The 57,671-nt window shown below is 62.1% G+C and carries 43 protein-coding genes and 1 riboswitch (1 of these 44 running past the window's edge); of the genes, 23 read left to right on the top strand and 20 right to left on the bottom strand.

The features are described from left to right. Positions 1–795: 795 nt before the first annotated feature. Positions 796–2,241 carry a pyruvate kinase gene (gene pyk / locus ACFIQF_RS07910; protein WP_393941735.1) on the bottom strand — a complete coding sequence of 482 codons (1,446 nt, stop codon included), beginning with the start codon at positions 2,239–2,241 and terminating at the stop codon, positions 796–798. Between the two features lie 347 nt (positions 2,242–2,588). On the opposite strand from pyk, the gene ACFIQF_RS07915 reads away from it, so the two are divergent. Further along, positions 2,589–8,624 carry an alpha-2-macroglobulin gene (locus ACFIQF_RS07915; protein ID WP_393941736.1) on the top strand — a complete coding sequence of 2,012 codons (6,036 nt, stop codon included), beginning with the start codon at positions 2,589–2,591 and terminating at the stop codon, positions 8,622–8,624. A 72-nt stretch (positions 8,625–8,696) separates the two neighbouring features. After that, on the top strand, positions 8,697–11,039 hold the full coding sequence (gene pbpC / locus ACFIQF_RS07920; protein WP_393941737.1) for a penicillin-binding protein 1C: 2,343 nt from the start codon (positions 8,697–8,699) through the stop codon (positions 11,037–11,039). A gap of 733 nt (positions 11,040–11,772) precedes the next feature. Here the strand turns inward: pbpC and ACFIQF_RS07925 are convergent. Both ACFIQF_RS07925 and ACFIQF_RS07930 read right to left on the bottom strand, forming a co-directional pair. Beyond that, the gene (locus tag ACFIQF_RS07925; protein WP_393941738.1) at positions 11,773–12,090 is read right to left on the bottom strand and encodes a DUF4148 domain-containing protein; all 318 of its coding nucleotides are present in this window, start codon (positions 12,088–12,090) and stop codon (positions 11,773–11,775) included. A 267-nt stretch (positions 12,091–12,357) separates the two neighbouring features. Next, the gene (locus ACFIQF_RS07930; RefSeq protein WP_393941740.1) at positions 12,358–14,202 is read right to left on the bottom strand and encodes an ABC transporter ATP-binding protein; all 1,845 of its coding nucleotides are present in this window, start codon (positions 14,200–14,202) and stop codon (positions 12,358–12,360) included. A 367-nt stretch (positions 14,203–14,569) separates the two neighbouring features. On the opposite strand from ACFIQF_RS07930, the gene ACFIQF_RS07935 reads away from it, so the two are divergent. Then, a complete protein-coding gene (locus tag ACFIQF_RS07935; RefSeq protein WP_393941742.1) occupies positions 14,570–15,754 on the top strand; it encodes a type II asparaginase in 1,185 nt (394 codons plus the stop codon). A gap of 73 nt (positions 15,755–15,827) precedes the next feature. Here ACFIQF_RS07935 and ACFIQF_RS07940 read toward each other — a convergent pair whose 3' ends face one another. From ACFIQF_RS07940 to yedE, 3 genes are read right to left on the bottom strand one after another with little or no spacing between them, the layout of a single operon-like run. Then, positions 15,828–16,184: a DsrE/DsrF/TusD sulfur relay family protein gene (locus tag ACFIQF_RS07940; RefSeq protein ID WP_393941744.1), complete on the bottom strand. Its 357-nt coding sequence runs from the start codon at positions 16,182–16,184 to the stop codon at positions 15,828–15,830. 4 nt (positions 16,185–16,188) lie between these two features. Further along, a complete protein-coding gene (yedF, locus tag ACFIQF_RS07945) occupies positions 16,189–16,422 on the bottom strand; it encodes a sulfurtransferase-like selenium metabolism protein YedF (protein WP_393941745.1) in 234 nt (77 codons plus the stop codon). A gap of 12 nt (positions 16,423–16,434) precedes the next feature. Continuing rightward, a complete protein-coding gene (gene yedE, locus ACFIQF_RS07950) occupies positions 16,435–17,661 on the bottom strand; it encodes a selenium metabolism membrane protein YedE/FdhT (protein WP_393941747.1) in 1,227 nt (408 codons plus the stop codon). A gap of 256 nt (positions 17,662–17,917) precedes the next feature. Between yedE and ACFIQF_RS07955 the strand changes: the two genes are divergently transcribed. From ACFIQF_RS07955 to ACFIQF_RS07965, 3 genes are all read left to right on the top strand, one after another. Beyond that, complete coding sequence (locus ACFIQF_RS07955; protein ID WP_393941749.1) at positions 17,918–18,796, top strand: D-hexose-6-phosphate mutarotase; 879 nt, start codon at positions 17,918–17,920, stop codon at positions 18,794–18,796. 130 nt (positions 18,797–18,926) lie between these two features. After that, on the top strand, positions 18,927–20,432 hold the full coding sequence (locus ACFIQF_RS07960) for an amino acid permease (RefSeq protein ID WP_393941751.1): 1,506 nt from the start codon (positions 18,927–18,929) through the stop codon (positions 20,430–20,432). Between the two features lie 166 nt (positions 20,433–20,598). Continuing rightward, the gene (locus ACFIQF_RS07965) at positions 20,599–22,266 is read left to right on the top strand and encodes an alpha/beta hydrolase (RefSeq protein WP_393941753.1); all 1,668 of its coding nucleotides are present in this window, start codon (positions 20,599–20,601) and stop codon (positions 22,264–22,266) included. 42 nt (positions 22,267–22,308) lie between these two features. On the opposite strand, the gene ACFIQF_RS07970 is transcribed toward ACFIQF_RS07965, so the two are convergent. From ACFIQF_RS07970 to ACFIQF_RS07980, 3 genes are read right to left on the bottom strand one after another with little or no spacing between them, the layout of a single operon-like run. Continuing rightward, positions 22,309–23,649, bottom strand: a complete 1,341-nt coding sequence (locus ACFIQF_RS07970) for a UDP-glucose dehydrogenase family protein (protein WP_393941755.1) — start codon at positions 23,647–23,649, stop codon at positions 22,309–22,311. Then, positions 23,646–24,656 (bottom strand): NAD-dependent epimerase, encoded by a 1,011-nt coding sequence (locus ACFIQF_RS07975; RefSeq protein WP_393941757.1) that lies wholly within the window; start codon positions 24,654–24,656, stop codon positions 23,646–23,648. The genes ACFIQF_RS07970 and ACFIQF_RS07975 overlap by 4 nt, the downstream gene beginning before the upstream one ends. Next, entirely contained in the window at positions 24,653–26,191 is a 1,539-nt protein-coding gene (locus ACFIQF_RS07980; protein WP_393941759.1) for a glycosyltransferase family 39 protein, read from the bottom strand. The genes ACFIQF_RS07975 and ACFIQF_RS07980 overlap by 4 nt, the downstream gene beginning before the upstream one ends. A 136-nt stretch (positions 26,192–26,327) precedes the next feature. On the opposite strand from ACFIQF_RS07980, the gene ACFIQF_RS07985 reads away from it, so the two are divergent. Beyond that, positions 26,328–27,344, top strand: a complete 1,017-nt coding sequence (locus ACFIQF_RS07985) for a glycosyltransferase family 2 protein (RefSeq protein ID WP_393941761.1) — start codon at positions 26,328–26,330, stop codon at positions 27,342–27,344. Then, a complete protein-coding gene (locus ACFIQF_RS07990; RefSeq protein WP_393941763.1) occupies positions 27,341–28,303 on the top strand; it encodes a lysylphosphatidylglycerol synthase transmembrane domain-containing protein in 963 nt (320 codons plus the stop codon). The genes ACFIQF_RS07985 and ACFIQF_RS07990 overlap by 4 nt, the downstream gene beginning before the upstream one ends. Before the next feature lie 119 nt (positions 28,304–28,422). Here the strand turns inward: ACFIQF_RS07990 and ACFIQF_RS07995 are convergent, their stop codons facing one another. Beyond that, on the bottom strand, positions 28,423–29,865 hold the full coding sequence (locus ACFIQF_RS07995; protein ID WP_393941764.1) for an NAD-dependent succinate-semialdehyde dehydrogenase: 1,443 nt from the start codon (positions 29,863–29,865) through the stop codon (positions 28,423–28,425). Between the two features lie 317 nt (positions 29,866–30,182). Here ACFIQF_RS07995 and ACFIQF_RS08000 point away from each other — a divergent pair, with 317 nt between their 5' ends. Continuing rightward, complete coding sequence (locus ACFIQF_RS08000; RefSeq protein ID WP_393941765.1) at positions 30,183–30,614, top strand: TonB family protein; 432 nt, start codon at positions 30,183–30,185, stop codon at positions 30,612–30,614. A gap of 143 nt (positions 30,615–30,757) precedes the next feature. On the opposite strand, the gene ACFIQF_RS08005 is transcribed toward ACFIQF_RS08000, so the two are convergent. The 7 genes from ACFIQF_RS08005 to ACFIQF_RS08035 form a co-directional block, all read right to left on the bottom strand. Then, the gene (locus tag ACFIQF_RS08005) at positions 30,758–31,549 is read right to left on the bottom strand and encodes an HAD-IIB family hydrolase (RefSeq protein WP_393941767.1); all 792 of its coding nucleotides are present in this window, start codon (positions 31,547–31,549) and stop codon (positions 30,758–30,760) included. Between the two features lie 20 nt (positions 31,550–31,569). Further along, positions 31,570–32,583 (bottom strand): acyltransferase family protein, encoded by a 1,014-nt coding sequence (locus tag ACFIQF_RS08010; RefSeq protein ID WP_393941769.1) that lies wholly within the window; start codon positions 32,581–32,583, stop codon positions 31,570–31,572. 93 nt (positions 32,584–32,676) lie between these two features. Beyond that, entirely contained in the window at positions 32,677–33,084 is a 408-nt protein-coding gene (locus ACFIQF_RS08015; RefSeq protein ID WP_393941771.1) for a GtrA family protein, read from the bottom strand. Beyond that, a complete protein-coding gene (locus tag ACFIQF_RS08020; protein ID WP_393941773.1) occupies positions 33,075–34,052 on the bottom strand; it encodes a glycosyltransferase family 2 protein in 978 nt (325 codons plus the stop codon). Before ACFIQF_RS08020 ends, ACFIQF_RS08015 begins: the two co-directional genes overlap by 10 nt. 20 nt (positions 34,053–34,072) lie before the next feature. Next, positions 34,073–34,936, bottom strand: coding sequence for an acyltransferase family protein (locus tag ACFIQF_RS08025; protein WP_393941774.1), 864 nt, complete (start codon positions 34,934–34,936; stop codon positions 34,073–34,075). Between the two features lie 162 nt (positions 34,937–35,098). Further along, positions 35,099–36,493 carry a hypothetical protein gene (locus tag ACFIQF_RS08030; RefSeq protein WP_393941775.1) on the bottom strand — a complete coding sequence of 465 codons (1,395 nt, stop codon included), beginning with the start codon at positions 36,491–36,493 and terminating at the stop codon, positions 35,099–35,101. Positions 36,494–36,501: 8 nt separating this feature from the next. Continuing rightward, positions 36,502–38,127, bottom strand: coding sequence for a peptide chain release factor 3 (locus tag ACFIQF_RS08035; protein WP_393941776.1), 1,626 nt, complete (start codon positions 38,125–38,127; stop codon positions 36,502–36,504). A 332-nt stretch (positions 38,128–38,459) separates the two neighbouring features. On the opposite strand from ACFIQF_RS08035, the gene kdpF reads away from it, so the two are divergent. The 10 genes from kdpF (at position 38,460) to ACFIQF_RS08085 (ending at position 51,603) form a co-directional block, all read left to right on the top strand. Beyond that, positions 38,460–38,555 carry a K(+)-transporting ATPase subunit F gene (kdpF, locus tag ACFIQF_RS08040; protein WP_393941778.1) on the top strand — a complete coding sequence of 32 codons (96 nt, stop codon included), beginning with the start codon at positions 38,460–38,462 and terminating at the stop codon, positions 38,553–38,555. 115 nt (positions 38,556–38,670) lie between these two features. Then, positions 38,671–40,377 (top strand): potassium-transporting ATPase subunit KdpA, encoded by a 1,707-nt coding sequence (kdpA, locus tag ACFIQF_RS08045; protein ID WP_393941779.1) that lies wholly within the window; start codon positions 38,671–38,673, stop codon positions 40,375–40,377. Between the two features lie 59 nt (positions 40,378–40,436). After that, positions 40,437–41,132: a K(+)-transporting ATPase subunit C gene (kdpC, locus tag ACFIQF_RS08050; protein WP_393941781.1), complete on the top strand. Its 696-nt coding sequence runs from the start codon at positions 40,437–40,439 to the stop codon at positions 41,130–41,132. A gap of 4 nt (positions 41,133–41,136) precedes the next feature. Beyond that, complete coding sequence (kdpB, locus tag ACFIQF_RS08055; protein WP_393941783.1) at positions 41,137–43,227, top strand: potassium-transporting ATPase subunit KdpB; 2,091 nt, start codon at positions 41,137–41,139, stop codon at positions 43,225–43,227. Between the two features lie 28 nt (positions 43,228–43,255). Beyond that, on the top strand, positions 43,256–45,955 hold the full coding sequence (locus ACFIQF_RS08060) for a DUF4118 domain-containing protein (RefSeq protein ID WP_393941785.1): 2,700 nt from the start codon (positions 43,256–43,258) through the stop codon (positions 45,953–45,955). 10 nt (positions 45,956–45,965) lie between these two features. After that, positions 45,966–46,673, top strand: a complete 708-nt coding sequence (locus ACFIQF_RS08065) for a response regulator (RefSeq protein ID WP_393942152.1) — start codon at positions 45,966–45,968, stop codon at positions 46,671–46,673. Positions 46,674–46,691: 18 nt separating this feature from the next. After that, positions 46,692–46,789, top strand: a riboswitch (S-adenosyl-L-homocysteine riboswitch). Between the two features lie 75 nt (positions 46,790–46,864). Then, entirely contained in the window at positions 46,865–48,295 is a 1,431-nt protein-coding gene (ahcY, locus tag ACFIQF_RS08070) for an adenosylhomocysteinase (protein ID WP_393941786.1), read from the top strand. 224 nt (positions 48,296–48,519) lie between these two features. Then, on the top strand, positions 48,520–49,722 hold the full coding sequence (locus ACFIQF_RS08075) for a TlyA family RNA methyltransferase (protein WP_393941787.1): 1,203 nt from the start codon (positions 48,520–48,522) through the stop codon (positions 49,720–49,722). A 47-nt stretch (positions 49,723–49,769) separates the two neighbouring features. Then, positions 49,770–50,597, top strand: coding sequence for a methylenetetrahydrofolate reductase [NAD(P)H] (metF, locus tag ACFIQF_RS08080; protein WP_393941788.1), 828 nt, complete (start codon positions 49,770–49,772; stop codon positions 50,595–50,597). Between the two features lie 181 nt (positions 50,598–50,778). After that, entirely contained in the window at positions 50,779–51,603 is an 825-nt protein-coding gene (locus tag ACFIQF_RS08085; RefSeq protein ID WP_393941789.1) for a septal ring lytic transglycosylase RlpA family protein, read from the top strand. Between the two features lie 292 nt (positions 51,604–51,895). Here the strand turns inward: ACFIQF_RS08085 and ACFIQF_RS08090 are convergent, their stop codons facing one another. Then, positions 51,896–52,786, bottom strand: a complete 891-nt coding sequence (locus ACFIQF_RS08090; protein ID WP_393941791.1) for a 23S rRNA (adenine(2030)-N(6))-methyltransferase RlmJ — start codon at positions 52,784–52,786, stop codon at positions 51,896–51,898. A 312-nt stretch (positions 52,787–53,098) separates the two neighbouring features. Between ACFIQF_RS08090 and rplM the strand changes: the two genes are divergently transcribed. The 4 genes from rplM (at position 53,099) to mdtD (ending at position 55,981) form a co-directional block, all read left to right on the top strand. Beyond that, positions 53,099–53,527 (top strand): 50S ribosomal protein L13, encoded by a 429-nt coding sequence (rplM, locus tag ACFIQF_RS08095; RefSeq protein ID WP_393941793.1) that lies wholly within the window; start codon positions 53,099–53,101, stop codon positions 53,525–53,527. Between the two features lie 11 nt (positions 53,528–53,538). Continuing rightward, positions 53,539–53,931: a 30S ribosomal protein S9 gene (gene rpsI, locus ACFIQF_RS08100; RefSeq protein ID WP_393941795.1), complete on the top strand. Its 393-nt coding sequence runs from the start codon at positions 53,539–53,541 to the stop codon at positions 53,929–53,931. 164 nt (positions 53,932–54,095) lie between these two features. Continuing rightward, positions 54,096–54,461, top strand: a complete 366-nt coding sequence (gene erpA / locus ACFIQF_RS08105; RefSeq protein ID WP_393941797.1) for an iron-sulfur cluster insertion protein ErpA — start codon at positions 54,096–54,098, stop codon at positions 54,459–54,461. 92 nt (positions 54,462–54,553) lie between these two features. After that, positions 54,554–55,981 carry a multidrug transporter subunit MdtD gene (mdtD, locus tag ACFIQF_RS08110; protein ID WP_393941799.1) on the top strand — a complete coding sequence of 476 codons (1,428 nt, stop codon included), beginning with the start codon at positions 54,554–54,556 and terminating at the stop codon, positions 55,979–55,981. A 32-nt stretch (positions 55,982–56,013) separates the two neighbouring features. On the opposite strand, the gene ACFIQF_RS08115 is transcribed toward mdtD, so the two are convergent. Together ACFIQF_RS08115 and ACFIQF_RS08120 are read right to left on the bottom strand one after the other, a co-directional pair. Next, positions 56,014–57,126 carry an anhydro-N-acetylmuramic acid kinase gene (locus ACFIQF_RS08115; protein WP_393941801.1) on the bottom strand — a complete coding sequence of 371 codons (1,113 nt, stop codon included), beginning with the start codon at positions 57,124–57,126 and terminating at the stop codon, positions 56,014–56,016. A gap of 71 nt (positions 57,127–57,197) precedes the next feature. Next, on the bottom strand, positions 57,198–57,671 hold the final stretch of the coding sequence (locus ACFIQF_RS08120; RefSeq protein WP_393941802.1) for a peptidoglycan DD-metalloendopeptidase family protein. The gene runs 885 nt beyond the window's last position; only the last 474 of its 1,359 coding nucleotides appear in the window; the start codon falls outside the window, past its right edge; the stop codon is at positions 57,198–57,200.

Below are 57,671 nucleotides of genomic sequence, written 5' to 3' on the forward strand. Positions count from 1 at the left end.
AAGCAAACGGCGGCGCGCATACGAACTCCCTCCGCGCCAAGGCGCTCCGGTCAAACAGCGTCTGCGAGTCAGAGCACAAAGTTTGGCTGTACTGCGGCAGCCAAACCGCCGCCGTTTACTCCGATCGCAGGCGCTGGTTGAAGGGGTGGAGGAACAGCCAACGGCCTGCGAGAGCTGTGCTAGCCAACCACGGCACGTGTCGGTTTTTGGCTGTTGGCTGTTTACTCCTTCTCCCGCTGGCGGGAGAAGGCTAGGGGCGCCCGGCTAGGGATGAGGGTGGTACGGCCTTACCTTTGGCACACGATCTGCAATTGGGTGGTGTGCACCGCAGCCCTCGCTCTTTCTCGCAGGAGAGAAAGTTGAACAGCAAGTCATCGTAAATGACATTCGTTCTTCCACGAAGCTATCCCGCCCCCACCCCTTTTGCATGCGCCGAGGAGCACAGGGCGTGGGCTGGCAGTTGCACCGCAGAGTGCAACTGCTTCGTGCTCTGACTCACCGTGTCTGTTTGAACGGAGAGCCTTTGGCTCGCAGTGAGTTTCACGGTGCAGCACACGACCGAGCACTCGCAGGTTGCCCTCTTGAATTTCGCCAAAGCGAAATTCAAAGGGACGCAGGCAGCAGGGCCGCCTTGCTTTGGTTACTTTCATTGGCGGAGCAATGAAAGTGACTGCGCCGCCGGGCGCACATCCCGGCATCTGCGCAAAGCGCAGAAGTCTTTAACAAAGGACGGGGACGCTCACCACTACGCGTCCGCCACCCCTTGCCAACCACTTGGCAAACAAATTGCCAAGCTCACACCACCCGACTGATCTTCATCATATTCGTCCCCCCCGGCGAGCCCATCGGCTCGCCACAGGTGATCGCGTAAATGTCGCCGCTTTGCACAATGTCGCGGGCTTTCAGGTGGGCTTCGGCTTGGGCGAGCGCGGTGTCGCGGTCGGCGCTGGTGTCCATCAGCAGTGGGCGCACGTTGCGGTACAGCGCCATCTTGCGTTGCGTGGCGACCTTGGGGGTGAGCGCGTAGATAGGGATTTGCGTGCGGTGGCGACTCATCCACAGGGCGGTGGAGCCGCTGTCCGTCATGGCCACCAAGGCTTTGGCGCCCAGGTGCGTGGCGGTAAAGAGTGCGCCCAGGGCAATGCTCTGGTCGATGCGCTGGAAGGTTTTGCCGACGAAATCGGTGTCCACATCCCAATCGGCCGAAGCTTCGGCTTGGGCACAGATGTCCACCATTTCCAGCACGGTTTCCAGCGGGAACTTGCCGGCCGCCGTCTCGGCGCTCAGCATCACGGCGTCGGTGCCGTCGAGCACTGCGTTGGCCACGTCGCTCACCTCGGCGCGGGTGGGCACCGGGTTGGTGATCATGCTTTCCATCATCTGCGTGGCGGTGATGACGACCTTGTCCATCTCGCGCGCCATGCGGATCATTTTCTTTTGTAGGGCGGGCACGGCGGCGTGGCCCACTTCCACTGCCAAATCGCCGCGTGCCACCATGATGCCGTCCGACACACGCAAGATGTCTTCCAGGTGCGGAATCGCCTCGGCGCGCTCAATTTTGGCGATCAGACCGGGGCGGTGGCGGTATTCGGCGGCAGCCACCATGCACAGCTGGCGCGCCATTTCCATGTCGGTCGCGGTTTTCGGAAAGCTCACGGCCACGTAATCGGCCTGGAAGGACATGGCCGTTTTGATGTCCTCCATATCTTTGGCCGTCAGCGCGGGCGCGGTCAGGCCGCCGCCCTTTTTGTTGATGCCCTTGTTGTTGGACAGCTCGCCGCCGAGCTTGACCGTGGTGTAGACCGCGTCGCCGCGCACTTCGTCAACCGTCAGCACGATCAGGCCGTCGTTGAGCAGCAGCACATCGCTGGGCCTGACGTCGCGTGGCAGCTCCTTGTAATCGAGGCCTACACCGTTGATATCGCCCAGCTCGGTGCGCGATGCGTCCAGCACAAACTTGGCGCCCGGCTCCAGCATCACCTTGCCTTCGGCAAACTTGCCGACGCGAATTTTGGGCCCCTGCAGATCGGCCATGATCGCCACTTCGCGGCCGGCGCGCTGCGCCGCCTCACGCACCATGCGGGCGCGGTCCACGTGGTCTTGCGCCTTGCCGTGGCTGAAGTTCAGGCGCACCACGTTGACGCCCGAGCGGATCATCTCTTCGAGCAGCACCGGGTCGCTGGAAGCGGGGCCCAGGGTCGCAACAATCTTGGTGGCTCGGCGGATCTTCGGAGAAATCATGAACGCTAGTCCCTGTGTCTTTGTCGTTGTCTCGGAACGTGGGCCGGCACGGTAACTGCGCGCCCGGTCACGCGGTAATCGAGTTTCCATTCTGACATGAGATACCCCGCGCAGCGGTTACAGCGCGGTTTCATTCGATGTGCGTTTGCACAATTGGCGTTTCAGCCCTTTTGCTGCCCCAGGGTTCTGGTCAACGGTGTTTTTTGCTATTTATTTAAGAGCAGTTACCCAGTTTCTACCACTCCAACACGGCGTTGTGCGCTTTTCACACCGGCTTCACACAGGACTTCTGCAGTTCACCGACAACGGGCACACTCGATTGCACAAGGCTATCAAGAGGGAACACCATGCTGCAGTGGGCAAATCAACAACTGGCCAGGGTCAGCCGGGCCGTGGGCGCCGGCCTCTGTGCCGTCGCTCGCCTGCTGGGGCGCATATTGCAGCCGCTGCTGGGCAGCTGGCAGGCGCCGCCCTGGCTGCGGGCGCTGGGCCGGGTGCTGGCACGCCCGCTGGGCTGGCTGCAAAACCACCTGCTCTGGGCTTTTCCGCTGGTCTTGCTGCTGGGCGTAGCCGTGTGGCAACGCCCGGCGCTGACTGCCTGGTGGTACGGCGCGCAGCCTGATCCGGTGGAGCCCGTGGTCATGAAAGCCAGCGTCAGCGCGCCCGAGCGCACCCGTGTGGAAGATGGTGCCGGCCCCAACCCCGTGCGCATCGATTTCGGCGGAGAAGCCGCGCCGCTGGCCCTGGTGGGCCAGGAAGCCGTAGGCGTGCGCATGGAGCCTGCCCTGCCCGGCAAATGGCGCTGGGCCCAGGCCAAGCGCCTGGAGTTCACGCCGGCCAGCGATTGGCCGGCAGGCATGCGCTACACCGTGCGCCTGGACGACAACGCCCTCGCGCCGCAGGTGCAGCTGGAGCAGCGCAAATACGAGTTCAGCAGCCCGGCCTTCAGCGGCAAGATCAGCCACGCCGAGTTCTACCAGGACCCGACCCTGCCCAACGTGCGGCGCGCCCTGTTCACGCTGCAGTTCAGCCACCCGGTGAACACGGCCGAGCTGGAAAAGCGCATCAGCCTCAGTTACGACAAGGCTTGCAGCAGCGGCCTGTTCAAGCTTGGCGGCGAATGCAGCAAGCTGCAGCACCAGGTGAGCTACGACAAGTTCAAACAGACGGTCACCGTGCAATCGGAGGCGCTACCCATCCCCGAGAAAAACCGGCCCGTCGTGCTGCAGCTCGCTGCGGGCGCCGTGGCCCAGCGCGGCGGCAATACGCTCAGTGACGAGCAAAACCGCTCGGTGGATATTCCCGGCCTGTACAGCCTGCAGATATCCACCATCGAGCCCACCGTCGTCACCGGCGAAAACGGCGAGCCCGAGCATGTGCTGCAGGTGAGCAGCTCCATGCCGGTGCACGAGCGCGAGCTGGCCCGCGTGGTGCAAGCCTGGCTGCTGCCCGCCACGCAAAAACCGGGCGACAACGCCGAAGAGAAATTCGATTGGTCGGCCGAGCCCGACTCGGTCACCGAAGCGGTGCTGCAGCGCTCCAAAAAAATCGCACTGCAAGCTATTCCCAACGAGCGCGAGGTGACCGAGAGTGTGGCTTTCCACCTGCCGCTGGTCGAGGGCGGGCGCTACCTGCTGGTGCGCGTGGCCAAGGGCCTGAAATCGCCCGGCGGCTACCAGTTGGGCGAGGGCTTGCAAGCGGTCCGGCTTGTGAACCCATTTGCGCCTGAGCTCACCATCATGAGCCAGGGCTCGCTGCTCGCCTTGTCGGGCGAGAAAAAGCTGCCGGTGCTGGTGCGCGATTTGCCCGGGGTGCGCGTGGAAATGGGCCGCCTGCTGCCGCTGCAACTGCAGCACCTGGTGACGCAAAGCAGTGGCGAGTTCAGCAAACCCGAGTTCTACCAGGGCATTCAGCCCGACAACCTGGTCGACCGCTTTGAGAAAGAAATTCCGCTGAACCTGCGGCCGGGCAGGGCGCATTACGAGGCGGTGGATTTTGCGGCCTATCTGCACAAGGATGCGAGCGACCGACGCGGCGTTTTCCTGCTCAAGGTACAAGGCTACGACCCCAAGAAAAAGCAAAAGCAGCAGGCCGATGCCGCCCTGGCTTTGCAAAACGGCGTGCCCCAGGTGGACAACGCCGAAGACGGCCACAACGAGGAAGAAGGCAGTGGCGAAGGTGGCGACGGCGTCAAGCCCGAACAGCTGCTGGACCAGCGCTTGGTGCTGGTGACCGACCTGGGCCTGGTGGTGAAAAAATCCATCAACGGCACGCGCGACGTGTTTGTGCAAAGCATTGCCAATGGTTTGCCAGTGGGCGGTGCGCAGGTCGAAGTGTGGGGCCGTAACGGCGTGGCCATTGCCTCGCAAACCACCGACGCCACGGGCCGCGCCAGCCTGCCCAATCTGGCCGGCTTCCAGCGCGAAAAAGCGCCCGCCGTGCTGGTGGTGCGCAAGGGCGGCGACCTGAGCTTTCTGCCCTTCAACCGCAACGACCGCAGCCTCGATGTGTCGCGCTTTGACGTAGGCGGCCTGCGCGCCGCCGGCGTGCCCAACCAGATGACGGGCTATGTCTTCAGCGACCGCGGCATCTACCGCCCGGGCGACACCATGCACATCGCGATGATTGTGAAGGCCGGCAAATGGTCGACCTCGCTGCGCGACCTGCCGATGGAGGCCGAGATCCTCGATGCCCGCGGCCTGAGCGTGCGGCGCGAAAAACTGCGCCTGGGCCCTGGCGGCACAGCCGAAATTGCGCACACCACGCAAGACAGCTCGCCCACCGGCAACTACACCGTCAACCTGTATTTGCCGCGCCAGTCCTCGCCCGGCGCGCCCGAGGTGGAAGGCCTGCTGATCGGCAGCACCACGGTGAAGGTGCAAGAGTTCTTGCCCGACCGCAGCAAGGTCAGCGTACGCCTGAGCAACCAGACGAATGAAGGCTGGGTCAGCCCCAAAGATTTGAAGGCCCAGATCGACGTGCAAAACCTGTTTGGCACGCCCGCGCCCAACCGCAAGGTGGAAGGTACGCTGACGCTGCGCCCGAGCTTCCCGGTTTTCCGCAGCTTTGCCGACTACGCTTTCTTCGACCCGCAGCGCGCCAAGGAAACCCAGGTGGACGAGCTCGGCGAAGTGCAGACCAGCGAACAAGGCCTGGCCGAGTTCGATCTGCGCCTGACCCGCTTTGCCGCCGCCACCTACCAGGTGCAGGTGCTGGCCAAGGCTTTCGAGCCCGAAGGCGGGCGCAGCGTGACGGCCGAGGCGCAGACCCTGGTGAGCGATCTGGCCTTTCTGATCGGCACCAAGGTCGACGGCGACACCGGCTACATCAGCAAAGGCGCGGCGCGCAACGCCAGCATCATCGCCATCAACCCGCAGGCGCAAAAGACGGCGGTGGCCGACCTGCGCTTGCAGCGCGTGGAGCGCAAGGTGTTGTCGGTGCTCGTCAAGCAGGACAACGGCGTGTTCCGCTACGAATCGCGGCGCAAAGAGATCAGCATCGACGAGAAACCGCTGGCCATTGCCGCCAACGGCTACGCGCTGGCGCTCGACACCAACACGCCAGGCAACTTTGCCTACGTGGTGCGCAACGCGCAAGACCAGGAGCTGGGCCGCATCGAATACAGCGTGGCGGGCAACGCCAACGTCAGCCGCACGCTCGACCGCAATGCCGAGCTGCAATTGACGCTGGACCGCAAGGACTACGAGCCCGGCCAGGAGATCGCCATCAGCATCCGCGCGCCCTACACCGGCGCCGGCCTGATCACGATCGAGCGCGACCAGGTCTACGCCCACGCCTGGTTCAAAACCGAGCAGACCGCGTCGGTGCAAAAAATCACCGTGCCCAAGGATTTTGAAGGCACGGGCTACATCAATGTGCACTTTGTGCGCGACCCGGCTTCGGACGAAATCTATATGAGCCCGCTGTCTTACGGCGTGGTGCCGTTTGCCACCGCGCTCGCGCAACGCACAGCCAAGATTGAGCTGACAAGCAATGAGCTGGTCAAGCCTGGCCAGACCGTGACCATGACGCTCAAGAGCGACCAACCCACCCGCGCCGTGGTGTTTGCGGTGGACGAGGGCATCTTGCAAGTGGCGCGCTACAAAACGCCCAACCCGTTGGCGCACTTCTTCCAAAAACGTGCGCTTGAAGTGGGCACCTTGCAGACCCTGGATCTGGTGCTGCCCGAGTTCAAAAAACTCATGCAGGGCGCAGCACCCGGCGGCGACGGTGATGGCGAGCTGGGCAAACACCTGAACCCGTTCAAGCGCAAACGCAGCAAGCCGGTGGCTTACTGGTCGGGCCTGGTCGATGTCGATGGCAGCCGCGACTTCCAATACACCGTGCCCGACAGCTTCAACGGGAGCCTGCGGGTGATGGCCGTGGCCGTCAACGAGCAAAGCACGGCCGCCAAAAGCACCACCACCACCGTGCGCGGCGACATGGTGATTCTGCCCAACGCACCACTGGCCATGGCGCCGGGCGATACGGTGGAAGTAGGCGTGGGCCTGGCCAACAACATCGTTGGCTCGGGCAAGAGCGCGCCGATTGCGCTCACATTGCAAGCCGGTGGCGGCCTGGAAGTGGTGGGCGACGCAACGCAAACGCTGCAAGTCAACGAACGCGGCGAGGCCGGCACCAAGTTCCAGCTGCGCGCCAAAGCAGGCGCCAACGCGGTGCTGGGCTCGGCGCCCCTGGCCTTCAGCGCCAGCCACAAAGGCTTCAGCGCCAAACTGACCGAAGAGGTCAGCGTGCGCCCGGCGTCGCCCCACGTCACGCTGGTGCAGGCCGGCAGCCTGCGCCGCAACGGCGAGCTCAAGAGCCAGGCCGATCTGTACCCCAACTACCGCCGCAGCGATCTGGCGCTGTCCGCCGGCCCTTGGTCCATGGCCGCCGGCCTGGTGCAATACCTGGAGGCCTACCCGCACGGCTGCACCGAGCAGATCACCAGCCAGGCCTTGCCCGCCGTGCTGCTGTCTACCCGGCCCGAGCTGGCCAAGCAGCTGCAACGCGGCCGCAGCGCCGAGCAAAGCCCGCTGCCCGATCCGCAGCAGACCTTCGCGCGCTACCTGAGCCAACTGCGCTCGCGCCAAACAGCCGATGGCGGCTTTGCCCTGTGGCCGGGAGCCAGCGACGACCCGTTTGCCACGCTCTACGTTCTGCAATTACTGGTAGAGGCCAAAGAGCACAAACTGCCCGTGCCGCCCGACATGCTGAGCAGGGCCAACCAGTACCTGCAAACCTGGCTCGGTCAAGGCAGCAGCACGCAAGACGCCTGGCGCCAGCGCACGCAAGCTGTGTACCTGCTCACGCGCCAAGGCATTGTGGCGCCGGCCGCGCTGGCCAACCTGCGCGAAGCCTTGCGCCGCAGCAAACCCGAGCAGGCTTGGGCCAGCGATCTGGGCGCAGCCTATCTGGCCGCCAGCTACCAGCTGGTCAAGCAAGAACAGGTGGCCAACGAGTTGCTGAGCCCGGTGTGGAGCGATCTGACCAAACGCGCCGACAAGCAGCAAAGGCGCAATGTCTGGGGCAGCTACTACGACCCGCTGGTGCACGACAGCCTGACTTTGCAACTGGTGGCGCGCCACTTCCCGGCTCGGCTCAAAACCTTGCCGCCGTCGGTCTGGGAAAGCATGGGCAGCATGGTGCGCGATGGCTGGTACAACAGCTTGTCGTCCGCCTCGATGCTGTTGGCCGTGGATGCCTACTTCAGCGCTGTGGGGCAAAACGCAGAGGGCAAATTCAGCGCCCAAACGCTGGACGCCCAAGGCCGCGCCGCCGCCCTGGCGCTGGGCTCGCTCAACCCGATGGCGCAAGCGCCCGTGCCCGTGGGCACGCGCAGCATCAAGCTGGCCAACGACAGCGATTTCCCGCTCTACTACAGCTGGTCCGAGCAAGGCTTTGAGCGCCAACTGCCCGAGGCTGCCGTGAACCAAGGCATGGAGGTGATCCACGAGTTTCTCGACGCCAAAGGCAACCCGGTGCAACAAGTCAAAGTGGGCGACGACGTGACGGTGCGCGTACGTGTGCGCAGCACCGATCCGAACGGCCTGCGCAATGTGGCCCTGGTTGACATGCTGCCTGGCGGCTTGGAGCCCGTGCTGCAAGCCGCTGGCGATGACGGCGAAGAAAATGCCGACGCGCCCATCTGGAAAAAGCGCCTCAGCACCAAGGGCAACTGGCAGCTGCACTACGCAGACATCCGCGAAGACCGCGTAGTGTTCTACGGCAACGTCAGCAACACCATGGCCGAGGTGAGCTACCAGGCGCGTGCCACCAACGTCGGCGATTTTGTGGTGCCACCTGCCTACGGCGAAGCCATGTACGACCGCCGCGTCTTCGCCCGCTCCGCCGCCGCGCGGCTCAAAGTGGTGGCGCAGTGATGCGAATCGCCGCATCGGTTTCTCCTCACCCTCAGAGCAGTGGTGAGGACCAGCGGCACTAGCACCAACGCCATGCCAACCACTACCGCGCCCACCCCAACCCAGCGCCGCATCCGCTGGCGCTATCTCGCTGGGCTCGGCGTTTTGCTCGCCATCGTGCTGGCCGTGCTGCGCCTCACACCGCACGCTTCGCTGGCCGAATCCATCACCAGCTCCCGCGCCGTCTACGCCCGCAACGGCGAGCTGCTGCGCTTGACCTTGGCGCCCGACGAGCAATTCCGCTTGTGGGTGCCGCTAGAGCGCATTGCGCCTAGCTTGGTCGATGCAGTTTTGCTTTACGAAGACCGGCGCTTTTACGTGCACCCGGGCGTCAACCCGGCGGCCTTGCTGCGCAGCGCCTGGAGCACGGCCAGTGGCGGCCGGCGCCAGGGTGGCTCCACGCTCAGCATGCAATTGGCGCGGCGCCTCTACGCCATAGACAGCCGCAGCTACAGCGGCAAGCTGGCGCAAATGGCCGCTGCGCTGTGGCTGGAAGCACGCCACAGCAAACGCGAGATTCTGGAGGCCTACCTCAACACCGCGCCCTACGGCGGCAACATCGAAGGCGTGCAAGCGGCCAGCCTGATCTACTTCCGCAAAAACGCTGCGCAGCTGAGCCTGCCCGAGGCATTGACGCTGGCCGTGATTCCGCAAAACCCGGTCAAACGCATTGCCGAGCGCGGCCGCAATGCCGAGCTGCAGCAAGCACGCCAACGCCTGTGGGCGCTGTGGGCCGAGCGCGATACGCAAGCCCGCGAGCACGCGCCCGATGCGGTGCTGGCCCTGTCAGCACAATCGCGGGGCAGCCTGCCCTTTATTGCGCCGCATGCCACCGACATGTTGCTGGCACAAGAGCCTGGCACGCCCGAGATCCGCAGCACGCTCGACTTGCGCATGCAAGCCACCTTGGAGCGCGTCATGGCGCAATACCTGCGCGGCCATGCCGGCGTGGGCATCAACAACGCCAGCGCGCTGCTGCTGGACGCATCGACCATGGAAGTGCGCGCGCTCATCGGCTCGGCCGACTGGCACAACAACAGCATTGCCGGCCAGGTCAACGGCACGCAGGCCAAGCGCTCGCCCGGCTCCACGCTCAAACCCTTCATCTACGCGCTGGCGCTGGACCAGGGCTTGCTGCACCCCAAGACCATGCTCAAAGACGCACCCACCGCCTTTGGCCCCTACACGCCCGAGAACTTTGACCACCGCTTTGCCGGCCCGCTGACCGCGCAGGATGCACTGATCCGCAGCCGCAACATCCCCGCGGTGGCAGTGGCCGCCAAGCTGGGCAAACCCAATCTTTACGACTTGATGCGCCTGGCCGGCGTGCGCAAACTGCAAAGCGAAGCACATTACGGCCTGGCCCTGGTGCTGGGCGGCGGCGAAGTCAGCTCGGAAGAACTGGCATCGCTTTACGCCACCCTGGCCAATGGCGGCCTGGTGCAGCCGCTGCGCTACACCCAGCGCGCCCGCCAGGAGCCGAGCGCCGAGCCGCTACGCCTGCTGAGCGAAGAAGCATCCTTCATCACCCTCGACATGCTGCGCCACACGCCGCGCCCGGACAGCGCTCTGCCCGCACGCCCGGCCGTGGCCTGGAAAACCGGCACCTCCTGGGGCTTTCGCGATGCCTGGACCGCAGGCGTGTTTGGCCGCCATGTGCTGGTGGTCTGGGTGGGCAATTTCGACGGCAGCAGCAACCCGGCCCTGGTGGGCGTAGACGCTGCGGCGCCGCTGTTTTTGCGCATGGTGGATGCGCTGCGCGCCGAGCGCCTGGACCCCGGCGAAGTCGCCACGCGCCAGCCCGCCAACCTGCGCCAGGTGGAAGTGTGTGCAGCCACCGGCGGCCTGCCCGATGCGCTCTGCCCGGTGCGCAGCAACACCTGGTTCATCGCCGGCAAATCGCCCATCCAGGTAAGCCAATTGCACCGCACGGTGTGGGTAGACGAAAGCAGCGGCAAAGTGGTCTGCGGCCCGCAACCGGGCGCACGCCAGCAAGTGGTTGAGCAATGGGGCAGCGACATGCAGCGCCTCTTCCGCCAAGCCGGTTTGCCGCGTGCCGACATGAGCGATGCCGCCTGCGAGCCAAGCAGCACCGCCGCCGAAAACGCACCACTGATCAGCTCCCCCTTGCGCGGCGTGCGCCACCAGATCCGCACCAGCAAACCCGAGCCCTTGGTACTGCGCGCCGAAGCCGCCGCTGGCAGCCAAAGCATCTACTGGTTCGCCGACGACTCCCTGGTAGGCCGCACCGCCCCCGGCGAAGGCATCACCTGGATGCCGCCTTTGGCAGAAACCGGCCAGCGCCATGTGCTGCGCGCCATTGACGACCAAGGCCGCGCCGAGTCACGGGAGGTGATTGTGGATGTGTTGCCATGAGGGGCTGATGTGTTGTGCGGCAATGCTTGCAGCCGTTCGCTTTGTAGCTTGCGCGCAGCGGTGAACATTTTTCTCTGCGAGGACTTCTGCGCTTCGCGCAGATGCCGGGATTTCGCCCCGGCGGGCGACTGACTTTCTTGCTGCACGGCAAGAAAGTCAGCAAAGAAACGTGCCCTACATCCAGCGTCCCCGAAAGCTTCGCGTAGCGAATCTTTCGGGGCAACCTGCGCTCGCAGCAAACGGCGGCGTGCGCCATAACTCGCTGCGACCCAAGGGTCTCCGCTCAGACAGATGTCGCAAGTCAGTTCACGAAGTTTGGCTGTCCTGCGGCAGCCAAACCGCCGCCGTTTGCTGCGACCACAGGCGCTGGCTGAAGGGGTGGTGAAACAGCCAACAGCCTGCGAGTGTTGCGTCGAGCGTTTTTTTACCCTCCAGCATGCGTAGGCGCTGACAATCTGCCGCAAAAAAGGCCACTGCCGGATAGGAGCCGGCAGTGGCCTGAAAAGCACGGCCTGAGAGCTTGTGCGGCTGCGGATCCGGGGAGGGGATCCTCAGGCCGTGCCACGCACTGCATGCCGTGGTGGCCGGGAAGGCCGGTCACCGAATAAATGCGTTGCTTCACGCGGTGGCCTGGCAGAGTGTCGAGGTCGGGGCGCACAGCGCGCCCACGTGAAGCAGGGGAAGCCGCGGGTCTTGCTGGGCCCGCTGGGCTTGCCGGGGAAAAGCGCCGTGCTTATTCGCCGAAGCTTTCGCCTTCGGGCAGCTTGCCGGCCACCATGGCGTCATGGGCGCCCTTGATGACTTCGGCGCGGCTGAGCTGGCCTTGGCCTTGCTCATAGACGTTGGCTTGCAAGCGGTCGCCGTTCAGGATCATCGTGCCGTTCTTTTCAGCGGCGTTCAGCTGGGCTTGGACATCGGCGCGGCTCACGGCGCTGGTGAGCGACTGGTGGGGCGCAATGGCCTGGTCGCCTTCAAATGGGTTGGCTTGTGCAACACCGGCACCCAGCATCAGGGCAGCAACACCGGCGATAGAGAAAATACGTGCGTTCATGGTTTAACTCCTGAAATATACCGGCGGGCCACGGTGGCGGGCCGGCTCGCTCAACAGCGTTTGGCGTCGTTTTTGTTGATCGATGCATTGAGTTTAGGCACGCAACGCCGGGCGATAAATGGGCTGCTTCGGGATGGATTGTTCTGCACCTGGATGTAATTTGTTCAGCAAACGGGGATCGCTGTGCAGACAATGTGCAGAAAAAAGCCGGCAGCGCTGCAAGAGCGCGCTGCCGGCTTTTATGAAGAATGTGCTGCGGCAGGATGCTTACAGCGGCCCTTCTATCGGTTCGGCCAAAAAGCCGCCGCTCTGGTGCGCCCACAGCTTGGCGTAGATGCCGCAGCGCGCCAGCAGTTGCTGGTGCGAGCCTTCTTCGACGATGTGGCCCTTGTCCATGACGATCAGGCGGTCCATCGCGGCGATGGTGGAGAGGCGGTGCGCAATCGCGATCACGGTTTTGCCGTGCATCAGGTTGTCCAGGCTTTGCTGGATGGCCGCTTCCACTTCGCTGTCGAGCGCGCTGGTGGCTTCATCAAGCAGCAGGATCGGTGCATCTTTGAGCATCACCCGCGCAATGGCCACGCGCTGGCGCTGGCCGCCCGAGAGCTTGACGCCGCGCTCGCCCACCTGGGCGTCGTAGCCGGTGCGACCGTAGCGGTCGGTCAGGCTGCCGATAAAGTCGGCCGCCTCGGCGCGCTCGGCGGCGCGCAGCATGTCGGCCTCGGTCGCGTCGGGGCGGCCGTACAGAATGTTGTCGCGCATCGAGCGGTGCAGCAGCGAGGTGTCTTGCGTCACCATGCCGATGTTGCTGCGCAGGCTGTCTTGCGTGACGTGGGCGATGTCCTGGCCGTCGATGCGGATGTGGCCCGCTTGCGGCTCGTGAAAGCGCAGCAGCAGGTTGACCAGGGTGGATTTGCCCGCGCCGGAGCGGCCGATCAGGCCGATGCGTTCGCCCGGTTTGATCGTCAGGTTCAGGTGGTCGATCACCGGGCGGCCCGCGTCCTTGTAGGCAAAGCTCACGTTGTCGAAGGTGATCTCGCCTTTTGGCACGGTCAATGGCAGCGCATCTGGTGCGTCCACGATGGTGCGCGGTTTGGTCAGCGTGTTGATGCCGTCCTGGATGGTGCCGACGTTCTCGAACAAGCCCGTCATCTGCCACATCACCCAGTGCGAATAGCCCATCAGGCGCAGCGCCATCGCAATCACCGCGGCCACCACGCCGGCGCTGGCCTGGCCTTGCATCCACAGGTACAGCGCCGTGCCGGCCGAGCCGAGCAGCAGCAAGGTGATCATCAGGTGGTTGCAGATTTCGAACAGGCTGACCAGGCGCATTTGCGCATAGCCGGTCTGCTTGAAAGCATCCATGGCGCTGCGGGCGTATTCGGCTTCGCGGCGCGTGTGGGCAAACAGCTTGACGGTGGCGATGTTGGTGTAGGCGTCGGTCACGCGGCCGGTCATCAGCGAGCGCGCATCGGCCTGCGCCTTGCCGATCTTGCCCAGGCGCGGCACAAAGAAAATGCAGGCGCAGATGTAGGCGATGAGCCAGAGCGCGAACGGAATCATCAGCCGCCACTCAAAGCTGGCGGCGAGGATGAGGATGCCGATCATGTAGACGCTCACGCCCACCAGCACGTCGACGATCATGAAGATCACCTCGCGCACCGACAGCGCGGTTTGCATGATCTTGGTGGTGATGCGGCCGGCAAACTCGTCCGCATAGAACGACATGCTCTGGCCCAGCATCAGCCGGTGGAAGACCCAGCGCAGACGCATCGGGAAATTGATGGCCAGCACCTGGTGCATGATCTGCGTGTGCAGCGCCAGCAACAACACACTGCCCAGCAAGATGACCACAATGCCGATCACCGTGCGGCCCTGATCGGCCCAGAAGTGGGTGGGCGACAAGGTGGCCAGCCAATCGACCACATGGCCCATGATCGCGAACAGCGCCGCCTCGTACACCGCCAGCAGCGCCGAGGTGAGCGTGAGCAGGCCGATCCAGCCGCGCATGCCTTGCGTGCAGGCCCACATGAAAGCAAAAAATCCCTTGGGTGGAACCTGGGGCTCGGCCGCGGGATAGGGCGGCACACGCCGCTCAAACCAAGAAAACATGCACCAATCTCCTGAAGAAGGGGTCCGGGCGCGCTGACCGTGAAGGGACAGAGGTGGAGGGGCACAGCGTGTGCGCCACACCAGGGGCGGAAACCGGACGACCAGAGCAGCCGCAGAGTGCGGGCGCGGCTGTTGGTGAATAGAAAAAAACAGGGCGAGAGACGCCCGATCCGGCCAGTCTAGCGGCGCTGGAAAGCGCGTTTGTGCCGCCTGGCGATAGCCCTTGGAGCCAGAAGCCTTTTACCGGCCGCAGGCAATTGCTGCGCCGCACCAAACTATCGCCATGAAAAAAACCATAGGTGTGTTCACGGATGCGGCCAGCGGGGCGCATTTTTAAGATGCTCGTTTTCACTCCAAGGTGGTTTTGATGTCCTCCAACATGCACACAACAACGCATCACGCCTCTGCCAGCCGCTGGAAGCTGCCCGCCCTGAGCACGCTGGCGCTGGCCGTGACCCTGAGCCTGGGCGCCTGCGCCAGCAGCCCGCAAGCCAGCGCACCCGCCGCTGCGCCAGCACCGGTAGCGGCCGCGCCTGCGCCTGCAGCAGCACCCGCGCAGCAAGGCGCACGCAATGTGGTCGTTTTGGCCACTGGCGGCACGATCGCCGGCGCGGGCGCTTCGGCCATGAACTCGGCCACCTACAGCGCCGCCAAGGTGCCGGTCGACAAGCTGCTCGCCGGCCTGCCCGAGTTGGGCAAGGTGGCCAATGTGCGCGGCGAGCAAGTGTTCCAGATCGCCTCGGAGAGCTTTACCAATGACAACCTGCTGATCCTCGCCAAGCGCGTGTCGGCCCTGGTCAAGCAAGCGGATGTAGATGGCGTGGTCATCACCCACGGCACGGACACCTTGGCCGAAACGGCTTACTTTTTGAGCCTGACCGTGCACACCAACAAGCCGATCGTGGTGGTGGGCTCGATGCGCCCCGGCACCGCCTTGTCGGCCGACGGCGCACTGAACCTGGTGAACGCGGTGACCGTGGCATCGGCCAAGGACGCCGAAGGCAAGGGCGTGTTCGTCACCATGAACGACGAAATCCAGACTGCCCGCGATGTGAACAAGGACGTAAACATCAAGACCGGCGCCTTCCAAAGCCAGTGGGGCCCGCTCGGCATGGTGGTGGAGGGCAAGAACTACTGGTTCCGCGCCCCGGCCAAGCGCCACACCATGCAGTCCGAGTTCAATATCGACAACATCTCCAGCCTGCCGCCGGTCGAGATCGTCTATGGCTACGGCAATGTGCCGCGCACCGCGATTGACGCCTTTGTGGGCACGGGCGCCAAGGCCATCGTCCACGCCGGTACCGGCAATGGCTCGGTGGCCGACCGCATTGTGCCGGCACTGCAAGAGGCGCGTGGCAAGGGTGTGCAGGTGATTCGCTCGTCGCGCGTGCCCTACGGCTTTGTGTTGCGCAATGCCGAGCAGCCCGATGACAAGTACGACTGGGTTGTCGCCCACGATCTGCGCCCCGAAAAAGCCCGCTTGCTGGCCGCGCTGGCGCTGACCAAGACGAATGATCCCAAGGAAATCCAGCGCATTTTCTGGGAGTACTAAAACGACACAGCCCGGCATGACCGGGCTGGTTTGACTGGCAAGGGCAGCGCAGGCTGCCCTTTTTGCTGAGGGCTCAGAAGGTGATCACCTTGTCGGCGGCCAGCGTCCAGTCGGCCAGCTCGGGCAGGGTGCCGATGCTCACGCCCTTGATCAGCGTGAGCTCGGCCAGGCCACGGGCCAGGGCGCAGGTGCGGCAGAGCTTGATGGTCACGCCTTCTGCCACCAGGGCTTCGACCATGGATTGCAGGCCGCTGCCAGCGCCGTCGTGCTGGTTGGGCAGGCCGACCACGGTGGCGTCGGACATCAGGAACAGCTTCACTTCGGGTTTGTTGTCGTGCCCGGCCAGAGCGGTGGCTACGCGCAAGGCAGACAGGCAGCGCTCGCTGCCGTAAGGCGCGGCGTGGACGATGATGACGATTTTCTGGCTCATGGCTTTATTTCCTGATCAGGTATCGAATGGTCGGGCCGTCTTGCTGAATCTCCAGCACCTCGTAGCCGTGGTTTTTGGCATCCAGCGGAATGTTGTTGATCGACTGCGGGCAGTCGGAGATGACTTCCAGAATCTCGCCGGGCTTCAGGTTGGGCATGGCTTCCAGGGTGGCCACGGCGGGATAGGGGCAGGGCTCGCCCATCATGTCGAGGCGGTAGTTGGGGGTATAGGCAGACATGGTTGGCACTCCTTATTGGATGGCGGGGCGGGCGCTGACAGCAGCGCTTTGCTGGCGTTGTTTGCGTTTGAAGAAATGGCGCTCCCACCACAGCACCAGCAGCAGCGAGATGGCCAGCATCACATAGGTGGCCAGCAAACCGGCTTGCGGGCCCAGGGCCTTGAGCAGGTTGATCTTGTCGTAGTTGATGGCGATGGCGGGCGCCAGGTCGTCCCACACCAGGGCCAGCAAGGTAGAGCCGATGATGTTGCCCAGGCCCACCCACCAGTAGTGCACCTGGCCTTCGACGGCGCGGTACATCCAGCCGGTCTCACAACCGCCGGCCAGCACGATGCCAAAGCCGAACAGCAGGCCGCCGATGACGGCGTTGGGGCCGGCCCAGAAGATTTTTGGGTCCAGGCCCAGCTGCACATAGCTGTACACGCCAATGGTGCCGGCGGCCATGCCGAAGATGATGGCCTTGGCCATTTGCGTGCGGCCGGTCAGCCACAGATCGCGGAAGGCCGAGGTAAAGCACACCTGGGCGCGTTCGATGATGAGGCCGAACATCAGGCCAAACAGCGCGGCAAAGCCGAGCTTGGGCGCATCAAACACCTTGGCGATGGCCCAGCAGACAAAGGCCAGAAAGAGGAACATGCCGATGCGGAAACGCTTTTTGGCCTGTGCTTCGCGTGCGGTCAGTGGTTGCGCTGCCGTCACTTTTTGCAGTTTCACGGGGATGCGGAAGATGGGCAGCATGCTCACTTTGGCGCCGATGAGCGAGCCGATGGCGGTGGCGATCGCAAAGAACCAGGCGTGCAGCGAGAACTGCGGAATGCCGGTAAAGAACGCGGCCAGGTTGCAGCCCATGGCCAGGCGCGCGCCAAAGCCGGCGATGATACCGCCGACAATCGCCTGCACCACGCGGATGCGGTGGTTGGGCATGCGCAGCTTGACGTTGTTGGCCCAGAGCGCGGCCGAGAAGCAGCCGACGAACATGCCGATGATCATCACACCATCGACGCGGGTGAGCGGTGTGCCTTCGAGGCCGATGACCTTGAAGTAGCCCCAGTTCGACAGATCGACGCCGAGGAACTGCAGCACATGGCCGCCCCAGCGGGTGAATTCGCCGGTGACCGCCCAGAAGGTGCCGGTCAGGCCAAAGTAATACGCGGACAGGACGCCGGCCGCAATCACTGCGGGCACGGGCGACCAGAAACGCACCAGGTACTGGTGTTTGAAGTTTTGCCAGGTCGTCATGTTTCTCTCTTGCCGCACGGGTGTGTGCGGCGCATTGCCCTGCCAGTGGCCAGGCTGCAGGCGTGCGCAGCGGGGCGGCAGGGATTTTTCATAGGTGCCTACAACAGAGGCAGTTGCGTCCACTGGGTTACAGCCCGGCGGACGCTGGGCGGATTATGCTCTGGGGCCTTTTTCACAGTCTTTTTCTGTGGCACCGCAGGCCCAGCCGCCACAATGGGCGCCAGACAGAAGCAACAACCGCAAGCAGGAAGCAAGCATGGAAAACACAGAGGGCTGGGCCCGTATCGTCTGGGAAGGCTTTCCCGCCTGGCACAAGGCCTGGGCCGATGGCAGCGCCCTGGTGGTGGCCGAACAGGGCGCGCAGGTGCTGTCGTGGAAAAGCGCCGACGGCCGCGAACACCTGTACCTGAGCCCGGCCAGCGCGCGCGATGGCCGCACCGCCATCCGGGGCGGCGTGCCGGTGTGCTTTCCGCAGTTCAATGTGCGCGGGCCGCTGCCCAAACACGGCTTTGTGCGCAATCTGCCTTGGCAGGTGGTGGATTGCGGCGCACAACACATCCAACTGCGCATTGCAGACAGCGCTGAGAGCCGCCAATGGTGGCCGGAGGCTTTCGAGGCCTTGCTGCGCGCAGAGTTGGTAGCTGGTGCGCTGAGCATCACGCTCGATGTGCGCAACACCGGCGGCACGCCTTGGACCATGACTTGCGCGCTGCACAGCTATTTGCAGGTGGACGAGATCACACAAACCCGCTTGGCCGGCCTGCAAGGCGCCGCTTGCTGGGACGCGCTGGCCGATACCCGCTTTGCCGAAGCCGCTGAGCACATCGATTTTGGCGCTGCCCCCGGCGCCGGTTTTGACCGGGTTTTCAGCACACCAGGCGCTGCGGGCAAGGCTTTGCTGCTGAGCCAGCCGCAAGCGCAAAGCGGCCGCCAACTGGCCATTGACAACAGCGCCAACGCCAGCGAAGTGGTGGTGTGGAACCCCGGTGCGCAGCTCAGCCGCGAACTGGCCGACATGCCCGACGAGGGCTGGCGCCAGATGCTGTGCGCAGAAGCGGCCAGCATCGATGCGCCCGTGACCGTGCCAGCAGGCGAGGCATGGCAGCTGAGGCAAACGCTAACTATTGTGAAATAGGGCGCCTTGCTTAGCGATAGCACGACAAATCGGCGGGATTAGCTTTCGCCCTACCGCACTTTTGACGCGCCAGGCGGATAATGGCGCCCTCTTTTGTTGCGTGCGCAGCCAGTAACGCTGCGCGTTTTGTATGTCGGGTTCTGTCTCCCGTTCTTCTGCCTCGTCCGCTGGCGCTGCCTCTGAGCTGCGCCGCGATCTGAAGGCGCGCCACCTGTCGATGATTGCGATTGGTGGCTCCATCGGTACCGGTCTGTTTGTGGCCTCGGGCGCCACCATTGCCCAGGCCGGGCCGGGCGGCGCTTTGCTGGCCTATGGCGTGATCGGCCTGATGGTCTACTTTTTGATGACCAGTTTGGGCGAGCTGGCCGCTTTCATGCCGGTCTCGGGCTCGTTCGCCACCTATGGTGCGCGCTATGTGGACCCGGGCTTTGGCTTCGCGCTCGGCTGGAACTATTGGTACAACTGGGCGATAACGATTGCCGTCGACCTGGTGGCGTCGCAGCTGGTGATGGCGTACTGGTTCCCCGATGTGCCGGGCTACTGGTGGAGCGCCTTGTTCCTGCTGCTGATGGTGGCGCTCAATGCCATCTCGGTGAAAGGCTTTGGCGAGGCCGAGTACTGGTTTGCCGCTATCAAGGTGGCGACGGTGCTGGTCTTCATCGTGCTGGGCGTGGCCATGATCTTCGGCATTTTGCAGGGCGGCCCGCAAGAAGGCGTCTGGGGCGCGCTGGCCACCTGGCAGGTGGGCGACGCACCGTTTGCCGGCGGCTTTGCGGCCTTGATCGGCGTGGCCATGATCGTGGGCTTCTCTTTCCAGGGCACCGAGCTGATCGGCATTGCCGCTGCCGAATCGGAGAACCCGGCCAAGAACATTCCTCGCGCTGTGCGCCAGGTGTTCTGGCGCATCCTGCTGTTCTATGTGCTGGCGATTGCGGTGATCGGCTCGCTGATTCCCTACACCGATCCGCAACTGCTGCGCAACGAGGTGGGCGACATCAGCGTGAGCCCGTTCACCTTGGTGTTCCAGAAGGCGGGCTTGCTGTCGGCCTCCGTCATCATGAACGCGGTGGTGCTGACCTCGGTGCTCTCGGCCGGTAACTCCGGCATGTATGCCTCCACACGCATGCTCTATACGCTGGCCTGCCAAGGCATGGCGCCCAAGGCGTTTGCGCGCCTGTCGAGCCATGGCGTGCCAGTGCTGGCGCTGCTGGCCACCACGGTGATGGCCGGGCTGTGCTTTTTCAGCTTTCTGTTCAGCCCCAAATCTGTCTATCTGTGGCTGCTGAATCTCTCGGGTATGACCGGCTTTATCGCCTGGTTGGGCATTGCGGTCAGCCACTACCGCTTCCGCAAGGGCTTTATCGCGCAAGGCCACGATGTGTCGCAGCTGCCTTATGTATCGCCCTGGTTCCCGCTGGGACCGATCTTTGCATTCGTGCTGTGCCTGGTAATCACGCTGGGCCAGAACTACGAGGCTTTCCTCAAAGACAAGATCGATTGGGGCGGCGTGGTAGCCACCTATATCGGCCTGCCGGTGTTCTTGCTGATCTGGTGGGGCTACCGCTGGGCCAAGGGCGCCAAAACCGTGCCTTATGCCGAGATGCGCTTTGACGGCCATCTGAGCGAGAAAAAGTGAGTGGTCAGCGCGCTCGCAAAGCGCGCTGAAGCTGGGCGGGGCGCTCCATTGTGGCAACTGCCGCCATCTGGAGTGATCCCGATTCATCGCGCTTGGGCGCATGCCAGCCCGTTATTTTTTTGCAACGCGGCGTGAAGCCTGACCCAAGATCAGGTTCAATCGCCTGATGTCCCAGCCTTCCGCCTCCCGCTCCGCCCCTTTCTGGTCAGCCCTGTGCGGTGCCGGCCTGGTGTTGGGCATGCTCTTTGTCGTTGCCTCGCTCACGCCGTCCCTCGTGCCGCGCTCGCCCCTGTTGCAAGGCGTGCTGAGTGGCTTGTGTTTTTCGGCGGGCTACGGCTGCGGCGTGCTGCTGCGGCATTTTTGGCGAATCCTGGGTTGGCCTGAGCTGCAAGGCACTGCTCGCCCCCGGATTTTGGGCGCTTTGCTGGCGCTGTGCCTGCTGGCCATGGCGGCCGCATTGTGGTGGGAAGTGGGCTGGCAGAACCGCTTGCGCGCCCTGATGCAAATGCCGCCCAACGACGGCGCCAGCCCTTGGCAGATGGCCATCACCGCAGTGCTGGTGTTTGCGCTGGTTTTGCTGCTTGCCCGCGTTCTCAAGACCCTCAAAGACCGGCTGGCCCGGCGTTTGGCGCGGCGCATTCCGGCACCCACCGCAGCGGTGCTGGCGGTGTGCGTGACGGTGCTGTTTGTCTGGATGCTGGGCAATGGCGTTTTGGTGCGGGCGGCGCTCAGCGCGCTCGACCGCAGCTACAGCGAGCTCGATGCCCGCCTCGAAGAAGACTTGCCGCGCCCGGTGGATGCACTCAAAAGCGGCGGCCCGGGCTCTTTGCTGGATTGGTCTTATCTGGGGCGCCAGGGGCGGCGCATGGTGGCCAATGGGCCAGACCGCGCGCAGATCGAGGCGCTGACCGGGCGCGCCGCGCAGGAGCCGCTGCGCGTTTATGTGGGGTTGGGGGCTGCGCCCGACCCACAGCAGCGTGCCAAGTTGGCCTTGGCTGAGCTGCAGCGCATTGGCGCTTTTGCGCGCGCCAACCTGGTGATTGCGACGCCCACGGGCACAGGCTGGATCGACAGCAACGGGCAGCAGGCGCTGGAGTATGTGATGCAGGGCGATGTGGCCACCGTCGCGGTTCAGTACTCTTATTTTGCGAGCGGCATCGCCTTGCTGACTGACCCGGACTACGGCGTGGAGACGGCGCGTGCCGTGTTTTCGACCATCTACGGGCATTGGCGCAGCCTGCCCCAAACGCAGCGGCCGCGTCTGTATTTGCAAGGGCTGAGCCTGGGCGCGTTGAACTCCGATTTGAGCCACGATTTGCTGCAGGTCATCAGCGATCCCTACAACGGTGCTTTGTGGGTGGGCGCACCTTTTCTGGCGCCGACCTGGCGCAACCTGACAGCAGCGCGCAATGCCGACTCTCCGGCCTGGTTGCCGCGGGTGGGCGATGGCTCGGTGGTGCGCTTTACTGCGCAGCGCAACCATCTGAACGAAGGCCACGCGCCCTGGGGCAAGCACCGCGTGGTGTTTTTGCAGTACGCGAGCGACGCCATCACCTTCTTCGATCCGCAAGCGCTCTGGCGCCGCCCCGATTGGATGCAGGCGCCGCTGGGCCCCGATGTGTCGCCGGACATGCGTTGGATTCCGGTGGTGAGCTTTTTGCAGCTGGCGTTTGACCTGGTGTTTTCGGATTCGCCGCTTGTGGGCTATGGCCACGTGTATGCGTTCGACCACTATGCCGACGCCTGGGTGTCCTTGGCCGAGCCCAGCGATTGGGACGCCGAGCGATTGGCATTGCTCAAAAAGCGGGTGGCACAGGTGGGCGCGAAGGACTGACGCCGAGCAAGCGCTGGTGGGCAGCTTGCCCGGTGGGTGGTATCAGTGCGCAGGCGGCACCGGCTGGCGTCCAATCGAGACATAGCCCAGGCCGTAGCTGGCGACCAGGGCCGGGTCGTACAGATTGCGGCCGTCAAAGACCATTTTGTCTTGCAGCGAGCTGGCCAGCAGATCGAAATCGGGCGCGCGGAAGAGCTGCCATTCGGTGACGATGGCCAGGCAATCGGCGCCTTGCAGCGCGTCGTCGGCCTTGTCGACCAGGCGGAAATCGGCGCGCTCGCCATAGATGCGGCGCGCCTCGTTCATGGCTACCGGGTCGTAGGCTTGTACCGTGGCACCGGCGGCCCACAGCGCTTCGAGCAGGTTGCGGCTGGGCGCTTCGCGCATGTCGTCGGTATTGGGTTTGAAGGCCAGGCCCCAGACGGCCACGGTCTTGCCCTTCACATCGCCGCCGTAGAAGGCGTTGATGCGCTCGAACAGCACGTTGCGCTGCGCCTCGTTGCGGGCTTCTACGGCGTTGAGCAGCAGCGGCTCAAAACCTGCGTCTTGTGCGGTGTGCACCAGGGCTTTCACATCTTTGGGGAAGCAACTGCCGCCGTAGCCCACGCCGGGGTAGATGAAGTGGTAGCCAATGCGCGGATCACTGCCAATGCCGCGGCGCACAGCCTCGACGTTGGCGCCCAGGCGTTCGGCCAGGTTGGCGATCTCGTTCATGAAGCTGATCTTGGTGGCCAGCATGGCGTTGGCGGCGTATTTGGTGAGCTCGGCGCTGCGCACATCCATCACCACGATGCGGTCGTGGTTGCGATTGAAAGGCGCATACAGCTCGCGCAGCCTGGCTTCGGAAGCGGGGTTGCTGGTGCCGATGATGATGCGGTCGGGCCGCTGGCAGTCGGCAACGGCGGCGCCTTCTTTCAAGAACTCGGGGTTGGAGACCACGTCAAAACCGTAATCCACACCGCGCGCGGCCAGGCCTTCGGCCAGCACGGCGCGCACCTTGTCGGCGGTGCCCACGGGCACGGTCGATTTGTTGATGACGATGCGCGGGCCGCTCATGTGCTGGGCAATGGTGCGGGCCACGGCCAGCACGTATTGCAGGTCGGCGCTGCCGTCTTCGTCGGGCGGCGTGCCCACGGCCAGGAAGATCACTTCGCTGTGCTTGACGCCTTCGGCCGCGTCGGTGGTAAAGCGCAGCCGGCCGTTGCCGTGGTTGGCCAGGACGAGCTTGTCCAGACCGGGCTCATGGATGGGGATTTGCCCCGCCTGCAGCGCGGCCACCTTGGCGGCGTCCACATCCACACAGAGCACCTGGTGGCCGACATCGGCCAGCACGGCGCCTTGAACCAGACCGACATAGCCGGTCCCAAAAACAGTTACTTTCATACGCGGTAAAACGAGCGGTACCAGTCGACAAAGCGCTGGACACCTTCTCGGACAGTAGTCGATGGGGCAAAGTTCACCCAGGCTTGCAGGGCGCGGGTGTCGGCCGAGGTGCTGTGCATATCGCCCGGCTGGATGGGCAGCATACGCTTGTTGGCGCTGGTGCCCAAGGCCGATTCCAATGCGGCGATGTAGTCCATCAGCACCGTGGGCTGGCTGTTGCCGATGTTGAAGATGCGATACGGCGCGGTGCTGGTGCCCGGGTTGGGTTGCAGCGCGTTGTAGCTGGCATCGGGCGTGGCGGGTTTGTCCAGCACGCGCAGGATGCCTTCGGCGATGTCGTCGATATAGGTGAAGTCGCGCACCAGCTGGCCGTTGCCGTATACGTCGATGGTCTCGCCCGCCAGGATGGCTTTGGTGAACTTGAACAGTGCCATGTCCGGCCGGCCCCAGGGGCCATACACCGTGAAAAAGCGCAGACCCGTGGTGGGCAGGTGGTACAGGTGCGAGTAAGTGTGGGCCATCAGCTCATTGGCCTTTTTGGTGGCCGCGTAGTAGCTGATCGGGTGGTCCACCGCATCGCTTTCGGCATACGGCATCTTGGCGTTGCCGCCGTAGACGCTGGAGCTGCTGGCATACACCAGGTGCTGCACCTGGTGCTTGCGACAGCCTTGCAAGATGTTGGCAAAGCCGAGCAGGTTGGAGTCGGTGTAGTCGTCGGGCTGGTCGATGGAGTAGCGCACGCCCGCTTGTGCGGCCAGGTGCAGTACGCGCTGTGGCTTTACCTCGTCAAACAAGGCGGCCATGCCGGCGCGGTCGGCCAGATCGAGCTGTACAAAGCGGAAGTTCGGCTGGCCTTGCAACTGCGCCAGGCGCGCGTCTTTCAAGGCCACGTCGTAATAGCTGTTGCGGTTGTCAATGCCAACCACTTGCAGGCCTTGCGCCAGCAGCCGCTGGGCGCAGTGCATGCCGATAAAACCGGCCACGCCGGTGACGAGAACAGTGTTCATGGGGAAACAGGTGCGGGCAGCCACACATACTGGTAGAGCAGGGGCGGCGTGCTGGCACGCATGTGGGTGTAGGGAATCTGCAGGGATTGCGGTTCAGGCAAGCGCTGGTGGGCAGCAACGCTGCTCCACCAATCGGGCTTGGCCTTGTCCATGCGCGCCAGCACCAGCAGGCCAACGCCTTGCTGGGCGGCTTGGGCACGCGCATTCGACAGACAGTCTGCCATGCGGTTGAATTCCGGGTTGCAGGCCGTGGCATAGGCGGCAGGGTTGCGCGAGCGCAGCATGGCGGCCACCATGTGGTCGGAGCCGACGATGACGCCCTTGCCGTCGTAACCCGCTGCAGCCAGTTGGGCGGCCAGCTCGGCCACTGGGTGGTTCAGCTCATCGGGCTTGTGCACCCAGTCCGAGTGCCAGGGGCGCAAAGTCGCCAGCGTGAGAAAAACCAGGGCGAACAACATCACGGCGCCGGTATACAGGCGGCCAGCGCCTTCGGCCAGCAGCGCCGGGCGCCAGGCCAGCAGGGCCAGCGGTGCAATGGCGGTGAGCGGCAGTACCCAGCGTTGGCGGAAGCTGCTGACATCGCCCACCACGACCATGGCGATCAGTATCAAAAACACCAGCGCCAGATAGCGCCGGAACAGCGGCCAGGCCCAGGCGCGCCAGGCAGGCGCATTGCTATCGGTGGCGCGGTATTCGGCCAGCCACAAACGGCTGCGCCAGCTGGCCAGCGCTACCAGCAGCCACAGGCCGAGAGTGGCGAACACCGCCTTGGCCAGATCGGCCAGGCCTTTGAGGTGGGAGGCCTGGGTGGAGATGTCCATCTTGTTGATGGTCTCGGTGGTGGCCTCGCGCCAGTGGTGGGCCAGCCACCAGCCATGTGGCGCAAAAATGAGCAAGCCCACCAGCGGCGCCAGCCACCAGCCTTTGCCCAGAATGGCTCGCCGCACCTGCGGCACGGTCAGCGCCACCACAAAGAACACGCCTATCAGCAGCGCAAAGCTGTACTTGGCCAGCATGCCCAGGCCGCAGAACAGGCCGAGCCAGACAAAATTGCTGGGCGCCGGCGTTTGCACCTGGCGCAAGGCCATCCACCAGGCGCCAAAGCACATGGCGGTGACGAGGATGGTGTGGGTCTGGTCGCGCACGCTGTCCCAGCCGAACGGCAGCATCAGCACCAGGCCGCCGGCCAGCCAGAAAGCGCCCTTGGCGGGCAGCAGCACGCGCCCGGTTTGCCAGGCCAGCACATAGGTCAGCACGATCAGGCTGTGTTTGACGAGCGCCAGCGCCAGCACGCTGGGCCCCAGCACCTGGCCCACGGCCCATTGCAGCCAGCTGTAGGCGGGCGGTTGCGAGCCATAGCCCAGCAAGAACTGCTGCGACCAGAGAATCTGTTCGGATTCGTCCCACTTCATGCCGCCCGAGATGGCCACCCGCGAGGCGATGTGCGCGCAGGCCAGCAAGAGCAGCCAGACCATGGGGTGCTGGCAGAGCGACTGCTGCCAGTCTTTGGGGGGAGCTGCGTGCGAAGACGTCATGAAAAAGGCGAAGACAAGGCGCCTTCAGACAGGGGCAGGTTGCCGCAAGGCGGCGCCAGCCTGTCATATCGGCAGCAGGGGCTAGGGTGAATCAGGTAGTATAGGCGACCGCTATTTTCTCAAAAGCTTCAGCGCCGTGTCTTCTCCTGCTGTTTCCATCGTCGTCCCCATCTATAACGAATTTGACAATCTGACTGCCCTGGTCGACCGGATTGACGCGGCCATGCGCTCGCAGCCGCTGAGCTACGAGCTGATCGCCGTCGATGATGGCTCCAAGGACGACAGCGCCAAGCGCCTGTTGGAGCTGGCCGCCACCCGCCCCTGGCTGCGCCCGGTGATTCTGGCGCGCAACTACGGCCAGTCGAGCGCGCTGCAGGCGGGTTTTGACCGCGTGCAAGGCAAGTATGTGGTGACGCTCGATGCCGATCTGCAAAACGAGCCCGACGATATTCCGCTGCTGCTCAACCGCCTGGAAACCGACGCCTCGGTGGACATGGTCTCGGGCTGGCGCAAAGACCGGCAAGACGCGGCCATCTCGCGCAAGCTGCCGTCCAAAATTGCCAACAAGCTGATCTCTAACGCCACCGGCGTGCAACTGCACGATTACGGCTGCGCACTCAAGGCTTACCGCCGCCACATCATCGACCGCATCCATTTGTACGGCGAGTTGCACCGCTTCATCCCGTCGCTGGCACGCGATGCCGGCGCCCGCATCACCGAGGTGCCGGTGCGCCACCATGCGCGTACGGCGGGGGTATCCAAGTACGGCATCGACCGCACCTTCCGCGTGATCCTCGACCTGATCCTGATGGTGTTTTTGATGCGCTACCGCCAGCGCCCACTACACGCCTTTGGCGGCCTGGGCCTGTGGCTGGCCACGCCGGGCTTTCTGATTCTGGCGTACCTGCTGGTCATCAAGCTCATGGGCGAGAGCATCGGCGGCCGCCCGCTGCTGATTGTGGGCGTGATGCTGGTACTCATGGGCATGACCTTTATCGCAGCCGGCCTGATTGGTGAAATGCTCACCCGCGTGTACTACGAATCGGGCGGCGGCCGCCAGTACTATGCGGACGACTACCGCATTGGCGGCACCGAAGAAGCGCCCAAAATGGTGCGGGTGGAAACCCCTCGCACCGACCGCGTGTCTGCGTGAACCGCACGCAAAAAGCCTGCATCAAGGCCTTGAGCGGCGCCCTGTTACTGGGCGCCGTTGCCTATTTTGCCGACCCGGCGGCGCTGTGGGCGCGGCTGCGCGCCGCCAACGGCTGGTGGCTGGCGGCGGGTTTGTGCGCTGCCATTGCTTCCAACATCGTCTCGGCCTGGCGCTGGCGCGCCCTGGCGCAGTGGCTGGGCGCGCACATGCGTTGGCCAGATGCGCTGCGCTGGTATTTCCAGGCCATCGGCCTCAATGCCTTGCTGCCCGGTGCCGTGGTGGGTGGCGATGTGTACCGCGCCGTGGTTTTGCAACGCACCGGCCAGGGCAAGGCCGCGGCTTCGCTGTCGGTGGTGCTGGACCGGGTGAGCGGCCTGTGGATGCTGTGTGCCATGGGTGCTGTGGGCGCTGCCATATGTGCCCCAACGCTGGCGCCCTTGTTGCGCATGCCTGCTGCTTGGTTTGTGGCCCTGCTATTGCTGGGCACGGCGTTGTGGATTGCCCTGCCGTGGCTGCTGCTGTGGTGGCTGGGCCAGCGCGATGCGAACAAGCTGCCCGGCTGGCTGCAGCCTTTGCTGCAAGCAGCGGCGCGGCCAGATTTCAACCGGCAAATGCTGGTGCAGGCTGCGTCGTCGGCCCTGGTGCAGGTATTGTCTGCAGCCGCTCTGGCTTTGGGCGGGTTGGCGCTGGGCATCCAGTTGCCGGTGGCTGTGTGGGCGTTTGCCATGGCCCCCATCTTTTTAATGGCGGCCTTGCCAGTGAGCGTGGGCGGCTGGGGCACGCGCGAGGCGGCCAGCGCCATGGCTTTGGGGCCGTTTGGCGTGCCCGCTGCCTTGGCCGTGGGCGTAGGTCTGATTTACGGCGTGTATGCGTTGGCGCAAGGCGCTTTGGGTGCGCTGGCCTTTGGCTTGCCCAGCCGCAGCGAGCGCGAAGCGGATGCCGCCGACCGTCGCGCCTGATGACAGGGCCGGCATACGGTTCAAGCTGATCGAATGCTATTGAATAAATAGCAAACTATAAAAAAAGCAAGTCCGCAGACTTGCTTTTTTGTGGGCTGCCAGGGGCAGCAGGGCCGGTTTTACACCGCGGTGATCGAAACCGCCTTGGCGTTCAGGTAGGCCTCCATGGCTTCTGGGCCGCCTTCGCTGCCGTAGCCCGAATCCTTGATGCCGCCGAAGGGGAACTCGGCCGTAGGCGTGGCTGCTTGGTTGATCCAGATCATGCCCGATTCCACCTGGTTGCTGATCATCTGCACGTTCTTGTACGAGCGCGTGTAGGCGTAGGCGGCCAGGCCGTAAGGCAGGCGGTTGGCTTCGGTGATGGCTTCTTCCAGCTTGTCGAAGGTGCGGATGGCAGCGATGGGGCCGAAGGGCTCGTCGTTGAACACCGACGCGTTCATGGGCACGTCGTCCAAAATCGTGGGAGCGAAGAAGTTGCCTTCGCTGCCCACGCGTGCACCGCCGGTCGCCACCTTGGCACCCTTGGCAGCTGCGTCTTCCACCACCTTGGCCATGGCGGTCAGGCGGCGGGCGTTGGCCAGCGGGCCGAGCGTGGTGCCTTCCGCCAGACCGTCGCCGAGCTTGAGGCTCTCGGCGCGCTTGACAAAGGCGGCCACGAACTCGTTCTTGACCGAGCTGTGCACCAAAAAGCGGGTGGGCGAAATGCAAACCTGGCCGGCGTTGCGGAACTTGGCCGCTGTAATCGCCTTGATGGCCAGATCCACATCGGCGTCTTCGGCAACGATCACCGGCGCGTGGCCGCCGAGCTCCATGGTCACGCGCTTCATGTGCGCGCCAGCCAGGGCTGCCAGCTGCTTGCCGACGGCGGTTGAGCCGGTGAAGGTGACCTTGCGGATGATCGGGTGCGGGATCAGGTATTCCGAAATTTCAGAGGGCGAGCCGTACAGCAGTCCGATCACGCCCTTGGGAATGCCGGCGTCCACAAAGCACTGCAGCAGAGCGGCAGGCGATGCCGGGGTTTCTTCTGGTGCCTTCACCAGGAAGGAGCAGCCCGTGGCGAGCGCGGCGCCCAGCTTGCGCACCACCTGGTTGATGGGGAAGTTCCAGGGCGTGAAAGCCGCGATTGGGCCCACCGGCTCTTTGATCACCAGCTGCTGCACGTTGGCCACGCGGGCGGGCACGATGCGGCCATACACACGCAGGCCTTCGTCGGCAAACCATTCGATGATGCCGGCACCGGCCACCACTTCGCCCTTGGCTTCGACCAGCGGCTTGCCTTGCTCTTGCGTCAGCAGGCGGCCGATCTCGTCGGCGCGCTCGCGCAGCAGGACCGCTGCCTTGCGCATGATGGCGGCGCGCTCGATGGCGGGCATCAGGCGCCAGACGTTGAAGCCCGCTTGCGCGGCCTCCAGGGCGCGGTCCATGTCTTTCTTGGTGGCGTGGGCCACCTTGCCAATGGTCTTGCCAGAGGCGGGGTTCACCACATCAATGGTCTTGCCGTCGGAAGCATCACACCATTCGTTGTTGATCAGCAGTCGGGTATCGGGATACGCAGTCGTCATTGCCGTTGTTCCTTGAGGTCTTGAAGGGTCCAGTGATCTTGCCGCTGCGAGGCAGCTCTAGCCAGGCTGGCTGGGGCAGGCGGACTCAGCAATGCTAACCGCAAGCCCAAGCCAGCGCAGTCGCCAACAGGCTATGGGCAGCAGCGGGGCAGGGTCGGGCCTGATTTCTCCACAATGTGGCCACAGTGCCGTGGTAAAACACGGGATTCGCCGCATCGGTGGCTCGTCAAGTCGGCGCCTGCGCTGCAGTGCACCGATAATGCGCCCAGGGCTTTGCCTTGCCTAGCCACCCTGAGACTCTTGGAAGCTTTCAAACCATGTCTTTGATTCGAATCAGTTCTGCCGTTGTGACCGTGCTCGCCGCCATGCTGGCAGGCTGCGCTACCCAGGAAGCGGCCAAGCCCGCCGAGCCTGCCGAAGCCAAGGCGACGGCTGCTGCCGCCAATGCGGCCTTGCCCGCTGCCGGCTGCGCAGGCAATGCTTGCGATACCGCGCCACAGTTGTTGACTGGCGCCTCGCCCCGCTACCCCTATCCGGCCGGCGTGTTGCCACAGCCCGCCAGTGTGCGCGTGCAGTTTGTGGTGAACACGGACGGCAGCGTCAGCGATGTGAAGACGCTGACGGCCACCTCCAAAGAGATGGCAGCCGAGGTGGAGCGCGCCGTGAAGCTGTGGCGCTACAAGCCGGCCATGAAGGCCAACCAGCCGCTGAAAGTGATTCTGCAGCAGCAGTTCGACTTCAAGCCTTGAGCGGTTTGCGCTCACAGGCGCCAGCTGAGTGACGGGCTGGCCGCCTGCTGGTCGGGAGACCGAAGCCGGGCAGACCCGTTGCTCAATGAAAAAGCGCTCATCCGCAGGGATTGAGCGCTTTCTCTAGAGTCGGTGATCAGGAATCAAGCGGCCGGCTGCACAGCGCAGATGCGTTCGGCCAGTTCGATAAAGCCGGCGCCGCGCTCGCTGGGCGTCACATAGCGCGGCAGGTGCTGGAGCTGGGGCACAAAGCGCGCAATATTGGCCACGCCAAAGCTGTTGTCGAAATGCTCGAACATCAGCTGGTCGTTGGTGGAGTCGCCGATGTAGCACCACTGCTTCAGCTCAGCATCGATATCGCGGCCCAGCAAGGTCTGCACGATCCAGCGTGCGCCTTCGAGCTTGTTGTGGTTGCCAAACCAGCCGTTGATGTGGATGGAGCTGACCGTGGCGTTCATGCCCGCGTCCTTCATGATCTGCACGCACTGGTCGATCTGCGCTTGCGGCAGATGCGTGAATTCGCTGTGGTCCACCGCAATATCGCACTCACGGCCGGCCGAATCAGTAGCGCGCTTGGCGCCCGGCACGGTGGCTTCGATCTGGGCCAGCACCGCTTGCATCTTGGCAAAGTTGGCCGTGCGCGTGGCCTCATCTTGTTGGTAGAGCTTGTCCAAACCGCCACTGGCATTGCGGCGCAAGGCCACAGCGCCGTTCTCGGCGACGATGGCGTCCACCGGCCAGGTCTGCGCAAACGGCACGCTCCAGCCCACCGGACGCCCGGTGATCGGGATCACCGCCAGCCCTTTGGCCTTGAGCGCGGCAATGGCCGCCACCACCGGCGCGGGCACAGCGCCATCGGTGGTCAAGGTGTCGTCGATATCGGTGAGCAGACCGACGATGGAAGTCGCCGGCTGCCATTGGTCTAGAGGCAGCATGAAAAATCAGAACGAAGAATTTAGCGCAGATAGCGCTTGAGACGTAGCGTGGGTGCTTCCACCAACTGCCAGGACAGCCAGCCCGCGATCAAGGTGAGCACGGTGACGATGAACAAACTGGCGGTAAATCCCAGGTCGGGCCATAGGGCATATACGCTTTGCTGAATTGGGAAGGCATACAGATACACCCCATAAGACACATCTCCAAATCTCCCTGCTTGAGACAGCACGGGCCACGACGAGGTTCCAATACTAATCAAAATTGCCGGAAGAAAGAGAAGCAGTGCCGAATATTTGAATCCTGCCAAGTAGGTTGCAGCAGCAATCACAGAGGCCAGTAGAGCATAACGCCAGCGGTGCTGCAGAAACTGTGTTTTGAAGGTAGCGATGAGGGAGCCGAAGGCAAAATAGGCCGGGAACTCATAGTGGTGATCCATTATGCCCGTCAGGTCCATCGTCTTGTTGGTCAGAAACCAAGCCAAATAGCCAATGCAAGCCAACAACCACACTCCTTGCCAGCGGAGCAGCCCGAAAAAACCACAGGCTGCCAGAATCGCGTAGCAACTCACTTCGATTGGGATAGTCCACAGTGGCCCGTTAACTGAGTTAGAGAGCGGGTTGGTTGCAAATACGCCCGGTAGTAAGAAACGCGTTTGGAGTTGGATGTTGCGCAGATAGTCCCAGGTGGCGCCGTGGTGCACGTACTCCGATAACGAAAGCGTGGTGAAACTGGGGCCTAGTGCCAAGCTCGCCAGCAACACAACGACTATGAGTGCAGGCCATATACGAAGCACCCGCTTTCCAATAAATAACCAAAGCCGAGGATGCGTCTGCCAGCTGAGCGTGACTAGGTAGCCACTAATGACAAAAAAAGTCATGACTGCAACGCCACCAATCATGGCTACATTCATCCACAACGGCGGGGGTGTTGCTGTGACGGGATATTGGTGGCTGTAAAGAACAGCGAGGGCAGCGAGCAGTCGTAGGGCGTCAAAGTTATTGGACGGATATTGTGCTGGCTTTGTGTAATGCATACAGAAGCGTCATGCTATAGCTGTGTACTTATTATTTTTGACCGATGAGAATTTTTAATAGGAAGTATGCGAAATGAGTAGTTGGGCGATGGTTTATTTTTTTAAATGTTTACGATAGATGAGTCGACTCATGCCGAGGTAGTTAACGCTCATTCCAGCCAGTGTGCCAATAGCGGCATAGGCCGCAAGCCCAAGAGGCGTGTGTTCGAACTTCCAAGCAAGTAGTGAATAAACCACTATATTTACCGCTCCACCACCTAGCATCAAAAGCAGGTATTGAAAATATTCAATAAATAAGCTGCCTGATGCACTGCGTCCTGCAAAAGAAATGTGGCGGTTGATAATCCAAGTTAAGGTCGCCGCTAACCAAAACGACAAAATGCGGGCGCCATATATGCCTAGTGAGTTGTGCAGCAAGGCTAGAACGCCGACATCAACTAGAAAAGCCAAGCTGCCGGCTATTAAAAACCAAATTAGTGAGCGGCTAATATTTATTGCCATTGGCGTGTAATCGAGGGCGCGGGCTCCGCCAAGTACGCCAAGTGTTTAACTTCGCGTCTAGCCAAGGTTATGGCTTGAAGGATAAGCCCTGTAACAAACGACAGACCTCCGCTGATTGCCAAGGCTATTGCTAACCCTAGCGTCGGGAAGCGCCGCACTAATCCAGTATGAAAGTATTCCATCACAATGGGGGCTGTCAGGACTATTGCCAGTAACCCAAGCAGCGCGGCTAGCCAACCAAAAAATTGCAAAGGTTTTTCGCTGATGACCAACCGGCCTATGGTTTTGAGAATACGCCAGCCATCACGGTAAGTTGACAGCTTGCTGGCAGATCCTTCAGGACGTGCTCCGTAGGGAGTATCCATCTCAGCACTCGGCATACGCAACTCCAGCGCGTGGACATTGAGCTCAGTTTCGATTTCGAACCCGTTGGAATGGGCTGGGAATGATTTGACATAACGGCGCGAAAAAACGCGATAGCCTGAAAGCATATCGCGAAAACTGCCGCCAAAGATATATTGGACACTACCAGTGAGCAACTTATTGCCTAATCGGTGACCTGGACGGTAGGCGAGTCCAGGTCCAGGATCGGACTCCACTCGGGCGCCCACAACCATGTCCAATTGTTGGTCAAGCAAAAGATCAGCCAGCGCGCGTGCGGATGGCGCATGATAGGTGGCATCGCCATCGACCATGATGTACACATCTGCATCAATGTCTGCAAACATACGGCGAACTACGTTCCCCTTGCCCTTCAGGTTGACATCACGAACTTGGGCTCCGACCTGTTTGGCTACTTCTACTGTTTGGTCGGTAGAAAGGTTGTTGAAAATGAATACCTCAGCTTCGGGAAGCGCTTGCCTAAACCCTTCTACAACAGAGCGGACCGTCATTTCTTCGTTGTGGCAAGGAACGATCACTGCAATGCGCTGGTTGCGGTAGAGGGGGCGCTGGAGGTTCTCGGTCATATTCAGTAATTAAATCTAATTTATGTTTGACTATATTGTAATCGCTGAGTGGATATTTTTTTGGGCTTGAGGCGTAGTGCTGATTTTTCAATGATCTGCCAGGAGATATAAGCTAGCGTTACCGTGATGACGGCTGAAAAGAGCATGCTTATATAAAAATTAAGTGTAGGGTAAAAGAAGTTTAGCATTGTCTGCTGGACAGGATATGCGTATAAATAAATTCCATATGAAGGGTCACCAAAACGGCCAAATTTATTCAAAACAGGTGTTGATTCCTTTCCGAGGCCAATAGTGAGTGCAGGTACGCTGATCAGTAAAGCAAGGAAGTGGTAGCCATTTATGTAGAGGGTGATTCCGATTAAAAAGGATATGAATATAAAGCTCTTGATATAAGGGGTCCAAAATTTTTGTGTGCACTGTAATATGACTCCCATGATGAAATAGGCGCTAAATTCTCGTCCAGGAATGTATTTGCCAACAATATCTGGAATTCCTTTATTTATGTACCATGCAAAGAAAATGATGCACCATGCAATTATCCATTTTTTATTTTTCAAGAGTCCTGTGATTCCAATTATGGCCATAAACAGGTAGCAGCGTACTTCAAATGGGATAGTCCAGAGCGAACCATTGACAGAGGATCCTCCAGGGTTGTTGGTAAAAACGCCTGGAAGTGGAAAGTGAATTTCCATGATCAGGGTTCGCAAATAGTCCCATGTTGCTCTGTGAGCGAAATAATCGAATACAGTCAAATTGGTGACGATTGGTCCTAGAATCAGGGTTGATAATAGCACGACGGTGATCAGGGCTGGCCAAATTCTTAGAATGCGGCGCCAAGCGAAACGAAATGCATTTGGGTCGGAGAGCCAACTCTGGGTAACCAAGAAGCCGCTGATACTGAAAAAAAACCATGACAGCAACCCCTCCCAATGAGATAACCCCAGGTAATCCTGGTTCTCCTAGGTTGCTGAGGGGGTAATGATGAGACACCAAAACCAGAAGTGCTGCAGATATCCTCAGAAATTCAAAGTTATTTTGTATTCGATTCATGCTTTATGGTTTATATCAGTTTGTTGATGCTTTGCGATTTTGTTACAAAGCATGGGTAATAAAACCATGGGCATGAATACGAGTATGCTCATGTATCTATATTCTGATGCTATAGAAAAAAAGAAAATTCCGGCGAGTTGCAGAAGAAAAGTCAAACTGATGACGAATTCAATGGATTTTGGATTTTTGGAAAACTTGAATGCTGCTATTAGTAAAATTGCTATGGCTATAAATGGGCTCCATAGAATATTTCGATATTTATAGCTTTTGAAATATAGGGAATCAGGGATTTTGTAGATTGGACTGCTGTCTTTGGTTCTCGCCTCTGATATTGATAAAGTTTTGGGGAGCACCGTTAGAGTGTAAGTGGGCCAAGGTAAGCCACTGTATGCAAGGGCGCTAGAGAAAAAAACATGGGTGCGACTTCCCATGAATGCACCTAAATTATTTGGGAGATTTCGTTTGATAAACTCTCTCTGAAGAATCTTCTTTTGTTGCGAAGTGAAGCGGCCTACCAGTGGGCCGTCAGAGTCAAAATTGAGAGGGTCCCAATACTCTCGATCATAATATTTCAAATAGTGATCGATTGGATTCAATTCTTCTAGAGTTTCTATTGTTTTTTGGCTTACTCGGTTTTCAGAGGATGGTAATTTAAAGACTGGGGGTTGTAGAAAATTGATGGTTTCCCAGATGACAAGTGGAAAAATTGCACTATGAGGCTTGTTTTCGCCCTGTGCTTTGTTAAGCATGGAGAGTGCAAGCAGGTTGACTCCGACGATGACGGCTAATACTAACTTGTCTTTTTTGCAAAGATGGTAAGCGGCAAAGGTAATTGGAATGAGTGCTGGCAAGCCATTGGTTCTGGTCATTAGTGCAAAACTAGTAGTCAAAATAATGATGACCAAAGAAAATGCAGTGATATGACCTCTTTTGCATGAAGTGTACAGTTCAAAAAATAAGCCTGCAGTAGCCACTGCAAATATGCCGTCACCTATTAATGTAATATTTAGTATAATCAGGTGTGGGGCGAGACTTATAAAAAATAAGCAAAAGAAAAACGATTTGTAGAAGCGCTGATTCAATAGGTAAAGCTGAATTCGGCATAGTACTAAAACGCACAGGCAAGCTAGTATGATGATGGGGACTTCAATCCGCTTTGTGAAACCATAGGTGCATTCTAAAAATGTCATCCAGAAAGCAGTTTTCCCTGGGGAAAATGGTGTAGTCCCGTCTAGGTAGCGTAAAACCGCTGCGCTGTCCTCCGCAAGTACTCCTGGCCATAAGCCCGCTATGAAAAATACATAGCTTCCAATAATAAGAAATAGTGTTGCAGCACGGAAAATTGGAGGGGTAGATTCACTGCTTGATCTGGAAGACAGAGTTGTTTGCATTCGGCGATTTACCCGCGTTGTAACTCCAGGCCGGCGTGTTCGCGCAGCGGGTGGAAGTGGATCTTGGGGAAGCGCTCCTGCGCCAAACGCACGTCATACGGGCTGGTGCACAGATAGGCCAGCGTATCGGCCGCATCGTGTGCCAGACGCAGCGGGTAGGCGTTCTCGAACTCGCGCAGCTCGGCCGGGGTGTCGGCGGTGATCCAGCGGGCGCCCGTGTATTGGCAGGCTTCCAGGCGCACTTCGCAGTCGTATTCGGTCTTGAGGCGGTGTTGCACCACTTCAAACTGCAGCTGACCCACGGCACCCAGCAGCATATTGCCGCCGGCATCGGGCTTGAAGACCTGGATCGCGCCTTCCTCGCCCAGCTGCATCAGGCCTTGCTGCAACTGCTTGGTGCGCAGCGGGTTCTTCAGCACCACGGTCATGAACATCTCCGGCGCAAAGAACGGCAGGCCGGTGAACTGCAGGTTGGGGCCGTCGGTGATCGAATCGCCCAGCTGCACACCGCCGTGAATGGTGAAGCCGATGATGTCGCCCGCATAGGCTTCGTCCACGGCTTCGCGGCGCTGCGACATGAAGGTCACCACGCTGGTGGGGCGCAGCTCCTTGCCGGTGCGTTGCACCTTCATCTTCATGCCGGGCGTGTACTTGCCGCTGGCCACGCGCACAAAGGCAATGCGGTCGCGGTGGTTGGCGTCCATATTGGCCTGCACCTTGAACACCACGCCAGCAAAGCTCTTGTCTTCGGGGCGGATAGTCTTTTCTTCGCGCTGGCGGTTCACTTCCGTGTAGGCCACGCGCGGGCCGGGCGGTGGCGACATGTCCACCACGGCGTTCAGCACTTCCATCACACCGAAGTTGTTCACACCGGAGCCGAAGAACACGGGCGTCAGCTTGCCTGCGAGGAAAGCCTGGTGGTCCCACTCGGCCGAGGCGCCCTGGGCCAGTTCCATGCTCTCGATGGCGTCGTCAAAGGCCTTGCCAAAACGGGCGCGCAGCTTGTCCACTTCGGTCAGCGGAATGATCTCAAAGTCTTCGGGGCGCTTTTCGCTGCCGGCGGCGAACACCGTCATGCTCTGCGTTTGCAGGTTGATGATGCCGCCGAAGCTCTTGCCCTGGCCCACCGGCCAGGTGATGGGGCAGCAGGGCATGCCCAGCTCGCGCTCGACCTCGTCCATGATGTCCAGCGGGTCACGCACTTCACGGTCGAACTTGTTGATGAACGAGATGATGGGTGTGTCGCGCTGGCGGCAGACCTCGATCAGGCGGCGGGTCTGCGATTCCACACCGTTGGCCGCGTCAATCACCATCAGCGCCGAGTCCACGGCGGTGAGCACGCGGTAGGTGTCTTCCGAGAAGTCCTTGTGGCCGGGGGTGTCGAGCAGGTTGATGACATGGTCGCGGTAGCTCATCTGCATCACCGACGAGGCCACCGAAATGCCGCGCTGCTTCTCGATCTCCATCCAGTCCGAGGTGGCATGGCGCGAAGCCTTGCGGCCCTTGACGGCACCGGCAATCTGGATCGCGCCCGAGAACAGCAGCAGCTTTTCGGTCAGCGTGGTTTTACCCGCGTCCGGGTGGGAGATGATGGCGAAGGTGCGCCGGCGTTGGGTTTCGGGTGCGTAGGACACAGTGCGGAAGACGAAAAAGTACGCAAGTCCTTGTCGGACTGCAAAAAACAAAGCCAGCAGACGCTGGCTGAAACTGGCGCAATTTTAGCGGATGGCGGCCCGCATTGCCGATGCTGGTTTTTCTGGGGCCCTCGCTCGGTAAATGTGCCTGGCTGAGCTGCTGCGGGCCATTTCCCCATCTTGATGCCATCTTGATACCCGCCCCGCCAATCTCTACGCGCTGTTGAGGCGTTCATTTCTACAGTGGCTACAGCGCTGGCGTTGTGTCGGCGTATTGGGTTTTGCTTCGCTCCCGGGCATTGGGCGCGGAGGTGAAGCGGGAGGAGTTATCCATGCCTTACCACTGGGTTGAAGTGTTGGCGGCCTTGGCGGCTGCCGGTTTGTTTGTCTATCTGGGCTATGCCTTGCTGCGCCCCGAGCAGTTTTGAGGGGCGGCCATGCAAGTACTGCAAGACATTCTTTTTGTGGGCCTGAGCTTGGCCTGCTTTGTCGGCCTGCTGGCCTTTGTGCGCGCTTTGACGCGGATCTGACCGGGAGCACCGCATGTGGCTACCTTGGATTGAATACGCCGCCGTGCTGCTGGCGTTGACTTTGCTGACCGTCCCCATGGGCCAATGGCTGGCGCGCTGCTTTACCAGCGAGCACCACACCTGGCTGGAGCGCTGCACTTACGGCGCTTTGGGTGTCGACCCGCAAGAGCGCATGGGCTGGCAACGCTATGGCGCGGTGCTGGTGCTGGCCAATGCGGTGATGATGCTGCTGGGCTACCTGCTCTTGCGGATGCAGGGTTGGCTGCCGCTGAACCCGCTGGGCAATGCGGCGCAAGCGCCGGATCTGGCTTTCAACACCGCAGCATCCTTCATCACCAATACCAATTGGCAGGCTTACGCGGGCGAAAACAGCCTGAGCAATGCCACGCAGATGGCGGCGATCACGTTTTTGATGTTCGCCGGCTCCACCACGGGCGTGGCGGTGGGCGCCGGTTTTGTGCGCGGCCTGGCCCGCTCCAGCGCGCAGGATGTGGGTAATTTCTGGGTGGATTTTGTGCGCGTGTTCTGGCGCGTGCTGCTGCCGCTGTCGTTTGTGATGGCGCTGGTCTACGTCTGGCAAGGCATACCGCAAACCCTGAATACCGAAACCGTGGCCACCACGCTGGAAGGCGCTCAGCAGCAATTGCTGATGGGCCCCGTGGCCAGCTTTGAGAGCATCAAGCACCTGGGCACGAATGGTGGTGGTTTTTTCAGCATGAATGCGGCGCACCCGTTTGAGAACCCCACGCCGCTTACCAATTTGCTGCACATCTTCTCGATGCTGCTGATCCCCGCCGGGCTGACCTATGCCTTCGGCTCCATGCTGCTGCGCCGCCGCCAGGGCTGGGTGTTGTATGGCGCCTGCATGGTGATGTTTGTGGGCTTTTTGGCGCTGGTCTTTGTGGCCGAGCAAAACGGCAGTGGCCTGCTGGAGCGTGCTGGTGCTGACCAGCAATACAGCGCCAGCCAAAGCGGCGGCAATATGGAAGGCAAGGAGCTGCGCTTTGGCATTGTGGACACGGCCTTGTTCGTGACCACCACCACGGCGGCTACCACCGGCTCGGTCAACGCCATGCACGATTCGCTCACGCCGCTGGGCTCGATCACGCCGCTGGCGCAGATGATGCTCAACTGCGTGTTCGGCGGCGACGGCGTGGGCCTGATCAACCTGATCCAGTACGCGATTTTGACCGTGTTTCTGGCCGGCATGATGATCGGGCGCACCCCCGAGTTTCTGGGCAAGAAGATCGAGGTGCGCGAGATGAAGCTGGTCATGCTCTCGGTGCTGGCGCATCCCGCTGCCATCCTGGGCTTTACTGCGCTGGCCGTGCTCTGGCCAGATGCTTCGGCCAGCCTGAACAACCGCGGGCAGCACGGCTTCTCGGAAATTCTCTATGCCTACGCGTCGGGCACGGCCAACAACGGCTCTGCCTTTGCCGGACTGAACGCCAACACGCCGTTCTTCAACACCACCATGGGGCTGGCCATGATTGCCGGGCGCTTTCTGACCTTGCTGCCCTTGTTGGCGCTGGCCGGCAGCCTGGCCGCCAAAGCCACGGTGCCGGCCGGCCCGGGCACCTTCCCCACGGCCACGCCTTTGTTCATGGGCCTGCTGGTGTTTGTGGTGCTGGTGGTGGGCGGCCTCACCTTTTTGCCCGCCTTAGCGCTGGGGCCGGTGATCGAGCATCTGCAAATGCTGATCGGCCAACTCTACGCCTGAATTTTTGCCAACGCTGCTGCCCCGCCCGGTGTTGTGCGGCCAGCAGCCAGGAGCAAGCTATGAAATCTTCTTCGCATAATTTTTCCGTCCCTGCGGTGGAGCTGGTGCCGGCATCGGCAGCCAGCGCTGGCTGGGCTCGTTTATTGGGCAGCTGCGCACGCGCTGCCGTGGTGGTAATGCTGGTCTCGGGCGTTGCTTACCCGCTTGCCACCACCGGCGTGGCGCAGCTCAGCATGCCGCAGGCCGCCAATGGCAGCCTGGTGTTGCGCAACGGCCAGATTGTTGGATCGGCCCTGATCGGCCAGCAGTTTGACAGCGCGCCTTACTTCCATGGCCGCCCCAGCGCCACCACCGCGCCTGATCCGCAAAAAGAGGGCGCCACGATTGCTGCGCCTTACAACGCCGGCCTGTCGGGTGCCAGCAACCAGGGCGCTACGCACAAGGATTTGGCCGAAACCGTGGCACAGCGCGTAGCGAAGTACCGCACGGACAACGGTTTGGCCGCTGACACCAAGGTGCCGGTGGATGCGGTCACCGCTTCTGCCTCCGGGCTCGATCCGCATATCTCGGTCGCCAATGCCGAGCTGCAATTGCCGCGTGTGGCGCAGGCACGTGGCCTGGCTCCAGAGCAATTGCGTGGCCTGCTGGCGCAAGCCACGGAGCAGCGCACCGGCTATTTGCTGGGCGAACCTCGCGTCAATGTATTGCGGTTGAATCTGGCGCTGGACGCGCTGCAGCAACCGGCCAAGGAGTGAGAGCATGGCTAGCCAAAAAATGACGGCAGGCAGCAGCCTGTTTGAAGGCCCGCTGGTGCGCGCCGCTTTGTGGGATGCGCTGCGCAAGCTCTCGCTGCGCACGCAATGGGCCAACCCGGTGATGTTTGTGGTCTACCTCGGCGCCATTCTGACCAGCCTGCTGTGGCTGCAAAGCCTGAGTGCGGCCGAGCCCGCCAACGCCGGTTTTACCTTGGCGATTGCGCTGTGGCTGTGGTTCACCGTGTTGTTTGCCAACTTTGCCGAGGCCCTGGCCGAAGGCCGCAGCCGCGCCCAGGCCGCCAGCCTGCGCGGCATGAAGCGCGATACCGTGGCCAAGGTTTTGCAGCAACCCCAACACGGCAGCGCATGGGTGCCGATGCGTGCCAGCGAGCTGCGCAAAGGCGTGGTTTTGCTGGTGGAGGCAGGCGATGTGATTGCGCTCGATGGCACGGTGATCGACGGCGTGGCTTCGGTGGACGAGAGCGCCATCACGGGCGAATCGGCGCCGGTGATCCGCGAGGCAGGCGGCGATTTTTCATCGGTCACTGGCGGTACGCGCGTGCTGTCCGATTGGCTGGTGGTGGAGGTGACGGTCAACCCCGGCGAGTCTTTTCTGGACCGCATGATCTCGATGGTGGAATCGGCCAAGCGGCAAAAGACGCCCAACGAGCTGGCGCTGACGATTTTGCTGGTGGGGCTAACCTTGGTGTTTTTGCTGGTCATCGTCACGCTCTGGCCTTTCTCGGCGTTTGCAGTGGCGCAAGCGGGCTCGGGCACGGTGGTCGGCATTGCGGTGTTGGTGGCGCTGCTGGTGTGCCTGATTCCCACCACCATCGGCGGTTTGCTCTCGGCCATTGGCGTGGCCGGCATGAGCCGCATGATGCAGGCCAACGTAATAGCCACTTCGGGCCGCGCTGTGGAAGCCGCGGGCGATGTGGACGTGTTGCTGCTCGACAAGACCGGCACCATCACCTTGGGCAACCGCCAGGCGAGCGAGTTTTTGCCCGCGCCCGGCGTCAGCGCCCAGCAATTGGCCGAGGCCGCACAGCTGTCCTCGCTGGCCGATGAAACGCCGGAAGGCCGCAGCGTGGTCGCCTTGGCGCAAGAGCGCCACAGCTTGCCCGAGCGCCAGGCCGATGCGTTGCCCGCGGAGTTTGTCCCTTTCACCGCGCAGACCCGCATGAGCGGCGTGGACTTGTCCACAGCGCAAGGCCTGCGCAGTTTGCGCAAAGGTGCGGCCGATGCCGTGCGCCGGCATGTAGAAGCGCTGGGCGGCAATTTTCCCAGCCAGGTGCAGCAGGCGGTGGACAACGTATCGCGCAAAGGCAGCACGCCGCTGGTGGTGGCCGATGGCGCGCGGGTGCTGGGCGTGATCGAGTTGAAGGACATCGTTAAACCCGGCATGCGCGAGCGCTTTGCCGAGCTGCGCCGCATGGGCATCAAAACCGTGATGGTGACCGGCGACAACCCGCTCACTGCCGCCGCGATTGCGGCCGAAGCGGGCGTGGACGATTACCTGGCCGAGGCGCGCCCCGAGGACAAGCTGCAGCTGATCCGCAGCCACCAAGCCGCCGGCCGGCTGGTGGCGATGACGGGCGACGGCACCAACGACGCGCCAGCGCTGGCCCAGGCCGATGTGGCCGTGGCCATGAACAGCGGCACGCAGGCGGCCAAGGAGGCAGGCAACATGGTCGATCTGGACAGCAACCCGACCAAGCTGATCGAGGTGGTGGAAACCGGCAAGCAGATGCTGATGACGCGCGGCGCGCTCACCACTTTCAGCATTGCCAACGATGTGGCCAAGTACTTCGCCATCATCCCGGCGGCATTTGTGGGCACCTATCCGCAGCTCGCCGCGCTCAATGTGATGCAGTTGCACAGCGCCGATTCGGCGATTCTGAGCGCCGTCATCTTCAACGCTTTGATCATCATTGCGCTGGTGCCGCTGGCTTTGCGCGGCGTGCCTTACCGTGCAGTGGGCGCAGCTGTGTTGCTGCGGCGCAATCTGCTGATCTACGGGTTGGGCGGCTTGCTGGTGCCGTTTGTCGGCATCAAGCTCATCGACCTGCTGCTCACGGTGCTGGGCCTGGTATGAGGCAGAAAACGCTGACAATGGCGGGGCCATGCCTTTGACTGCCAGCAATCCTTACGCCGAGCCAGCGCGCCCTGATCCGGATGCGCTGGTGGCGCAACTGCAGGCCGAGCAGCGCCAGGCCGGGCGCGGCAAGCTGCGCATCTACTTTGGCTCCAACGCCGGCGTGGGTAAAACCTACGCCATGTTGGCCGCCGCACAGCGCGAGCGCCAAGCTGGCCGCTCGGTGTTGGTAGGCTTGGCAGAAACGCATGGCCGCGCCGAGACCGAGCAGCAATTGCACGGCCTGGAGGTGCTGCCGCGCCGCAGCTTGGCTTACCAAGGCAAGCGGCTGGCCGAGTTTGATCTGGACGCTGCCTTGGCGCGTCACCCCGATGTGTTGTTGTTGGACGAGCTGGCGCACAGCAACGTGGCCGGCTCGCGCCACCCCAAGCGCTGGCAAGACGTGCAGGAGTTGTTGGCTGCCGGCATCGAGGTCTGGACCACGCTCAACGTGCAGCACCTCGAAAGCCTGAACGACGTGGTCAGCGGCATCGTTGGCATCCAGGTGCACGAAACCGTGCCCGACCATATTTTTGATGACGCCGACGAGGTCGTCGTGGTCGACATCTCACCCGAAGAGCTGCTCAAGCGCCTGAAGGCCGGCAAGGTTTACCCGTTGGAGCAGGCCGAGCGCGCATCGCGCAACTTCTTCCGCCTGGGCAATCTGCTGGCGCTGCGCGAGCTGGCCTTGCGCCGCACCGCCGACCGCGTGGACGAAGACATGCGCGACTACCGCCGCGAACGCGCCATTGGCGAGGTCTGGCCGGCGCGCGAGCGCTTGCTGGTCGGCATTGGTGGCCGTGCGGGCGACGATGCGCTGGTGCGCCAGGTGGCGCGTTTGGCGCGGCGCCTGGAAGCGGAGTGGATGGTGGTGTATGTGGATGCGCCCGAGCGCCAGCACCGCCCGCGCCCGGCGCAAGAAGCGGTGCTGAAAACCCTGGCGCTGGCCGAGCGTTTGGGGGCGGATACGGCCACGATTCCGGGCGCGCAGGTGGCGCAGGCCTTGGTGGGCTTTGCACGTGAGCGCAATGCCAGCCATCTGGTGCTGGCGCGGGTGCAGCAGGCTTTCAGCCGCTGGCTGCCTTGGCGCCCGGCCAGCTTGCCGGAGCAGATTGCGCTTTTGGAGCCGGGGCTCGATGTGCTGGTGTTGTCGGTCAAAAACACCAAGCCCGAGAGCGTGCCGCGTGCGCCAGTGGGCGACAAAAGCCCGCTGGCCTGGAAAGGCTACCTCGGCGCCAGCTTGGCCTGTTTTGCCGCCACAGCCATGGCCGAGCTGCTGCTGCAGGTGTTTGACCCGGCCAACGTGGTCATGCTGTTCTTGCTGGTGGTGGTGTTGTCGGCCTTGCGCTGGGGGCGCGGGCCGGGCGCCTGGGCGGCGCTGTTGTCGGTGATGCTGTTCGATTTTTACTTTGTGCCACCGCGCAATTCTTTCAGCGTCAACGACACGCAGTACATCTTCACTTTTTGTCTGATGCTGGGCGTGGCACTGGTTTGCGGCCAGCTCATGGCGCGCTTGCGCCACGAGGCGCGGGTGGCGGCAGAGCGTGAGCGCCGTGCCGGTGCGCTGGCGCGGCTGGCGCGCGATTTGTCGGGTGCGCTGACGCAAGAGCAGGTCACGGAAATTGCGCTGTCCACCGTGTCTGGTGTGTTCGACGCGCAGACTGGCCTGCTGCTGCCCGACAGCCAAGAGCAGCTGCACATAGCGCCTGGCAGCCAAGGTGCCATCGACACCAGCGTTGGCAATTGGAGCATGGAGCACCGCCAGATGGCTGGCCAGGGCACCGACACTTTGGCGGCTGCAAAGGCACTGTATGTGCCGCTGATGGCGCCGGTGCGCGCACGCGGCGTGCTGGTGTTGCAGCTGCGCACGGCGCAGCGCTTGCGTGTACCCGAGGAGCGGCGCTTGCTCGATGCCTGTGCCAGCCAGATTGCGCTGGCCTTGGAGCGCGTGCATTTTGTCGACATAGCGCAGCAAACCCAGGTGGCGATGGAGGGTGAGCGCATGCGCAACACGCTGCTGTCGGCCGTGTCGCACGATTTGCGCACGCCGCTCACTGGCATTCTGGGCGCCGCCCAAACCGCATTGCCGCACACGCCGCCGGGCGCTGCGCAGGACATGCTGGTGCAGATTCGCAACCAGGCCCAGGCCATGCAGCAGCTGGTGGACAACCTGCTGGCCATGGCGCGCTTGCAGCAGGGCGGCGTGCACTTGAAACGCGAATGGCTGCCGGTGGAAGAACTGGTGGGCAGCGCTTTGCAGCAGATGCGCGAGCGCTTGTCTGCCCACGTGGTGCGTACCGAAGTGCCGGCCGGATTGCCGCTGCTGCAGGTAGATGCCGTGCTGATGCAGCGCGTGCTGGTCAACCTGCTCGATAACGCGGCCAAGTACACGCCTGCCGGCACAGTAATCCAGATTACGGCCCGTGTGGAGGGCGCAGACTGCGTGCTGGTGCTGCAAGACTTTGGCCCCGGCTTGCCCAGCCATGTGGCGGCCGAGCAGTTGTTTGAGCCCTTCACGCGGGGCGTGACGGAATCGTCCGTCTCGGGCATGGGCCTGGGCTTGACTTTGGCTCAGCGCATTGTGGAGGCGCATGGTGGCAGCCTGCATGCTGAATCGACGCTGGCCACGCAAGGCACGGTGTTCAGCCTGCGCTTGCCCGTGCCCGAGCAGCCGCCGGTCGATGAATAATAGAGCCCGCATGAACGCCGCCAGCCCCCGTATTTTGTTGATTGAAGACGATGCCAGCATCCGCCGCTTTGTGCGCTTGGCGCTGGAGGACGAAGGCTGGCAGGTGTTCGAGGCCGATAGCGCCAAGCGCGGCCTGATCGAGGCCGCCAGCCGCCAGCCCGATGCCGTGGTGCTCGACCTGGGGCTGCCCGACGCCGATGGCAAAGCCGTGATTGCCGAGCTGCGCGCCTGGAGCCAGTTGCCGATTCTGGTGCTCTCGGCCCGCGAGCGCGAAGAAGAAAAAGTGGCCGCGCTCGACGCCGGTGCCGACGACTACCTGACCAAGCCTTTTGGCGTGCCCGAGCTGCTGGCCCGTTTGCGCGTCATGCTGCGCCGGCGCCAGCAAGCACCGGCGGCTAACAAGCCGAGCAGCCAGGCGCGCTTTGGCGATGTGCTGGTGGATCTGGCCACGCACGAGGTCACGCGCAGCGGCGCAGCGGTGCATCTGACGCCCATCGAGTTTCGCCTGCTGGCGGCTTTGATCGCCGGCCAAGGCCGGGTGCTGACGCACCGCCAATTGTTGCTACAGGTCTGGGGGCCGGAATACCTGGATCGCCCGCACTACCTGCGCGTGCACCTGGCCAACCTGCGCCAGAAGATCGAGGCCGACCCGGCCCAGCCGCGCCATTTGCTCACTGAGCTGCAAGTGGGTTATCGGTTGGTGGGCTTGGAAGGCTGAATCCCTTATAATTGCCGTCCATCCGAGGAGCGTTGCAGCGTTCCCCAGCCGGCCCAGCGCCTGGCAGCAGCGGGGCGTGAGGCTCGGATTTTCATCTGCAACGACGCTCACCCACGCTTTCTGTGCGGTGAGATGGTGTATCCCTCTTCTTCCGCAGAACGTGGTTTTTCATTCAATTTTTGGAGAAAACCATGAACGCTGCTGTGCGCTTCAACCCTGCTGACTCGGCCATCGCCGACATCACCCTGGCCGACTGGGGCCGCAAAGAGATCAAGATTGCCGAAACCGAAATGCCCGGTTTGATGGCCATCCGCGAAGAGTTTGCTGCTGCCCAGCCGCTCAAGGGCGCACGCATCACCGGCTCGCTGCACATGACCATTCAAACGGCCGTGCTGATCGAAACCCTGAAGGACCTGGGCGCTGACGTGCGCTGGGCTTCTTGCAACATCTTCTCGACCCAAGACCACGCTGCCGCCGCCATTGCTGCGACTGGTACGCCCGTGTTCGCCATCAAGGGCGAATCGCTGAAGGACTACTGGGATTACACCCACAGCATTTTCGAATTCGGCGCCAAGGGCACCGAAGGCGAAGGCCCGAACATGATTTTGGACGACGGCGGCGATGCCACCATGCTGATGCACCTGGGCCAGAAGGCTGAGAAGGATCTGTCCGTTCTGGCAAATCCCACCAGCGAAGAAGAGAAGATTGTGTTCGCCGCCATTAAGGCCAAGCTGGCTGTGGACCCCACCTGGTACACCCGCAAGTCGGCCCAGATTCAGGGCGTGACCGAAGAGACCACCACCGGCGTGCACCGCCTGAACGAAATGTCGGCCAAGGGCACGCTGCTGTTCCGCGCCATCAACGTGAACGACTCGGTGACCAAGTCCAAGTTCGACAACCTGTATGGCTGCCGCGAATCGCTGGTGGACGGTATCAAGCGCGCTACCGACGTGATGATCGCCGGCAAGGTGGCTTGCGTGGCCGGTTACGGCGACGTGGGCAAGGGTTGCGCCCAGGCTCTGCGTGCTCTGTCGGCCCAAGTGTGGGTGACCGAGATCGACCCGATCAACGCCCTGCAAGCCGCCATGGAAGGCTACAAGGTTGTGACCATGGAATATGCCGCCGACAAGTGCGACATCTTCGTGACCACCACCGGCAACAAGGACATCATCCGCCACGAGCACATGGTCGCGATGAAGGACCAGGCCATCGTCTGCAACATCGGTCACTTCGACAACGAAATCGATGTGGCGTCGATCGAGAAGTACGAGTGGGAAGAAGTCAAGCCCCAGGTCGACCAGATCAAGTTCCCTGACGGCAAGAAGATCACCCTGCTGGCCAAGGGCCGCCTGGTGAACCTGGGTTGCGCCACCGGCCACCCCTCGTTTGTGATGAGCGCCTCGTTCGCCAACCAGACCATCGCCCAGATCGAGCTGTTCACCCGCCCTGATGCCTACCAGGTGGGCAAGGTGTATGTGCTGCCCAAGATCTTGGACGAGAAGGTCGCTCGCCTGCACCTGAAGAAGGTGGGCGCCCAGCTGACCGAGCTGACCCAAGCCCAGGCCGACTACATTGGCGTGAAAAAAGAAGGCCCTTACAAGCCTGAAACCTATCGCTATTAAGCGGTTTTGCGCGCTCTCCCTCAAGCGGGAGAGCGTGCAAACAACATGCAAAGTCGCGTAGTGTCGTGACTTTGCTTTCTCTTCGCCGCTTGTGCGCCGAGAGAAAAAAGAATACCGAGGAAGCGCGTGCGCTGTACGCGCTTCTGACCTCCTCTCCCGCTGGCGGGAGAGCGCTGGGGTGAGGGCCGACTGCCCTCGCCTCGTGACAGTTTTATGGAGGCGCGATGCGCGCAGATGTTTTTCTGGTCGAAAACGGCCACGCCACCACCCGCTCGCAAGCCCAGCGTTTGATCGCTTCGGGCGTGCAATGGCGCACGACAGTGCTGGCCCCTTGGATCAAGGTGGCTAAGAACGGTGACGATATTCCGGCCGGCTCCGAGGTGCAGCTGCTCGACGCCTCCGAGGCCAAATACATCTCGCGTGGCGGCCTCAAGCTCGAAGGTGCTTTGGCGGCCACCGGCATTGCCGTGCAAGGCCTGCGCTGCCTCGATGTGGGACAGAGCACGGGCGGCTTTACCGACTGTTTGTTGCAGGCGGGCGCGGCCCAGGTGATTGGCATCGATGTGGGCCAAGGCCAGTTGCACGAGCGCCTGCGCAATGATGCGCGGGTGGTGTGCGTGGAAGGCTTCAATGCCCGCTCGCTGACCCCTGAATCCTTGCAAGCGGCGTGCGATCTGGCGCTGAGCGAAGTGATCGAGGAAGAAGAGGACAACGACACCCAGCCGGTGGCGCCTTACGCCTGGATGCGCAATGGCGGCCAGGTGGGTGACGACTACGACGACAGCGAAGACGCCAAAGAGCAGGAGATCGAAGACTTCAAGGCCGAGCGCAGTGCCAAGGCGCGCGCCAAGGCCGAGGGCTCGGCCCCGGTGGAGCGCCGCCGCAAGCCGGGCACGGAGAAGGTCGACATCACGCCGGCGTTCGACTTTGTCACCGGCGATGTGTCGTTCATCTCGCTGACCCTGGTGCTGCCCGCAGTGGCCCAGGTGCTCAAGCCGCACGGCGAGCTGCTGATGCTGGTCAAACCCCAGTTCGAGCTGCAGCCCGGCCAGATTGGCAAGGGCGGCATCGTGCGCGACAAGGCGCTGTACGCCGAGGTGGAAAAGCGCATTCGCGATTGCCTGGCCAGCGTGGGCTTGACGGTCAAGCAGTGGCTCGATTCGCCAATTGAAGGCGGCGACGGCAACCACGAATTCTTTGTGCACGCCCAGCAAGGCGCGCAGATCCAGGTGCCTGTACCTGCTTCGGCCGAAGTGGAAGACGAAGATGCGCCCAAGCCAGCTGTGAAGAAGGCGGTCAAGCGTCCTTCGCGTGCCGACATCAAAGCCCAGCGCGCCAAGCAAGAGCTGTATGCCGACCCCGAGGTGGCCAGCTTTGGCCAGCCCGGCCCGGCACGAGCCAAACAGAAAAAACGCAACGAGCGCTGAGCCTGGGGCCTGCGCGAGATTTACCCGATTCCGAGACGAGTGTTGCCATGACTTATCCCATCAGCTTTGAGTTTTTCCCGCCCAAGACGCCCGAAGGCGCGCAGAAGCTGCGCGGCGTGCGCCAGGAGCTGTATAGCCGCAAGCCGCAGTTTTGCTCGGTGACCTACGGCGCCGGCGGCTCCACGCAAGAAGGCACCTTCGGCGTGGTGAAGGCGATTTTGGAAGAGGGCGTGGACGCGGCTTCGCACTTCTCGTGCGTGGGCGCCACCAAGGCCAGCGTGCGCGAGCAACTGCAGCAGCTCAAGGACATGGGCGTCAAGCGCCTGGTGGCTCTGCGCGGCGATTTGCCCAGCGGTTATGGCCTGGGCGGCGAGTTCCACTACGCCAGCGATCTGGTGGCTTTTATCCGGGCCGAATTCGGTTCGTATTTTCACATTGAAGTGGCCGCCTATCCGGAGATGCACCCGCAGGCGCGCAACCCCGAGGCGGACATGCAGGCCTTCATCACCAAGGTGAAAGCGGGTGCGGATTCGGCCATCACGCAGTACTTTTTCAATGCTGATGCGTTTTGCAGATTTCAAGAAGATTTACAAAAACGCGGCATTGAGGTGCCTGTCATCCCGGGTATTATGCCGATCACCGGATCGACGCAGCTGATGCGCTTTTCGGATGCCTGTGGTGCAGAAATCCCGCGCTGGATTCGTCTGCGTCTGCAAGGCTATGGAGATGATGTTGCCAGCATTCGCGCCTTCGGCCTGGATGTGGTGACGCAGATGTGCGAAGACTTGCGCCGCCGGGGAGCGGTGGGCCTGCACTTCTACACCATGAACCAAAGCGCCGCCACATTGGCGATCTGCGACCGCCTGGGACTCTAACTATTCACCTCGGCGCGGCAGACCAGAGTGCTGCTATCCGAGGGAATCGCTGTTGCCGTCGTCGTTGCCATCTACTGTCCGTTGTCTGCTTGCCGCTGCTGTTGCTGCGGTGCTGGTGAGCGGCTGCGCGGAGATGCCAGCGGCGGAAGGGCAGAGAGGCGCGGAGGCGGTCACGACGGCTGTGCCTGCAGCCACTGAGGCAGCTGCTGCGGTAGCTGAGCCTGCAGCTCTTGCACCAGCCGCGCCTGCTGTTGCAGAGCTGCCACAGGCCGCTGCCTCGCTACCCACACCTGTATCACAAGCGCCCGCAGCGTCCGCCGTAGTGCCGCCGCTGGACGAAGAATCCGCACGCATGTCGGACGAGCGCCGTGGCCTGGGCCTGGTGCTGCCGCCCGCCGCGCCGATGAGCAGCATCGACGGCATTTCCCGCCCTTGGGACGTGCCCGATATTCCCCGCAGCCTCAAGCAAGACCCGTATCGCCCGAGCGACCAGCAAGGCCTGGCTTCCTGGTACGGCGGCCAGTTCCATGGCCGCAAAACCGCCAATGGCGAGCGTTTTGACAAAGGCGGCCTGACGGCAGCGCATAAAACCTTGCCCTTTGGCACGCAGCTGTGCGTGCGCAGCATGGTCACTGGCAAAGCCGTGGTGGTGCGGGTGAACGACCGCGGCCCTTATTCGGGCGACCGCATTCTCGATCTGAGCCAGGGCGCCGCCGCCGAGCTGGGCATGCTGGGCCTGGGGATCAAGCCCGTGGAGTACTGGGCGCTGGATGAGGACGAGGATGAATGCCCGTCCTTTGTACTGGCCGGCCGCCGTGGCTCGGGCAAGCTGGCAGCGCCTGCCGGGCATGCTGGCAACCACAAGCAGGCTTTGGCGCCCAACCGCAGCAATGGCCGTGTGCACCAGACTTTGCCGGTAGCAGCCAAGTCGGCAGTGGCCAGCAAATCAGCACCCAAGGGCAAGGTGGGCAAGGCTCAGGTTAAAACGCAGCCTCGTAAGAAGTAAGGATCTTCTCGAGTGGTCGAGGAAGAGAAGACATGGGTCAACCGGTATTCAAGCAGCATCGCTTTGCAGTGAAGTGGGCGTTGAATCGCTCACTCCAATGGCGATATGGACCCGTAGGCTAGGCGTCCGGGGCGCAGACAGTACACATGTACGGCAAGACCCGGCAACAACGCATACGGGTTCATATCGCCACCTCAAAACGAAGACTCTCGACACAGGCATTGCAGCAGGCTTCGCCACCCCACTTGCGCCCCTCGGAAATTCTGGATACCCCAGAAATATATGCTGGCGCTTAGTTGCCGCCGCTTTCCAGCGTGTAGCCGGCGTTGCTGTCTTGTTGCAACAGCTCGGCCATCTGGGGCAGGGCCTCTTTGAGCTGGTCTTGCAGCACATAAGGCGGGTTGATCACGAACATGCCGCTGGCGGGCAGGCCGGGGCGCTTTTCTTCGCCCTGGCGCATGGCGGCGGTGATCTTGCTGGATTTGACCGTCAGCTCTGCATTCAGCCAGCTCTTGCCGGCCTTGTTGGCCAGGGTTTTGAGGCGGCGTGGCAGATCGTGCGCCTCCTGGCGCGGAATGATCGGGTACCACACGGCGTAGGTGCCGGTGGGAAAGCGCGTGAGGCTGTCAGCCACCATGTCGAGCACGCGGCCGTAATCGGTCTTGAGTTCGTAGCTCGGGTCGCAGAGCATCAGCGCGCGGCGCGAAGGCGGCGGCAGGAACTTCTTCACGCCTTCAAAGCCGTCTTCCATCAGCACCTGCACCTGGCGGCCGGCGCGCAGCTGAGCGATATTGCCCGAGAGCGAGCGGAAATCGGTGGGATGGATCTCGAACAGCTTGAGCTTGTCGTGCTCACGCAGCAGGCGCTGCTCGATGAAGGGCGAGCCAGGGTAGACCTTGACGTTGTTGGCGCTGCGGTTGAACTCCGCCACCATGTCCACATAGTCTTGCAGCAGCGGGCACAGGTTCTCGGCGCCTTCGAGGCGGAAGATGCCTTCGTCGGCCTCGGCGCTCTTGCTGGCGTAGTCGCCATCGAGGCGGTACAGGCCGGCTCCGGCGTGGGTGTCGAGCACCGCCAGGGCCGCATCCTTTTGCGTCATGTATTGCAGAATGGCAATCAGGGTCGTGTGCTTGAGCACATCGGCGTGATTGCCGGCATGGAAGGCGTGGCGGTAACTGAACATAGGGCGCCTATGGTAGCGGCCCAAGGCAAGCGAGCAGGCCCAAGGGGCTTGTTTTTCATGCAAAAGCCGTGGCTTGCCTGTGGAAATGGGGTATTGGCGAACTCCGCAAATACTTTTATAATGGCGGGCTTCGCAGCGATTTTTATGAATCCCGCGGCGAAGATGGGAGACTTGCCGATGCGCTTTTGGGTGCGTTGTCCAGCTTGCCATAAACCCGCCTAAGAGGCTTCCAGCCGTAGAGCCCTCTGCGTCAAGAAGAAGCACCGACCGCGGAAAAGGATTCGCCAAACCCTCTATTGAAAGAGCAATCTCATGTCTACATTCAGCGCAAAACCCGCTGAGGTGCAACACGAGTGGTTTGTGATTGACGCCACCGATAAGGTGCTCGGACGTGTCGCCAGCGAAGTGGCACTCCGTCTGCGCGGCAAGCACAAAGCCATTTACACGCCTCACGTTGACACCGGCGACTACATCGTCATCATCAACGCTTCCAAGCTCAAAGTGACCGGTACCAAGTCTCTGGACAAGGTGTACTACCGCCACTCCGGCTTCCCTGGCGGCATCACGGCAACCAATTTCCGTGACCTGCAAGCCAAGTTCCCCGGCCGCGCTCTGGAAAAGGCTGTCAAGGGCATGCTGCCCAAGGGCCCTCTGGGCTACGCCATGATCAAGAAGCTGAAGGTCTACGGTGGTGCTGAGCATCCTCACACCGCTCAACAGCCTAAAGTGCTGGATATCTAAGGAGTCTTGAGATGATTGGTGATTGGAACAATGGCACCGGCCGTCGCAAGTCCAGCGTCGCCCGTGTGTTTCTGAAGAAGGGCTCCGGCAAGATCACTGTGAATGGCAAAGACATTCAGCAGTACTTCGGCCGCGAAACCTCCATCATGATCGCAAAGCAGCCCCTGGTGCTGACCGGCAATGTCGAAGCTTTCGACATTCAGGTCAATGTGCACGGCGGCGGTGAATCCGGCCAAGCCGGTGCTACCCGCCACGGCATCACCCGCGCTCTGATCGACTACGATGCAGCACTGAAGTCGCAACTGAGCCAAGCCGGCTATGTGACCCGTGACGCCCGTGAAGTCGAGCGTAAGAAGGTGGGTCTGCGTTCTGCACGTCGCGCAAAGCAGTTCTCCAAGCGTTAATCGCTGGCTACTTGCCTCAAAAAACCGCCCTCGGGCGGTTTTTTTCATGCCTGCGCAAAACCCCCACTGCCATTGCCGGCACCACAGGTGGGCCTAAGCAGCAAATACCCGATTGCGGTACTATTGTTTGTAGTAAATCAAATACCTGACTGGAGTCATCTCCCATGAGTGAAGTTGCTGACACCGCCGTCGCGGAAATGCCCGCACCCATCGTTTTCACCGACAGCGCTGCTGCCAAGGTGGCCGACCTGATTGCCGAAGAAGGCAACCCCGATCTGAAGCTGCGCGTGTTTGTGCAAGGCGGCGGCTGCTCGGGTTTCCAGTACGGCTTTACCTTTGACGAAATCGCTAACGAAGACGACACGACCATGACCAAGAATGGCGTATCGCTGCTGATCGATGCCATGAGCTACCAGTACTTGCTGGGTGCCGAGATCGATTACAAGGAAGACTTGCAAGGCGCGCAATTCGTCATCAAGAACCCGAACGCCACCACCACCTGCGGTTGCGGTTCGAGCTTCTCGGTGTAACTGCCATTTGCCTATGACAGCCGGCGCTTATCCACAGCCCGCTGTTCACCCTCTTGCAAAGCCGCTGCTCGTCAGCGGCTTTTGTTTTGCCCATGACCGCTGATACCGCTGCCCCTGCGCCCCTCGCGCCGCACAAAGAGCGCTTGCTCTGGCTGGTGGCGATTGCGTTTTTTCTGCAATCGCTGGACGCTACGATTTTGAACACGGCCTTGCCGGCCATGGCGCGCTCGCTCAACCAGAGCCCGCTGAAGATGCAGTCGGTCATCGTGGCCTATTCGCTGACCACGGCCATGCTGATTCCGGCTTCCGGTTGGCTGGCCGATCGTCTGGGCACCAAGCGTGTGTTTGGCTGGGCGATTGCGCTGTTTGTGCTGGGCTCGGTGTTGTGCGCGTTATCGCCGTCGCTCAACTTTTTGATTGCCGCCCGCGTAGTGCAGGGTTTGGGCGGCGCGATGATGCTGCCGGTGGGGCGCCTGGCGGTGCTGCGCACGCACCCCAAAGGGGATTTCATCCGGGCGATGAGTTTTATTGCGATTCCCGGCCAGATTGGTGCGCTGCTCGGCCCGACCTTGGGTGGTTGGCTGGTCGAAGTGGCGAGCTGGAACTGGATCTTCTGGATCAACGTGCCGGTGGGCTTGCTGGGTATTTGGGCCAGCCGGCGCTGGATGACGGATGGCGAGCCAATCCCGCCGCGCCGCTTTGACGGGCTGGGTTACGCGCTGTTGTCGTTCGGCATGGTGGCGGTGTCGGTCGCGCTCGACGGCATGTCGGGCATGGGCTTGGGCACTGCGGTCGTGGTGGTGCTGATGATTTTCGGCCTGGCGAGTTTGGCCAGCTACTGGATGCACGCTTTGCGTGTGCCGGAGCCGCTGTTTGCGCCCGTGCTCTTTCGCGTGCGTTCGCTGCGAGTGGGATTGCTGGGCAATCTGTTTGCGCGTTTTGGCACGGGGGCGGCGCCGTTTCTGATTCCGCTGCTGCTGCAGGTAGGCCTGGGTCTGTCGCCCATGAACGCCGGCATGATGATGCTGGCCACCGTGCTGGGCAGCATGCTGGTCAAGCGCATTGCCGTGCAGACCGTGCAGCGCTTTGGCTACCGCCGCGTGCTGCAGGTCAATTCGGTGATGGTGGCGCTGATGTTGGCCACCTTTGGCCTGACCGCACCGGGCCAGCCGAGCTGGTTGCTGCTGCTGCAACTGTTCATTTTTGGGGGCTTCAACTCCATGCAGTTCTCGGCCATGAACTCGGTCACCTTGAAAGACCTGGACGGCGAATACGCCAGCAGCGGCAACAGCCTGCTGTCGATGGTGCAGATGCTGGCCATGGGTATTGGCGTGGCGCTGGCCGGTGCGCTGCTCTCGGGTTACTCGGAGATGTGGCAGGCCGACCCGGAGAAATCACTGCGCGCCATCCATGCCACCTTCATGACCGTGGCGCTGATGACTTTGGCCGCCACTTTGGTGTTCAGCCAGCTGGACCAAGACGAACCCGTCAAGCCGGCGCCCGATGGCGGTGACGCTTGAGTTTCGGTGTTTTTGCTATTGAATAAATAGCATCAGCGCGGGTAGATGGCCCCCAACACGCGCGGCCCGTGTGCGCCGGTCACCGCTGGCAGATTGCCGGGTAAGCCGTGCCAGCACTGGCGTGCCAGCCAGGCAAAGGCGGCGGCCTCTACCTGCAGCGGCGGCAGGCCGTGGGCGGCCGAGCTTTCTACTGTCAAACCTGGCAGCAAGGCGGCCAGGCGCTGCATCAGGTGGTCGTTCAAGGCGCCGCCGCCGCAAACAATCAGCTGCTGGCCTGCGGCGGCACCGTGCTTGTGCATATCTTGCGCCACGGCGCGGGCGGTGAACTCGGTCAAACTGGCCTGCACATCGGCCGGCGCTGCGCCGCTGGCATGCTCGGCTAACAAGGGTGCGAGCCAGTGGGGATTGAACAGGTCGCGGCCCGTGCTTTTGGGCGGCTCTTGCGCGAGAAAAGGCTCGGCCAGCAGTGCCGCCAACAATGCGGGAACAGGCTGGCCGGATGCGGCCCAGCGCCCGCTGGCATCGAAAGCTGCGTTGGTGTGCAGCTGGCACCAGTAATCCATCAGCGCATTGCCCGGGCCGCAATCCCAGCCACGCACATCCTGGCCGGCCAGGCGGCTGACGTTGGAGATGCCGCCGATGTTCAAGACCCAGCGCAGCGTGTCGGGACGCCCGAAAACGCCTTGGTGGAACGCGGGCACCAAGGGCGCACCTTGACCGCCGGCGGCTACGTCGCGGCTGCGAAAATCCGCTACTACCGCAATGCCAGTGAGCTCAGCCAGCAAGGCCGGGTTGTTGAGCTGCAAGGTGTAGCCGGTGCCGTCCCACAGGCCGGGTTGGTGGCGTACTGTCTGGCCGTGCGCGCCAATGGCTGTGATGTCGCTGGCGGCCAAGCCACTGGCGCCGAGCAAGGCTTGCACCACCTCGGTGTAGCAACGCACCAAGGCATTGGCGGCCAGGGCGGCGTGGTGCAGTTCGTTCTCGCCAGGGCTGTTCAGTGCCAGCAACTGTTTTTTGAGTGTGGCCGAAAAAGGCACGCTGGCGTACTGCAGCACCTGCAATTGCTCGCCCTGCCATTGGGCGATGACGCCATCCACACCATCGAGGGAAGTGCCTGACATCAGGCCGATAAAGCGCTCGGTCATAAAAACGGCTGCCAAAAACAAAGGCCCCAAGCTTACTGCAATGGGGCCTGATGGAGGGAGCGGGCGGGCGTTTAATCGGCGCGGGCCAGCGTTTCCATTTGCGTGTTCAAAGCCAGGCGCATGCTCTTGGACAGGGCATCGAACGCGGGGCGCGATTGCTTGTTGATGGGCTGCATGGTTTCGCTTTGCGCCACCATGGCTAGCGGATCGACCTGCTCGCCTGCCACGCGGAATTCGAAGTGCAGGTGCGGGCCGGTGGCCCAGCCGGTTTGGCCGACGGCACCGATCTCGCTGCCCTGGCTGACCTTTTCGCCCTGGCGCACTTCGATGCGGCTCAGGTGCGCGTAAACGGTTTCGTGTTTGTTGCCGTGGTCGATGTAGATCACGTTGCCGTAGCCGTTTTGCACGCCGGCAAAGGTGACCACGCCATCACCCACGGTGCGCACGGGCGTGCCTTGCGGGGCAGCCAGATCGGTGCCTTTGTGGGCGCCCCAGGTTTTGTGGATGGGGTGCATGCGCATGGCAAAAGCGCTGGAGACGCGGGT

Source organism: Comamonas trifloxystrobinivorans, from assembly GCF_043359985.1.
In the GTDB taxonomy this organism is placed as follows: domain Bacteria; phylum Pseudomonadota; class Gammaproteobacteria; order Burkholderiales; family Burkholderiaceae_C; genus Comamonas; species Comamonas trifloxystrobinivorans.

What these genes read in the sequence shown, in the direction of transcription:
- pyk (WP_393941735.1), bottom strand. Translation starts at nt 2,241, where the DNA reads ATGATTTCTCCGAAGATCCGCCGAGCCACCAAGATTGTTGCGACCCTG.
- ACFIQF_RS07915 (WP_393941736.1), top strand. Translation starts at nt 2,589, where the DNA reads ATGCTGCAGTGGGCAAATCAACAACTGGCCAGGGTCAGCCGGGCCGTG.
- pbpC (WP_393941737.1), top strand. Translation starts at nt 8,697, where the DNA reads ATGCCAACCACTACCGCGCCCACCCCAACCCAGCGCCGCATCCGCTGG.
- ACFIQF_RS07925 (WP_393941738.1), bottom strand. Translation starts at nt 12,090, where the DNA reads ATGAACGCACGTATTTTCTCTATCGCCGGTGTTGCTGCCCTGATGCTG.
- ACFIQF_RS07930 (WP_393941740.1), bottom strand. Translation starts at nt 14,202, where the DNA reads ATGTTTTCTTGGTTTGAGCGGCGTGTGCCGCCCTATCCCGCGGCCGAG.
- ACFIQF_RS07935 (WP_393941742.1), top strand. Translation starts at nt 14,570, where the DNA reads ATGTCCTCCAACATGCACACAACAACGCATCACGCCTCTGCCAGCCGC.
- ACFIQF_RS07940 (WP_393941744.1), bottom strand. Translation starts at nt 16,184, where the DNA reads ATGAGCCAGAAAATCGTCATCATCGTCCACGCCGCGCCTTACGGCAGC.
- yedF (WP_393941745.1), bottom strand. Translation starts at nt 16,422, where the DNA reads ATGTCTGCCTATACCCCCAACTACCGCCTCGACATGATGGGCGAGCCC.
- yedE (WP_393941747.1), bottom strand. Translation starts at nt 17,661, where the DNA reads ATGACGACCTGGCAAAACTTCAAACACCAGTACCTGGTGCGTTTCTGG.
- ACFIQF_RS07955 (WP_393941749.1), top strand. Translation starts at nt 17,918, where the DNA reads ATGGAAAACACAGAGGGCTGGGCCCGTATCGTCTGGGAAGGCTTTCCC.
- ACFIQF_RS07960 (WP_393941751.1), top strand. Translation starts at nt 18,927, where the DNA reads ATGTCGGGTTCTGTCTCCCGTTCTTCTGCCTCGTCCGCTGGCGCTGCC.
- ACFIQF_RS07965 (WP_393941753.1), top strand. Translation starts at nt 20,599, where the DNA reads ATGTCCCAGCCTTCCGCCTCCCGCTCCGCCCCTTTCTGGTCAGCCCTG.
- ACFIQF_RS07970 (WP_393941755.1), bottom strand. Translation starts at nt 23,649, where the DNA reads ATGAAAGTAACTGTTTTTGGGACCGGCTATGTCGGTCTGGTTCAAGGC.
- ACFIQF_RS07975 (WP_393941757.1), bottom strand. Translation starts at nt 24,656, where the DNA reads ATGAACACTGTTCTCGTCACCGGCGTGGCCGGTTTTATCGGCATGCAC.
- ACFIQF_RS07980 (WP_393941759.1), bottom strand. Translation starts at nt 26,191, where the DNA reads ATGACGTCTTCGCACGCAGCTCCCCCCAAAGACTGGCAGCAGTCGCTC.
- ACFIQF_RS07995 (WP_393941764.1), bottom strand. Translation starts at nt 29,865, where the DNA reads ATGACGACTGCGTATCCCGATACCCGACTGCTGATCAACAACGAATGG.
- ACFIQF_RS08000 (WP_393941765.1), top strand. Translation starts at nt 30,183, where the DNA reads ATGTCTTTGATTCGAATCAGTTCTGCCGTTGTGACCGTGCTCGCCGCC.
- ACFIQF_RS08005 (WP_393941767.1), bottom strand. Translation starts at nt 31,549, where the DNA reads ATGCTGCCTCTAGACCAATGGCAGCCGGCGACTTCCATCGTCGGTCTG.
- ACFIQF_RS08010 (WP_393941769.1), bottom strand. Translation starts at nt 32,583, where the DNA reads ATGCATTACACAAAGCCAGCACAATATCCGTCCAATAACTTTGACGCC.
- ACFIQF_RS08015 (WP_393941771.1), bottom strand. Translation starts at nt 33,084, where the DNA reads ATGGCAATAAATATTAGCCGCTCACTAATTTGGTTTTTAATAGCCGGC.
- ACFIQF_RS08020 (WP_393941773.1), bottom strand. Translation starts at nt 34,052, where the DNA reads ATGACCGAGAACCTCCAGCGCCCCCTCTACCGCAACCAGCGCATTGCA.
- ACFIQF_RS08030 (WP_393941775.1), bottom strand. Translation starts at nt 36,493, where the DNA reads ATGCAAACAACTCTGTCTTCCAGATCAAGCAGTGAATCTACCCCTCCA.
- kdpF (WP_393941778.1), top strand. Translation starts at nt 38,460, where the DNA reads ATGCCTTACCACTGGGTTGAAGTGTTGGCGGCCTTGGCGGCTGCCGGT.
- kdpA (WP_393941779.1), top strand. Translation starts at nt 38,671, where the DNA reads ATGTGGCTACCTTGGATTGAATACGCCGCCGTGCTGCTGGCGTTGACT.
- kdpC (WP_393941781.1), top strand. Translation starts at nt 40,437, where the DNA reads ATGAAATCTTCTTCGCATAATTTTTCCGTCCCTGCGGTGGAGCTGGTG.
- kdpB (WP_393941783.1), top strand. Translation starts at nt 41,137, where the DNA reads ATGGCTAGCCAAAAAATGACGGCAGGCAGCAGCCTGTTTGAAGGCCCG.
- ACFIQF_RS08060 (WP_393941785.1), top strand. Translation starts at nt 43,256, where the DNA reads ATGCCTTTGACTGCCAGCAATCCTTACGCCGAGCCAGCGCGCCCTGAT.
- ACFIQF_RS08065 (WP_393942152.1), top strand. Translation starts at nt 45,966, where the DNA reads ATGAACGCCGCCAGCCCCCGTATTTTGTTGATTGAAGACGATGCCAGC.
- ahcY (WP_393941786.1), top strand. Translation starts at nt 46,865, where the DNA reads ATGAACGCTGCTGTGCGCTTCAACCCTGCTGACTCGGCCATCGCCGAC.
- ACFIQF_RS08075 (WP_393941787.1), top strand. Translation starts at nt 48,520, where the DNA reads ATGCGCGCAGATGTTTTTCTGGTCGAAAACGGCCACGCCACCACCCGC.
- metF (WP_393941788.1), top strand. Translation starts at nt 49,770, where the DNA reads ATGACTTATCCCATCAGCTTTGAGTTTTTCCCGCCCAAGACGCCCGAA.
- ACFIQF_RS08090 (WP_393941791.1), bottom strand. Translation starts at nt 52,786, where the DNA reads ATGTTCAGTTACCGCCACGCCTTCCATGCCGGCAATCACGCCGATGTG.
- rplM (WP_393941793.1), top strand. Translation starts at nt 53,099, where the DNA reads ATGTCTACATTCAGCGCAAAACCCGCTGAGGTGCAACACGAGTGGTTT.
- rpsI (WP_393941795.1), top strand. Translation starts at nt 53,539, where the DNA reads ATGATTGGTGATTGGAACAATGGCACCGGCCGTCGCAAGTCCAGCGTC.
- erpA (WP_393941797.1), top strand. Translation starts at nt 54,096, where the DNA reads ATGAGTGAAGTTGCTGACACCGCCGTCGCGGAAATGCCCGCACCCATC.
- mdtD (WP_393941799.1), top strand. Translation starts at nt 54,554, where the DNA reads ATGACCGCTGATACCGCTGCCCCTGCGCCCCTCGCGCCGCACAAAGAG.
- ACFIQF_RS08115 (WP_393941801.1), bottom strand. Translation starts at nt 57,126, where the DNA reads ATGACCGAGCGCTTTATCGGCCTGATGTCAGGCACTTCCCTCGATGGT.